Genomic DNA, 57,495 nt, shown 5'->3' on the forward strand with positions numbered 1-57,495 from the left:
TTGTTGGCCAGGGTTTAAACGCATGGGAGTCTTGCTCAATCTTCGAACGGGGTGGGGATTGTAGCAGAAAGCCGGGTGGAGATTTACCGGCTAATGGTAAAGTGTTGGCAACACCGATAATCCAGAGAACAAAACAATGGCAAAGTCCGCAGCAGCCCTGCATATCCTGGTAAAAGAAGAGAAACTGGCCCTGGAGATCCTCGCTAAACTGGCGCGAGGCGTCAGCTTCGATCACCTGGCAAAACGCTATTCGAAATGCCCGTCCGGACGCAACGGCGGCGATCTCGGTGAGTTTACGCAGGGGGCGATGGTCGGGCCGTTTGATAAAGCCGTCTTCACCTGCCCGCTGCTAAAGCCCTACGGACCGGTAAAAACGAAGTTCGGCTACCACATCATTAAGGTGCTCTACCGCCGCTAGCGCATGCTAATATTGCCCTCTGATTCATCGTCAATTATCAAGGTACGATCATGGCAAAAACAGCGGCAGCAATGCACATCCTGGTGAAAGAAGAGAAACTGGCACTCGACCTGCTGGAGCAGATTAAAAACGGCGCCGATTTCGAGAAGCTGGCGAAAAAGCACTCCACTTGCCCGTCAGGCAAAAAGGGCGGTCATTTAGGCGAGTTCAAACAGGGCCAGATGGTTCCGGCATTTGATAAAGTCGTCTTCTCCTGCCCTGAGCTGGAGCCGACCGGCCCGCTGCACACTCAGTTTGGCTACCACATTATCAAAGTCCTGTACCGCAAATAAAAAGCCGGGTGGCGGCTACGCCTTACCCGGCCTACATCTTGCGGTTGTGTGGGTCGGGTAAGCGGAGCGCCACCCGACAATCGGGTTAACCCGCTACTGCAATACGCTTCATATCAGTCATATAGCCGCGCAGTTTCTTACCCACCTGCTCAATAGCGTGGCTGCGGATGGCTTCATTCACGTCGCGCAGCTGAGCGTTGTCTACCGCGCCTTCGGCAATCGCTTTGCCCAGGTCGCCGGTCTGCAGGGTAGTCATGAACTCTTTCAGCAGCGGTACACAGGCATAAGAGAACAGGTAGTTACCGTATTCTGCGGTATCGGAGATAACCACGTTCATTTCGTACAGACGCTTACGCGCGATGGTGTTCGCGATCAGCGGCAGCTCATGCAGTGATTCGTAGTAAGCAGACTCTTCGATGATACCGGAATCAACCATGGTTTCGAACGCCAGCTCAACGCCCGCTTTCACCATCGCGATCATCAGAACGCCTTTATCGAAGTACTCCTGCTCGCCGATTTTGCCTTCAAACTGCGGTGCGGTTTCGAACGCGGTTTTACCGGTCTCTTCACGCCAGGTCAGCAGTTTCTTATCGTCGTTGGCCCAGTCAGCCATCATGCCGGAGGAGAATTCGCCGGAGATGATGTCATCCATATGTTTCTGGAACAGCGGCGCCATGATCTCTTTCAGCTGTTCGGACAGCGCATAAGCACGCAGTTTCGCCGGGTTAGACAGGCGATCCATCATCAGGGTGATACCGCCCTGCTTCAGCGCTTCGGTGATGGTTTCCCAGCCGAACTGAATCAGTTTTTCGGCGTATGCCGGATCGGTACCTTCTTGCACCAGCTTGTCGAAGCACAGCAGAGAACCGGCCTGCAGCATACCGCACAGGATAGTCTGCTCGCCCATCAGGTCAGATTTCACTTCCGCAACAAAGGATGATTCCAGAACGCCCGCACGGTGACCACCGGTTGCCGCGGCCCAGGCTTTAGCAATCGCCATGCCTTCGCCTTTCGGGTCGTTTTCCGGGTGAACCGCGATCAGAGTCGGTACGCCGAAACCACGTTTGTACTCTTCACGCACTTCGGTACCCGGGCACTTCGGCGCCACCATCACGACGGTGATGTCTTTACGAATCTGCTCACCCACTTCGACGATGTTGAAGCCGTGGGAGTAGCCCAGCGCCGCGCCATCTTTCATCAGCGGCTGAACGGAACGCACAACGTCGGAGTGCTGTTTGTCCGGCGTCAGGTTAACCACCAGGTCAGCCTGCGGGATCAGCTCTTCGTAGGTACCCACTTTGAAGCCGTTTTCGGTCGCTTTACGCCAGGATGCGCGCTTTTCAGCAATCGCTTCTTTACGCAGCGCATAGGAGATATCCAGGCCGGAATCACGCATGTTCAGGCCCTGGTTCAGACCCTGCGCGCCACAGCCGACAATGACCACTTTTTTACCCTGAAGGTAGCTCGCGCCATCGGCGAATTCGTCGCGGCCCATAAAGCGACATTTACCCAGCTGCGCCAGCTGCTGGCGCAGATTCAGTGTATTAAAGTAGTTAGCCATGGTGATACCTCGTGATGTTGTACTGTCTTATTGTTCGGTTCGCTTGCCGTGTCTGTGCAAGAGAGAATGAACTTACTATATGACAGGAAATTTATTGCGGAAATTGATATATTCACAACGTCACGTTGCAATTTCTGCAATGCAAAACCGTGGAGTACGGAGTGTGGATTTACGCGATCTGAAAACCTTCCTGCATCTGGCCGAAAGCCGCCATTTTGGCCGCAGCGCGCGGGCGATGCACGTCAGTCCTTCCACCCTTTCACGCCAGATCCAGCGCCTGGAAGAAGATCTCGGGCAGCCGCTGTTTGTTCGCGATAACCGTACCGTCACCTTGACCGAAGCGGGAGAAGAGCTGCGCCTGTTCGCACAGCAGACGCTGCTACAGTACCAGCAGCTTCGTCATGCCATCGATCAGCAAGGTCCTTCGCTTTCCGGCGAGCTGCATATCTTCTGCTCGGTAACGGCAGCCTACAGCCATCTGCCGCCGATTCTCGATCGCTTCCGCGCTGCCCACCCTTCGGTGGAGATCAAGCTTTCCACCGGCGATGCCGCCGATGCGATGGAGAAGGTCGTCACCGGCGAGGCCGATCTCGCGATTGCCGGCAAGCCGGAAACGCTACCGGGCTCCGTGGCGTTTTCGATGCTGGAAAACCTGGCGGTCGTGCTGATCGCCCCGGCATTAGCCTGTCCGGTGCGCACCCAGGTGAGCCAGGAGAAGCCCGACTGGTCAACCGTACCGTTTATCATGGCCGATCAAGGGCCGGTGCGTCGCCGCATCGAACTGTGGTTTCGCCGCCATAAAATCAGCAATCCCTCGATTTACGCCACCGTGGGCGGCCATGAAGCGATGGTGTCGATGGTCGCGCTCGGCTGCGGCGTGGCTTTAATTCCGGAAGTAGTACTGGAGAACAGTCCGGAACCGGTACGCAATCGCGTGATGATTTTAGAGCGCAGCGATGAGAAAACGCCGTTTGAACTGGGCGTATGCGCACAAAAAAAGCGGCTGTATGAGCCGCTTATTGATGCTTTCTGGTCGATTCTGCCTAACCACTGACGTTTTTGCCGGATGGCGGCGAAACGCCTTACCCGGACGGGGATCTGATTGTCAGCCCGCTAAGCGCAGCGCCATCAGGCATTAGCCCGCGAGAAAGAACCTGAACGCCGGGTTATTGGTTTCGTCGTGGCAGTCGTAGCCCAGCTCATGGAGTCGGGTTTCGAAATCCGGCTCATGATCGCCAAGCTCGAACGCCGCCAGCACGCGGCCATAATCGGTTCCGTGGCTGCGGTAATGGAACAACGAGATGTTCCAGTGGGTCCCTAACGTATGCAGGAACTTGAGCAGCGCCCCCGGTGATTCGGGGAATTCGAAGCTGAACAGTCGCTCCTGCAGCGGTTTTGACGGCCGCCCACCGACCATATAGCGCACATGAAGTTTCGCCATTTCGTCATCAGAAAGATCGACAACGCTATAGCCGCCTTCGTGCAGCAGACTCAAAATCTCTTTGCGTTCCTCCAGACCGCGGCTCAGACGAACCCCGACAAAAATGCAGGCATCTTTGGCATCAGCAAAACGGTAGTTGAACTCGGTCACTGAACGACCGCCCAGCAGCTGACAGAACTTCAGGAAGCTGCCCTTCTCTTCCGGAATGGTCACCGCCAGCAGCGCTTCACGTTGCTCTCCCAGCTCGCAGCGTTCGGAAACGTAGCGCAGGCCGTGGAAGTTAACGTTGGCCCCGGAAAGCACATGTGCCAACCGCTCGCCGCGGATGTCATGCTGCGCGATATACTTTTTCATTCCTGCCAGCGCCAGCGCACCAGACGGTTCAGCCACGGCGCGGACATCTTCGAACAGGTCTTTCATCGCCGCGCAAATCGCATCGCTGTCGACGGTGACGATATCGTCAAGATACTCCTGGCAGAGGCGGAAGGTCTCGTCACCGATACGTTTCACCGCCACGCCTTCGGCAAACAGCCCGACGCGCGGCAGATCGACCGGATGCCCGGCGTCCAGCGCGGCTTTCAGACAGGCGGAGTCCTCTGCTTCCACCGCGATCACTTTGATCTGCGGCATCAGCTGCTTGATCAGCACCGCTACGCCTGCGGCCAGACCACCGCCGCCTACCGGGACAAACACGCGGTCCAGATGTGCGTCCTGCTGTAGCAGCTCCAGCGCCAGCGTTCCCTGCCCGGCAATCACCATCGGGTGGTCAAACGGCGGGACCCAGGTGAAGTTCTGCTGTTGCGCCAGTTCGATAGCTTTCGCTTTTGCTTCATCGAAATTAGCGCCGTGGAGCAGGACCTCACCGCCAAAGTTACGCACGGCATCCACTTTGATATCCGCCGTGGCAACCGGCATGACGATCAGCGCCTTCACGCCAAGACGCGATGCCGAGAACGCAACCCCCTGGGCGTGGTTGCCCGCAGAAGCGGTGATCACGCCCTGCGCTTTTTGCTCTTCCGTCAGGCCTGCCATCATTGCGTAGGCCCCACGCAGCTTGAAGCTATGAACCGGCTGGCGATCTTCGCGCTTCACCAGAATCACGTTATCAAGACGCGACGAGATTTTTTCCATTTTTTGCAACGGCGTAATTTGCGCCGCTTCATAGACCGGTGCGCGCAGCACCGCCCTGAGATATTCCGCCCCCTCGGGGGCGGCAGACAGGGGTTGTGATTCAGCCATCATTAACCCCCCAGTTTTGATTTATCGCGAACCGCGCCCTTATCGGCGCTGGTTGCCAGGCTGGCATACGCGCGGAGTGCGAAGGAGACCTGACGTTCACGCGCTTTCGGCGTCCAGGCACGATCGCCGCGGGCCTCTTGTGCTTCACGACGCGCGGCAATTTCGGCATCGCTCAGCTGCAGCTGAATACCCCGGTTTGGAATATCAATGGCAATCATATCGCCATCTTCAATGATCGCAATATTGCCGCCGCTGGCTGCTTCCGGCGAGACATGGCCAATCGACAGGCCCGAGGTACCGCCAGAGAAACGTCCGTCGGTGATCAGCGCACAGGCTTTACCCAGGCCCATGGACTTCAGGAAGGTCGTCGGATAGAGCATTTCCTGCATTCCCGGACCACCCTTCGGCCCTTCATAGCGAATAACCACGACGTCGCCCGCCACCACTTTACCGCCAAGGATCGCGTCAACGGCTTCGTCCTGGCTTTCGTAGACTTTCGCCGGGCCGGTGAATTTCAGAATACTGTCATCCACCCCTGCGGTTTTAACGATACAGCCGTTTTCCGCAAAGTTGCCGTACAGCACCGCCAGACCGCCGTCTTTGCTGTAAGCATGCTCCAGCGAACGGATACACCCTTCGGCACGATCGTCATCCAGCGTATCCCAGCGGCAGTCCTGCGAGAACGCCTGAGTCGTCCGAATACCCGCCGGGCCGGCGCGGAACATTTTTTTCACCGCGTCATCTTTGGTCAGCATGACATCATATTGATCGAGCGTTTGTGGCAGAGTCAGACCGAGAACGTTTTTCACATCGCGGTTCAGCAGCCCGGCACGATCGAGCTCACCGAGAATACCCAGTACGCCGCCCGCGCGGTGCACATCTTCCATATGGTACTTCTGCGTGCTCGGCGCCACCTTACACAGCTGCGGAACCTTGCGGGACAGCTTATCGATATCGCTCATCGTGAAGTCAATTTCCGCTTCCTGCGCGGCGGCCAGCAGGTGCAGAACGGTGTTCGTCGACCCCCCCATGGCGATATCCAGCGTCATGGCGTTTTCGAACGCCGCTTTGCTGGCGATATAACGTGGCAGCGCAGATTCGTCATCCTGCTCGTAATAGCGCTTCGTCAGTTCAACGATACGTTTACCTGCGTTGAGGAACAGCTCTTTACGGTCGGCGTGAGTCGCCAGCAGAGAACCATTACCCGGCTGGGACAGACCCAGCGCTTCGGTCAGGCAGTTCATCGAGTTGGCGGTAAACATCCCCGAACAGGAACCACAGGTCGGACAGGCGGAACGCTCGACCTGCTCACTCTGTTCGTCGGAGACTTTTGGATCCGCCCCCTGAATCATCGCATCGACAAGGTCGAGTTTGATGATTTTGTCAGAAAGCTTGGTTTTCCCGGCTTCCATTGGGCCACCGGAAACAAAAATCACCGGAATATTCAGGCGCAAGGAGGCCATCAGCATCCCCGGGGTGATTTTGTCGCAGTTGGAAATGCAGACCATGGCATCGGCGCAGTGCGCGTTAACCATGTACTCAACCGAGTCGGCGATCAGTTCACGGGATGGCAGTGAATAAAGCATACCCCCATGCCCCATGGCGATCCCATCATCCACCGCGATGGTGTTAAATTCTTTGGCAACGCCGCCTGAGGCTTCAATCTGCTCAGCAACCAGCTTGCCCAGATCGCGCAGATGTACGTGACCCGGTACGAATTGGGTGAAGGAGTTAACAACGGCGATAATCGGCTTACCGAAATCAGCATCGGTCATCCCGGTTGCGCGCCACAGCGCGCGGGCACCCGCCATATTACGGCCGTGAGTGGTGGTGGCGGAACGGTACTTAGGCATGCTTTAGTTACTCCCAGTCTCTGTGACATGGGGCGCTGCGTGCCACCCCATTTTTTTATGCTTATGCTTGAAATATGACGGGTATATTTATTGGTTAACCTGATCCAACCAGCCCCATTTGTCCTCGGTTTCACCGGTGAAGAGACCAAAGAAGGCCTGCTGAATACGCTTGGTGACCGGGCCACAGCGACCTTCGCCAACCTGAATACCGTCCACGCTGCGCACCGGAGTGATTTCCGCAGCAGTACCAGACATAAAGACTTCATCAGCCAGATACAGAGATTCACGGGACAGCACCTGCTCGCGGACTTCAATATCCAGATCTTTTGCCAGTTTAATGATCGCGTCGCGGGTAATGCCCGGCAGCGCAGAAGAGGTAAATGGCGGCGTGAACAACACGCCATCTTTCACTTCAAACAGGTTCTCACCCGCGCCCTCGGAGATATAGCCGTTAACGTCCAGCGCGATCCCTTCCTGATAACCATGGCGGCGCGCTTCGCTGCCAACCAGCAGGGAAGAGAGGTAGTTACCACCGGCTTTTGCAGCGGTCGGGATGGTGTTGGGCGCGACACGGTTCCAGGAAGAAACCATCGCATCGATCCCCTGATCCAGCGCTTCAGCGCCAAGATAAGCTCCCCACGGGAACGCCGCGATGATCACGTCAGTGCTGTATCCCGCAGGCGGGTTAACACCCATGCCGACGTCGCCAACAAAGACCAGTGGACGAATATACGCGCTGGTCAGGTTATTTTTGCGGATAACTTCGCGGCAGGCTTCCATCAGCTCATCAATGCTTTGAGAGACCGGAAAACGATAGATTTTGGCTGAGTCATGCAGACGCTGCATATGTTCGCGATGACGGAACACCACCGGTCCTTTATGCGAGTCGTAGCAACGGATGCCTTCAAACACGGAAGTACCGTAGTGAAGCGCGTGAGACATCACGTGAACCTTCGCCTCTCCCCACGGAACCATCTCGCCGTTGAACCAAATGTAATCAGCTTTTTTCGTCGTCATTTTTCTTCCCTTGCGCTTATGCGCGGATTTGTTGTGATGTTGGTTGCTGGATCTCGACGCAGGCGACGTCGACCAGCTTACTTAATTGACTAAACAGTAATTCGACGGGCCGCTGGCTGGCAACGGTCAATTCGATATTTATGTTGCCGGCATCTGCCGCGGTTTCCATATTCATGGAACAAACCTGAAAGCCGCGGTGACGAACCACGCGCAGCACGCGTTCTAAGGTTTCCGGGTTGAAGCGAGCCTGTAAAGCGACCTGATGTTGCATCATGATAATTTCTCCAGCATTTCTGCGTTACTGGCACCGGGCGGTACCAACGGCCAGACGTTCTCAAGCTCATCGATTGAGACATGAAGCAGGTATGGCCCCTGGCTCGAAAGCATGGTGTCGAGAGCCGCTTCAACCTGGTCTTTACGGGTGATGTGCTGTCCAGGAATGCCGAAGGCGCTGGCCAGCGTGACAAAATCGGGATTATCGGTGAGGGTGGTTTCGCTATAGCGCTCCTCAAAAAACAGCTGCTGCCACTGACGCACCATGCCTAAACGCTGGTTATCCAGTAACAGGATCTTCAACGGCAGCTGTTTACGCTTCACGGTACCCAGCTCCTGCACGTTCATCATGAACGAGCCATCGCCGGAGACGCAGATAACGGTATCGTTCGGACGTGCAACTTGAGCGCCAACCGCCGCCGGCAGGCCAAAACCCATCGTGCCCAAACCGCTGGAGGTAATAAAATTCTCAGGACGGGTATAGGTCATATGCTGCGCTGACCACATTTGATGTTGACCCACGTCGGTTGTGACAACGCTATCGGCCGGCTTACGGTCGGAGAGCTGTTTGAGCAGCAGCGGTGCGTAAATACCCTCACCCGGGTGGTCGTAGCGCCATGCGTGCTCATCACGCAGCGCCTGATTATGCTGGCGCCAGGCGTCGATGGTCAGCGGCTTCTGCAACGCTGGCAGCAATGTATTCAGATCGCCCGTCAGGGCAACATGTGCCTGACGCAGCTTGTTCAGCTCCGCCGGATCGATATCCAGATGGATAACTTTGGCGTGCGGAGCAAAGGTGTTCAGCTTCCCGGTAACACGGTCATCGAAGCGGGCGCCAACGGCGATCAACAGGTCACATTCCTGTACCGCCAGATTGGCCGCTTTGGTGCCGTGCATCCCCAGCATTCCCAGATAGTACGGATAGGCCGCATCAACGGCGCCCAGACCTTTCAGCGTGCAGGTGACCGGCATTTGCGTAATGGCGATAAACTCGCGTAACGCAGGAACCGCCTGCGCCATACCCACGCCACCGCCGACGTACAGCATCGGTTTTTGCGCGGCGGCTAACATCTGCAGCGCCTGCTCAACTTCTGCATGGGGGAAGGCAATGTCGTTATCAACCGTCGAGAAATACGGTTCAAGCTCGCCCTTCGCCAGCTGGATATCTTTAGGGATATCAACCAGAACCGGACCTGGGCGGCCAGAGTTTGCGACCTGGAAAGCTTCAGCGATCACTCGCGGCAGCTCTTCCAGCGACTGCACGAGAAAACTGTGTTTCGTACAGGCCAGCGACAAACCAAGGACGTCCACTTCCTGGAAAGCATCGGTGCCGATAAACGGCGCCGCGACCTGACCGGTGATGGCGACAACAGGGATAGAGTCCAGTAACGCATCAGCCAGGCCGGTGATCAGGTTCGTCGCACCTGGACCTGATGTGGCGATGCATACGCCGGTTTTGCCGGTGGCGCGAGCATAGCCGATAGCTGCCATGGCCGCTCCTTGCTCGTGGCGGCACAACAGGTGTTCCACGCCGCCGTCATACAATGCATCGTAAACCGGCATAATCGCGCCACCAGGATAGCCAAAAACCGTGTCGACCCCCTGTGCCCGCAAAGCATGTACTACCCACTGCGCCCCATTCATAGTTAGTTCCCCGTCATAGATCGGGAGAAACAGAATTTTATGCTATTCGTCATTGTCTGCTCCTCGCTTATCATTTTTAAGTTATAAAAAAACCCCCGGACCTTTCGGTGCGGGGGTCTTAGTTCGTTAAGGCTTGATTTCTAAGCCTTTCCTCGTCCAAGTGCAGCCCCGCACGGTGGGATAATAATCACCACCACGCTAATCACGACCAGGCTAATCACTCGTAGAAGGGCTGTCATTTTCTGTACTTTCTGGCTTCTTGTTCGAAGGAATACCTAAAGAGTTACCACAGACATCACAATAAACACAAGATTTTTTTATACATCACTTACTGATCGCGCTAACAGTTTTTTGTAAAACAATTGTTTTTAATAGAAAAAATATAAAATGAAAAAAATTCAATTTATCACCCTTTTCTATGATGCTGCGGCGGTTTCCGCCAATACGCTCTTTCACCATGGTGAGCGTTTGCGATGCCGCTTCCATCATGTGTGAAATGTCACAATATCCGGCGATATTCGCTGGAACATGCCGCGTATAATGCATTTCTTACTCATTACTGCCCCTTTTTCTGCCGACATAATGCTCGTACTCAGGAGGCATTATGTCACTCGCGATTATCTACACACGGGCTGCTTTTGGTATCAGTGCCCCGCTTATTACGATCGAAATTCATATCAGCAACGGGCTTCCGGGGTTAACCATGGTAGGGCTTCCTGAAACCACGGTCAGAGAGGCTCGCGACCGGGTACGCAGCGCGATAATTAACAGCGGCTATACGTTTCCGGCCAAAAAGATCACCATCAATCTGGCCCCTGCCGATTTGCCAAAAGAAGGCGGGCGATACGATCTCCCCATCGCTCTCGCGCTTCTGGTCGCGTCGGAGCAGTTAGATGCGTCCAGGTTGAAGCAATATGAGTTTATCGGCGAGCTCGCGCTCACAGGGGCGCTACGTGGCGTTCCTGGCGCTATCTCCAGTGCAATGGAAGCGATAAAAGCCGGGCGACAAATTATCGTCGCTGAGGATAACGCGGCGGAAGTGGGGCTCATTGAGGGCCACGAGTGTCTTGTCGCCGGGCATCTGCAGGAAGTGTGTGCGTTTCTCGAGGGACGCCATGCGCTCAATCCTTCCATACCGGAGGAAGAGCATCCTGATGACTCTCTACCTGATCTGAGTGATGTGATTGGCCAGCAGCAAGGAAAACGTGCATTGGAAATCGTTGCCGCAGGGGGCCACAACCTGCTGTTGATTGGCCCTCCCGGAACAGGAAAAACCATGCTTGCCAGCCGGCTGCCAGGTCTTCTGCCACCGTTAAGCAATCAGGAGGCGCTCGAAAGCGCCGCTATCCTTAGTCTGTTGAGCCGCTATCGCGCAACAAAACAGTGGCGTCGGCGACCGTTTCGCAGTCCACATCACAGTGCTTCTCTCGCGGCAATGGTGGGGGGCGGTTCAATCCCGATACCCGGAGAGATCTCGCTGGCACACAATGGGGTGCTGTTTCTGGATGAACTACCGGAGTTTGAACGTCGGGTATTAGATGCTTTGCGGGAGCCGATAGAGTCAGGAAAAATACATATTTCACGAACCCGTGCGAAAATTGACTATCCGGCACATTTTCAGCTTATTGCGGCCATGAATCCCAGCCCCACCGGGCATTACCGGGGCCATCATAATCGCGCATCACCGGAACAAACCCTACGCTATCTGAGCCGCCTGTCCGGACCGTTCCTCGACCGGTTCGATCTCTCGCTGGAAATTCCTCTACCGCCCCCGGGAGCGCTTAGCCAGGCAGCCTCTGGCGTGGAAAATAGCGCCAGCGTGAGGAAGCGGGTTCTCGTCGCCCGAGACAAACAGCTGGCCCGGCAGGAGAAACTCAATGCCCAGCTGGAGAGTAACGAAATGAAAATCTGGTGTCCGCTCAGTAAAGAGGATGCTATCTGGCTGGAACAGGTATTATCGCAGCTGGGGCTTTCTATCCGCGCCTGGCAGCGTCTGCTGAAAGTCGCCCGGACCATCGCCGATATAGGAGGGGAGCCCTGTATTGAGCGCCACCACCTGCAGGAGGCTCTTGGCTATCGAGCGATAGACAGGATGCTGAACCATTTGCAAAAACTCATGGCATAAAAAAAGGGCTTACGCCCTTTTTTGTTAATCATCGCTTTCGGTGTAATCTTCAGCGCCTTCAACCTGCGGTTTACCGCCGGACAGCGTATGAAAACGCTTAGGCCGCTTAATACGCGCCATATACTTAATCCAGACGCGTTCCATTTCCGTGGCTGGCTCACGTTCACCACGACATACCGAAACAAACTGTTTTTCATCTTCGGTGACAGGTTCGCGTTTACCCAGTTCCAGTTCGTTAAGAGCATAACCATGCTGTTCCAGCAGTTGTGCCTCTTTGATGGTGAAATCACCATGACGGGAGAACCCGCGCGGATAATGTTTATTATCGAAAAAACGATTAGTCGTCATAAAGCTTTCCGCCATCCTACACGCTCCTGATTCTTTGGCCGAGCTATTTATGGCGCGGAGTATTAGTTACGCTTGACAGAGTGTAAAACAAAAGATTTAAATCATTACGACAAATAATTTTGCGGAGAAGAGTGTGGATACGGAATTGCTCAAAACTTTCCTTGAGGTGAGCAGAACTCGCCACTTTGGACGAGCAGCAGAGGCGCTTTATCTGACGCAGTCGGCCGTCAGCTTTCGTATTCGTCAGCTGGAAAACCAGCTTGGCGTGAACCTTTTTACCCGCCATCGCAATAATATCCGCCTGACGTCAGCCGGCGATAAGCTCCTTCCTTATGCCGAAACCCTGATGAACACCTGGCAGGCGGCACGAAAAGAGGTTGCGAATGCTTCCCGACATAATGAATTCTCAATTGGCGGCAGCGCATCTTTGTGGGAATGCATGCTTAACGGATGGCTGGGGAAGCTCTACAAAGAGCCCTGTAACCTGCAGTTTGAAGCGCGGATTGCGCAGCGACAATCGCTTGTTAAACAGTTACATGAGCGACAGCTTGATCTACTGATCACGACAGAATCGCCGAAAATGGACGAATTAAGCAGCCAGTTGCTTGGTAATTTTACGCTGGCACTCTACTGTGCCTCGCCATTTAAAACTAAGAATGAATTGAATTATCTGCGCCTTGAATGGGGCCCGGACTTCCAACAAAATGAGGTCGGACTGATTGGCAGTGATGATGTTCCTCTGCTGACAACCAGCTCTGCTGAACTGGCCTATCAGCAACTCGCCGCGCTAAATGGTTGTACATGGCTGCCGACACGCTGGGCGAAGGATAAAAGCGGCCTGCATACGGTGACGGACAGTACAACGCTATCTCGCCCCCTGTACGCTATCTGGCTACAAAACAGCGATAAACAGGTACAGATCCGCGAAATACTGAAGACAAACATACTGGAATAATGCACGCCTCCAGGGACGGAGGATGTTGGAAGATTCTGGGGATGGAAAATAACAGACAAAAAAAATCCTTTGCCTGAGCAAAGGATTATATATGGCAGGGGCGGAGAGACTCGAACTCGCGACACCCGGTTTTGGAGACCGGTGCTCTACCAACTGAGCTACGCCCCTAAATCTCTTACTATTAAGCCCGCTAATTAACTTAGCAGGCTTAACTTTTAATAAGTGGCGGAACGGACGGGACTCGAACCCGCGACCCCCTGCGTGACAGGCAGGTATTCTAACCGACTGAACTACCGCTCCACCGAATTTTTCTACAACTACTGATTTTTACATCAGTTTACTGCGTAATTTGATGCCTGGCAGTTCCCTACTCTCACATGGGGAGACCCCACACTACCATCGGCGCTACGGCGTTTCACTTCTGAGTTCGGCATGGGGTCAGGTGGGACCACCGCGCTATCGCCGCCAGGCAAATTCTGTTTCACCCCGCATTTCTGCGTGATGATGAATCTGTAATCAAGCTGAACATTTCGTCTCTTCGCCAAAACAGCTTCGGCGTTGTAAGGTTAAGCCTCACGGTTCATTAGTATCGGTTAGCTCAACGTATCGCTACGCTTACACACCCGACCTATCAACGTCGTCGTCTTCAACGTTCCTTCAGGACTCTCAAGGAGTCAGGGAGAACTCATCTCGGGGCAAGTTTCGTGCTTAGATGCTTTCAGCACTTATCTTTTCCGCATTTAGCTACCGGGCAATGCCATTGGCATGACAACCCGAACACCAGTGATGCGTCCACTCCGGTCCTCTCGTACTAGGAGCAGCCCCCCTCAATTCTCCAGCGCCCACGGCAGATAGGGACCGAACTGTCTCACGACGTTCTAAACCCAGCTCGCGTACCACTTTAAATGGCGAACAGCCATACCCTTGGGACCTACTTCAGCCCCAGGATGTGATGAGCCGACATCGAGGTGCCAAACACCGCCGTCGATATGAACTCTTGGGCGGTATCAGCCTGTTATCCCCGGAGTACCTTTTATCCGTTGAGCGATGGCCCTTCCATTCAGAACCACCGGATCACTATGACCTGCTTTCGCACCTGCTCGCGCCGTCACGCTCGCAGTCAAGCTAGCTTATGCCATTGCACTAACCTCCTGATGTCCGACCAGGATTAGCTAACCTTCGTGCTCCTCCGTTACTCTTTGGGAGGAGACCGCCCCAGTCAAACTACCCACCAGACACTGTCCGCAACCCGGATCACGGGTCTACGTTAGAACATCAAACATTAAAGGGTGGTATTTCAAGGTTGGCTCCACGCAGACTGGCGTCCACGCTTCAAAGCCTCCCACCTATCCTACACATCAAGGCTCAATGTTCAGTGTCAAGCTATAGTAAAGGTTCACGGGGTCTTTCCGTCTTGCCGCGGGTACACTGCATCTTCACAGCGAGTTCAATTTCACTGAGTCTCGGGTGGAGACAGCCTGGCCATCATTACGCCATTCGTGCAGGTCGGAACTTACCCGACAAGGAATTTCGCTACCTTAGGACCGTTATAGTTACGGCCGCCGTTTACCGGGGCTTCGATCAAGAGCTTCTCCTTACGGATAACCCCATCAATTAACCTTCCGGCACCGGGCAGGCGTCACACCGTATACGTCCACTTTCGTGTTTGCACAGTGCTGTGTTTTTAATAAACAGTTGCAGCCAGCTGGTATCTTCGACTGATTTCAGCTCCACGAGCAAGTCGCTTCACCTACCATCAGCGTGCCTTCTCCCGAAGTTACGGCACCATTTTGCCTAGTTCCTTCACCCGAGTTCTCTCAAGCGCCTTGGTATTCTCTACCTGACCACCTGTGTCGGTTTGGGGTACGATTCGTTGTTACCTGATGCTTAGAGGCTTTTCCTGGAAGCAGGGCATTTGTTACTTCAGCACCGTAGTGCCTCGTCATCACACCTCAGCGTTAACAGAAGTCCGGATTTACCTAAACTTCCCGCCTACATGCTTAAACCGGGACAACCGTCGCCCGGCTAACATAGCCTTCTCCGTCCCCCCTTCGCAGTAACACCGAGTACAGGAATATTAACCTGTTTCCCATCGACTACGCCTTTCGGCCTCGCCTTAGGGGTCGACTCACCCTGCCCCGATTAACGTTGGACAGGAACCCTTGGTCTTCCGGCGAGCGGGCTTTTCACCCGCTTTATCGTTACTTATGTCAGCATTCGCACTTCTGATACCTCCAGCAACCCTCACAGGCCACCTTCAACGGCTTACAGAACGCTCCCCTACCCAACAACACATAGTGTCGCTGCCGCAGCTTCGGTGCATGGTTTAGCCCCGTTACATCTTCCGCGCAGGCCGACTCGACCAGTGAGCTATTACGCTTTCTTTAAATGATGGCTGCTTCTAAGCCAACATCCTGGCTGTCTGTGCCTTCCCACATCGTTTCCCACTTAACCATGACTTTGGGACCTTAGCTGGCGGTCTGGGTTGTTTCCCTCTTCACGACGGACGTTAGCACCCGCCGTGTGTCTCCCGTGATAACATTCTTCGGTATTCGTAGTTTGCATCGGGTTGGTAAGTCGGGATGACCCCCTAGCCGAAACAGTGCTCTACCCCCGAAGATGAGTTCACGAGGCGCTACCTAAATAGCTTTCGGGGAGAACCAGCTATCTCCCGGTTTGATTGGCCTTTCACCCCCAGCCACAAGTCATCCGCTAATTTTTCAACATTAGTCGGTTCGGTCCTCCAGTTAGTGTTACCCAACCTTCAACCTGCCCATGGCTAGATCACCGGGTTTCGGGTCTATACCCTGCAACTTAACGCCCAGTTAAGACTCGGTTTCCCTGCGGCTCCCCTATACGGTTAACCTTGCTACAGAATATAAGTCGCTGACCCATTATACAAAAGGTACGCAGTCACCTAACAAGTAGGCTCCCACTGCTTGTACGTACACGGTTTCAGGTTCTTTTTCACTCCCCTCGCCGGGGTTCTTTTCGCCTTTCCCTCACGGTACTGGTTCACTATCGGTCAGTCAGGAGTATTTAGCCTTGGAGGATGGTCCCCCCATATTCAGACAGGATACCACGTGTCCCGCCCTACTCTTCGAGTTCACAACGTGTGCATTTTAGTGTACGGGGCTATCACCCTGTACCGCCGGACTTTCCAGACCGTTCCACTAACACACGCGCTGATTCAGACTCTGGGCTCCTCCCCGTTCGCTCGCCGCTACTGGGGGAATCTCGGTTGATTTCTTTTCCTCGGGGTACTTAGATGTTTCAGTTCCCCCGGTTCGCTTCGTTAAGCTATGTATTCACTTAACGATAGTGTGACGAATCACACTGGGTTTCCCCATTCGGAAATCGCCGGTTATAACGGTTCATATCACCTTACCGACGCTTATCGCAGATTAGCACGTCCTTCATCGCCTCTGACTGCCAGGGCATCCACCGTGTACGCTTAGTCGCTTAACCTCACAACCCGAAACTGTTTCGTAAAACAGTCCGCGTTGCGAAAATTTGAGAGACTCGAACACACCGCTTTTTCCTTTCTTATTACGGAGAAAGGAAACAGTGTGTCGTTTCAATTTTCAGCTTGATCCAGATTTTTAAAGAGCAAATATCTCAAACGTGATTCCTGAGAATCAGTTTTGAGATATAGAGGTCGGCGACTTTCACTCACGAACCAGCAAGTGGCGTCCCCTAGGGGATTCGAACCCCTGTTACCGCCGTGAAAGGGCGGTGTCCTGGGCCTCTAGACGAAGGGGACACTGAAGTCTCAATCGCAAGACGCCTTGCTATTTACTTTTCATCAGACAATCTGTGTGAGCACTACAAAGGCAGGTTCTTTCAGGTAAGGAGGTGATCCAACCGCAGGTTCCCCTACGGTTACCTTGTTACGACTTCACCCCAGTCATGAATCACAAAGTGGTAAGCGCCCTCCCGAAGGTTAAGCTACCTACTTCTTTTGCAACCCACTCCCATGGTGTGACGGGCGGTGTGTACAAGGCCCGGGAACGTATTCACCGTAGCATTCTGATCTACGATTACTAGCGATTCCGACTTCATGGAGTCGAGTTGCAGACTCCAATCCGGACTACGACATACTTTATGAGGTCCGCTTGCTCTCGCGAGGTCGCTTCTCTTTGTATATGCCATTGTAGCACGTGTGTAGCCCTACTCGTAAGGGCCATGATGACTTGACGTCATCCCCACCTTCCTCCAGTTTATCACTGGCAGTCTCCTTTGAGTTCCCGACCGAATCGCTGGCAACAAAGGATAAGGGTTGCGCTCGTTGCGGGACTTAACCCAACATTTCACAACACGAGCTGACGACAGCCATGCAGCACCTGTCTCAGAGTTCCCGAAGGCACCAAAGCATCTCTGCTAAGTTCTCTGGATGTCAAGAGTAGGTAAGGTTCTTCGCGTTGCATCGAATTAAACCACATGCTCCACCGCTTGTGCGGGCCCCCGTCAATTCATTTGAGTTTTAACCTTGCGGCCGTACTCCCCAGGCGGTCGACTTAACGCGTTAGCTCCGGAAGCCACTCCTCAAGGGAACAACCTCCAAGTCGACATCGTTTACAGCGTGGACTACCAGGGTATCTAATCCTGTTTGCTCCCCACGCTTTCGCACCTGAGCGTCAGTCTTTGTCCAGGGGGCCGCCTTCGCCACCGGTATTCCTCCAGATCTCTACGCATTTCACCGCTACACCTGGAATTCTACCCCCCTCTACAAGACTCAAGCCTGCCAGTTTCAAATGCAGTTCCCAGGTTGAGCCCGGGGATTTCACATCTGACTTAACAGACCGCCTGCGTGCGCTTTACGCCCAGTAATTCCGATTAACGCTTGCACCCTCCGTATTACCGCGGCTGCTGGCACGGAGTTAGCCGGTGCTTCTTCTGCGAGTAACGTCAATCGCCAAGGTTATTAACCTTAACGCCTTCCTCCTCGCTGAAAGTACTTTACAACCCGAAGGCCTTCTTCATACACGCGGCATGGCTGCATCAGGCTTGCGCCCATTGTGCAATATTCCCCACTGCTGCCTCCCGTAGGAGTCTGGACCGTGTCTCAGTTCCAGTGTGGCTGGTCATCCTCTCAGACCAGCTAGGGATCGTCGCCTAGGTGAGCCATTACCCCACCTACTAGCTAATCCCATCTGGGCACATCTGATGGCATGAGGCCCGAAGGTCCCCCACTTTGGTCTTGCGACGTTATGCGGTATTAGCTACCGTTTCCAGTAGTTATCCCCCTCCATCAGGCAGTTTCCCAGACATTACTCACCCGTCCGCCGCTCGTCACCCGAGAGCAAGCTCTCTGTGCTACCGCTCGACTTGCATGTGTTAGGCCTGCCGCCAGCGTTCAATCTGAGCCATGATCAAACTCTTCAATTTAAGTTTGATGCTCGTGAATTAAACTTCGTAATGAATTACGTGTTCACTCAGAGACTTGGTATTCATTTTTCGTCCGAGGACGTTAAGAATCCATGTCACTTTGAGTGCCCACACAGATTGTCTGATAAATTGTTAAAGAGCAGTGCGACGGCGCTGAGCGCTCTGTCGCGAGGTCCCGTATAATACGTTTTCCTCATTCAGAGTCAAGCATTTATTTTTGCTTTTCTCTGCCGGTGTTCATCGCTGAACCCCGCTAACCCGGCGGCCTGTAAGCCGTTGTTCCGTGTCAGTGGAGGCGCATTATAGGGAGTTCTGAGACGTTGACAAGCCCTGTTTTAAAAAAACTTTTCAACCGTCTCTTTTTTGTGCAAAACGCCATTAAAGTGGCAGTTTTTCGAGCTTCTCAAAGCCGTAACGCTGTAAAACGGGTAAAAGTTGTTCAGTTTCTGCCGTCAGCGCCATGCAATAAGCCATATTCGGGTCACTGGATTTCGCATCTGGCGCCTCATGTTCCAGCAGCCAGACGGTACGACGAGCAATCGCAGCACCGGAATCAATCATCCGGGTACCTTCCGGCAGCACCTGCTGCAGCTCTTCCTGTAAAAGAGGAAAATGCGTGCAGCCCAGCACCACCGTATCAGGCGGCTCCGCCATTCGCAGCCACGGGCGCAGAATACGCCGCAACTCCTCCAGCGGGACCGGTTCGCCGTGCAGCTTCGCTTCCGCCAGCTCGACCAGCTCCGCGGAGCCCAGCATCTCTATTTTGCATTCATTCGCAAAGCGGCTGATCAGCTCACGCGTATAGGGGCGTTTGACCGTACCGCGCGTCGCCAGCAGGCCGACGACGCCATTCGCCGTCAAGCGGGCCGCAGGCTTAATCGCCGGGACGACGCCCACAACAGGAAAGGCGAATTTTTCACGAAGGGCGGGAAGAGAGACTGTGCTGGCGGTGTTACAGGCAATGACGGCCAGCGCCAGCGGATAACGTTGTTGAACGGCAGTGACGATTTCGAGCACGCGTTCAACGATGAATTCTTCACTCTTCTCCCCGTAAGGAAAAGCCACGTTATCGAAAGCGTAGATGTAATGCAGATTCGGCAGCAGTTGCCGAATCTCATGATAAACCGACAACCCACCGACGCCGGAGTCAAACACCAGCACGGTGGGACGTGGATCAGAAGGTGTAGCTGCCAGACAAGTAGTATTCTCGTCCTGCAGTTTGGTAGCCATAAGCTGTCTCGTAATCTTTATCGAACAGGTTAGCTATTTTACCACGAACTGTCAGGCGATCGGTGATCGGATACGCGGCAGATACATCAAGCGTGCTGTAGCTTGGCAAAATGCGCTGCGTATTATTGTACTGAGACGTGTTGTTATCGTAGCGTTTACCGTAATACTGCCACGATACATCCATATCGACGTTGAACATCGTCCAGTCCACCTGGTACTTCGCCTGTCGCTTAGAGCGTCTGGCCAGGACTTCACCATTGTCATCATTACGCGGGTCGACGTACTGCAACGTGACGCGGTGGCTGAAAATGCCGGTGTCGATATTACCGGTCCACTCAACACCTTTAATGGTTGCGGCATTGATATTGTCATACTCGCCTTCATAGGTGACAGGATCCGAGTAATAGGTAATCAGATTGGTGATCTTGTAGTGATACGCAGACAGGCGCCAGTCCAGCGGGCCGGTGAGACCGTCAAGTCCGGCTTCCCATTGTTGGGACTCTTCAGGTTTCAGGTTCGGATTTGAACTGATACCAAAACGGGTCGAACCAAACTGCTGTCCCAGTGAAGGCGCGAGGAAGCCGGTACCATAGCCGAGGGTCACGCGATAGTTTTCCACAAACTCCCAACCGGCGGTGGTCTGCCAGGTCCCATGCCAGCCAAACTGCTCGTCATGATCTTCGCGACCGGACGCTTCAAGCGTCACATCGCCAAACTGCTGCTGACCGGTCAGATACAGGCCGGTGTTATCACGCTTGTAGGTATCCGATATGACCGTATCCGACGAGGTCAGCCGCTGCTGTTGCCAGTCGACGCCGGCGCTCACCGAACCGTGGCCAACAATAACGTTATTGCCCCACTGCAGGTTACGCTGAGTCATCCGATCGAGCGTCGTACCATCATTGTACCGGCCGTATATGCTGCTGTAGTTGTAGTCTTTGACCTTCTGGTAGCTGGCAATCAGTTGTGAAGAGTAGATCCCGGAGCTGAATGCCAGGCCCGCGTCCCAGCTCTGGTTATAGAGCTGCTCTTCATCTGCACTGTAGGCAGGGCTGTATGGCGGGCTCCCCAGATCGTAATCGCTATTATTGGTATAGCTACGCCCGCGGAAGAAGCCATTCAGATTATCGTTAAATTTATGTTCAAGACCGCCCCAGAACGCTTTGCTGCGGAAACCATCGCGATCCTGATCGTGAGACCAGCTCGAGTCAGGCTGAACGTTAAAGCCCTTGTTGCCCTCATAGGAACCGGCGACCGTCGCCACCGTATCACCGAAACGATGGCGAAGCGTGCCGTCGTATTGCTGATAGCCTTCAGAACCGACGCCTGCGGTGACCTTAGATTCTTCTTTATCAGAATGGGTGATGACGTTAATTACGCCACCCATCGCGCCGGAACCATAAATAGCCGAACGCGGGCCGCGGATGTATTCCACGCGTTGTACCAGAGAAAGCGGTATTTGATTGAGGTCAGGGTTGTTTGTAATACCGGGGCGCGGCATGGGAACGCCATCGATCAGCACCAGAACCTGTTTGGCCTCGGTCCCGCGGACAAATAAAGAAGAGCTCTGTCCCATCCCCCCATTCTGGGCAATATCCACCCCAGGCAATCGACGCATAACGTCATTCAAATCCTTCGCCTGCCAGCGATCGATATCTTCCCGGGTAACTACGTCGGTCGGTGCAAGAACCGTGTTGACCGGCTGTTGAAAACGATTTGCTGTCACCACTAACGTATCTGAATTGCTGTCTTGCGCCCAGCCGGAAAATGCCGTGACGGAGAGAGCCGTCATCAGCGAAGCTTTTTTAATCATTGTAAAAGCATCCGTAACATATAAAGGATGCCGCTGGTTTCATCAGTAGCACGCGATGATAGAAACCAAATGCGACGTATTCCGGCAGGTCTTCGGGCTTGGGGCGTGTTATGGATGAGGACTTCCCACCTGACATCGGCAGTGTCTGCATAATGCGTTCATCCCACCTTCCTTACCGCTGCGCGTCAGCCCCAGATTTGCACTGGGTTCCCTTTTAACTCACAGGACCGGTTACACAATGCTATAATTAGAAACATATAGATGTCCAGACTTCTATAATTATATTTGATCCCTTCTCCGGGCTGGACATCCCCTACGCTTTCCCTACAATCCCCGCGTACTTATTTTATTCAGGATGCATCATGACCCCAGAACACCTTCCGACCGAACAATATGAAGCGCAGCTGGCAGAAAAAGTCGTCCGTCTGCAAAAAATGATGGTGCCTTTTGCCGCGCCGGTTCCGGAGGTGTTTCGTTCGCCGGTAAGTCATTATCGTATGCGTGCTGAATTCCGCCTGTGGCATGACGGTGACGACCTGTACCACATCATGTTCGATCAGCAGACGAAATCCCGGATTCGCGTCGATAGCTTCCCGGCGGCAAGTGAGCTCATCAATCAACTGATGGTCGAGATTCTTGACGGCGTGCGCGATAACCCGGTTCTGCGCCATAAACTGTTCCAGGTCGATTATCTGACGACCCTGAGCAACCAGGCCGTGGTATCGCTGCTGTACCACAAAAAACTCGACGATGAGTGGCGCCAGCAGGCCGAGATCCTGCGCGATGCGCTGCGCGCGAAAAACCTCAACGTGCATCTGATTGGCCGGGCCACCAAAACCAAAATCGAGCTCGATCAAGATTACATCGATGAGCGTCTGCCGGTTGCCGGTCGCGAAATGATCTACCGCCAGGTAGAAAACAGCTTCACTCAGCCGAATGCCGCCATGAATATCCAGATGCTGGAGTGGGCGCTGGACGCCACCAAAGAGGCGACGGGAGATTTACTGGAACTGTACTGCGGCAATGGTAACTTCTCGCTGGCCCTGGCGCGCAACTTCGATCGCGTACTGGCAACGGAAATCGCCAAACCGTCGGTCGCGGCAGCGCAGTACAACATTGCGGCTAACCATATTGATAACGTGCAGATTATCCGTATGTCGGCGGAAGAGTTTACGCAGGCCATGAACGGTGTCCGGGAGTTTAATCGTCTGCAGGGTATTGACCTGAAAAGCTATCAGTGTGAGACGATTTTTGTCGATCCGCCGCGCAGCGGGCTGGATAGTGAAACCGAGAAGATGGTGCAGGCGTACCCGCGTATTCTGTACATCTCCTGTAATCCGGAGACCCTGTGCCAGAATCTGGAAACCTTAAGCCAGACCCATGACGTCACGCGTCTGGCGCTGTTCGATCAGTTCCCGTACACCCATCATATGGAGTGCGGCGTCTTATTAACCCGCAAGTAGGCGATTTTTACAGAACCCGGCACCACGATACTTGCCGGGTTCTGGCGTTAAGCGGTTACTCTGCCGCCGCATCCTTCCGGTTACGAATCCGGTAGCCGATCCAGAACACGGTAATCACCGACAGCACGGCCGGGAAGAAATTGGAGCCGATGTCCGGATATTCCGCGCGTACCACGGTGCTATACAGCAGAACGCCGAGAATAAAGCAGGCCGCCGCCAGGCCAGGCAGCCCCACGGGCATACTGCGGTTCTGGTAGCGCTGATGCAGACAGTAAACTGTCAGCAGCAAAGACAGAACCGGGAAGATGGAAAAGGGAACAATCGAGCTGAACAGCGCGGCGAAGGTTCCATTAATGGATAAACCAGCGATCAGCGCCAGCAGCAGCGTACCTTTATCTTGAACTGAGTGTTTCATTGCTCGTCCTTCACGTTATTCGGAATGATTTGACATTTTTTCTTGTTCGCGGCGATACCAGTAATACGCGCCTTTCGAGATCATTCTGAGCTGCAGTACCAGTCGCTCTTCCAGCTGCCGACGCTGTTCAGGACTGACGTCCAGCGCCTCAGCGCCCGCGCTGAAAACGATAGTGACCATAGCTTCAGCCTGCGCTTCGGTAAAGGCGCGCGGCATATGGTTTTCGATTTCTAAATAATCGGCAAGTTCCGCGATGAAATGTTGAATTTCACGCGCCACGGCGGCACGAAACGCCGCGGATGTGCCAGAACGTTCCCGCAACAACAGACGGAAAGCGTTTGGGTTATTACCTATAAATTCCATGAATGTGGAGACAGAGGTGCGAATCACGCTGCCGCCTTTGGCGATACGCTGCCGCGCCTGACGCATCAGCTGACGTAGCATGAGCCCGCTCTCGTCGACCATCGTCAGACCGAGTTCGTCAACATCGCGAAAATGGCGATAAAAGGACGTTGGTGCAATCCCCGCCTCGCGCGCAACTTCGCGCAAACTCAAGCTGGCGAAACTCCGCTCAGCGCTCAGCTGGCTGAATGCGGCCTCGACCAGCGAACGTCGGGTTTTCTCTTTTTGTAGCGCTCTTACGCCCATCACGATGTCTGAATCCTTCCAATAGACCTGTTGGCACTATACCAGAGATTAAAACTAATCGGTTTAGCCAGGTTTGTGAATGATTGTTTACGAGCCGAATCTGCTTTTATGCCGCAAAAAAGCACAACGATAATTGGGTTAAAGCCCGGCGAATGTTATCATCGTGTTTATTTTATGTATAAAACAGGTGAGTAATGCCATGTCACACTCTTGGGATTATGATGCAATAGTGATTGGTTCCGGCCCTGGCGGTGAAGGTGCTGCGATGGGACTGGTTAAACAGGGAGCGCGCGTCGCCGTTATTGAGCGCTATCATAACGTCGGCGGCGGCTGTACCCACTGGGGTACCATCCCGTCGAAAGCCCTCCGCCATGCCGTCAGTCGTATTATCGAGTTTAACCAAAACCCTCTCTACAGCGACCATTCCCGTCTTCTTCGTTCTTCCTTCGCCGACATTCTTAACCATGCCGACAGCGTCATTAACCAGCAGACCCATATGCGTCAGGGTTTCTATGAGCGCAACCACTGCGAAATATTGCAGGGCAACGCGCACTTTGTTGATGAACACACGCTCGCCCTGGAATGTCACGACGGCACCGTCGAAACGATCACCGCGGAGAAATTCGTCATCGCCTGCGGCTCCCGTCCGTATCATCCGGCTGATGTCGACTTTTCCCACCCGCGCCTTTACGACAGCGATTCTATTCTCAGCCTGCAGCACGAGCCCCGCCACGTCATTATCTATGGTGCCGGGGTGATTGGCTGTGAGTACGCGTCCATTTTCCGCGGTATGGAAGTCAAAGTGGACCTGATAAATACCCGCGATCGTCTGCTGGCATTCCTCGATCAGGAGATGTCCGACTCCCTCTCCTACCACTTCTGGAACAGCGGTGTGGTTATTCGCCACAACGAAGAGTACGAGAAGATTGAAGGCGTTGATGACGGCGTGATCATGCATTTGAAATCGGGTAAAAAACTAAAAGCAGATTGCCTGCTGTACGCCAACGGGCGTACCGGTAACACCGATTCCCTGGCACTGGAAAATATTGGTCTGAAAACCGATAGCCGCGGTCAGCTCAAGGTCAACAGCATGTATCAGACCGCGCTGCCGCATATCTATGCCGTAGGCGACGTCATCGGTTATCCAAGTCTGGCATCAGCCGCTTACGATCAGGGTCGCATCGCCGCGCAGGCGCTGATTAAAGGTGAGGCTTCTGCCCATCTGATCGAGGATATCCCCACCGGTATCTATACCATCCCGGAAATCAGCTCCGTCGGTAAAACCGAGCAGCAGCTGACCGCCATGAAGGTACCGTACGAAGTGGGCCGCGCGCAGTTTAAACATCTGGCACGGGCGCAAATCGTCGGCATGAGCGTGGGCACGCTGAAGATCCTGTTCCATCGGGAAACGAAAGAGATCCTTGGGATTCATTGCTTTGGCGAGCGCGCGGCCGAGATTATTCATATCGGCCAGGCGATTATGGAGCAAAAAGGTGGTGGTAACACCATTGAGTACTTCGTCAACACCACCTTTAACTACCCGACCATGGCGGAAGCCTATCGGGTTGCCGCGCTAAACGGCTTAAACCGCCTGTTTTAACGCTTTGTCGAAATGGCCATCCATGGTGCTGCGGATGGCCTCCGCCAGATGTTCGTAGCGGCTGCGCAGCGGGGAACCGGGGCGGTAAACCAACCCGATCGTTCGTCTCGGTTCCGGCTTAATGCACGGAATATAGACCACGCCATCGCGTTTTCTCTCCTGCGGCACCGCTAACGCCGGCAGCAGCGTGATCCCGCTGCCTGCGGCCACCATGTTACGCAGCGTTTCGAGACTGGTCGCGCGGAAATGCGTATCTTCATCCGCACCGGCCTCAAAACAGAACCCCATCGCCTGATCGCGCAGGCAGTGGCCATCTTCCAGCATCAGCAGCTTCTCCCCGGCCAAATCGGACATCGGCACGCGATCGCGATTTGCCCACGGGTGATCTTCGTAGATTGCCAGCATCATCGGCTCGTCAAACAGCGGCACCTCGATAAAGGCCTCGCTCTCTTTCACCAGCGCGAGGATCGCGCAGTCCAGCTTGCCGCTGTCCAGCTGGGCCAGCAGCTGATGCGTTTGGGCTTCATGCAGGTACATTTCCAGCTTGGGAAACGTCTGGTGCAGCATCGGTATGATTTGTGGCAACAGGTAAGGGCCAATGGTCGGAATCAGGCCAATATGCAGCGGCCCGGACATGGTCTCACCCTGTTGACTTGCCATTTCCTTGAGCACTTTGACTTCGCGTAACACGGTACGCGCCTGATCCACCAGCAACAGTCCGGCCTGGGTAAACAGAACCTTACGGCTGGTGCGCTCCAGCAACATGACCCCAAGTTCATCCTCCAGCTTGCGGATTTGTCCGCTAAGCGTGGGTTGGCTGACGTGGCAGGAGTCCGCCGCGCGCCGGAAGTGGCGGTGCTCGGCTAGCGCAACCAGGTATTCAAGATCGCGAATATTCATTATTCATCCTCCGTCGCCATGATAGTTCATGGCGATAGATAGCATAGCAACGAACGATTATCCCTATCAAGTTTTCTGTTCAATAATAAACCCAGAAACGAGGCAAAAGTCAGAAAATCACGACATTGCCTCAGCATATTCCCTGACCAGATAACTAAAGCCAACGTGAACTTTTGCGGACCTTGTGTCCGCTTTTTTTTGCATAAAAAAGCCCGGACATAGCCCGAGCCTCTTTTCTCACTCATCCCACTGGAATCATTCAGGGGCGGCGAGGATTTACACCAGACGCTGTTTCGCGTCAGCAATCGCCTGGGCAACCTGCTTCGGCGAGACGCCGCCTTTTGCCGAGCGCTTATCCAGACAAGACTGCAGCGACAGAATCGGATAGACATCGTCGGCAATCACGCTGCTAAACTTCTGCAGGTCGGCCAGCGCCAGGTCTTCCAGCGGTTTGTCCTGGGCGATCGCTTCAACAACCGCTTCCCCGACGATATGGTGCGCTTCACGGAACGGTACGCCTTTCGCAACCAGATAATCCGCCAGTTCGGTCGCATTTGCGTAGCCCTGCTGCGCCGCCTCTTCACAACGCGGACGCTTGACCTGAATACCATCCAGCACCAGCGTCGCCATATGCAGGCAGTCAAGCCAGGTATCGAGCGCGTCGAACAGCCCTTCTTTGTCTTCCTGCATATCTTTATTGTAGGCCAGCGGCAGACCTTTCAGAGTCATCATCATTCCGGTCAGGGCACCCTGAACACGGCCACATTTTCCGCGGATAAGTTCGAGCGCATCTGGATTCTTTTTCTGTGGCATCAGCGAGGAACCGGAGGTAACGCGATCGGATAATTCAATAAAACCGGCTTCGCCCGTATTAAAGAAAATCAGATCTTCGGCGAAACGTGACAGGTGAACCATGCCAATCGACGCATCGGAGAGCAGCTCCAGTACGTGGTCACGGTCAGAAACGCTGTCCAGGCTATTGCGGGTCGCCGAAGCAAAACCCAGCCAGTCAGCCAGCTGCTCGCGATCGATATCATAGGCGGTACCCGCCAGCGCACCGCAGCCCAGAGGGCTGACGTCCAGACGCTTAAGGGTATCCTGCAGGCGGCTTTCATCCCGCGCCAGCATCTCAACGTAGGCCAGGCACCAGTGGGCGAACGTCACCGGCTGCGCACGCTGCAGGTGGGTATAACCCGGCATAACGGCATCCTGGTTGTTCTGCGCCGTATCCACCAGCGCGCTTTGCAGCTGGCGGTTCGCAGAGAGTAGCTCCGCAACGGTATCTTTACACCACAGCTTCAGGTCGGTTGCGACCTGATCGTTACGGCTACGCCCGGTATGCAATTTTTTACCCAGCTGGCCCACTTTGTCGATCAGTTTACCTTCCACCCAGCTGTGGATATCTTCCGCATCGCTTGCAAGAATTTGCTGCGGATTCGCCCGCACCTCTTCCAGCAGCACGCTGAGCGCCTCTTCCAGCTGCTGCTGCTCAGCGGCACTCAGAACGCCCACCGTCACCAGCGCTTTAGACCAGGCAACAGAGCCAACGATATCCTGCTCCGCCAGGCGATAGTCGAAGCGCAAAGAGTCGTTGAACTGCTTGAACCGCTGATCTGCTGCCTGAGTAAAACGCCCGCCCCAAAGTGCCATAACCATTTTCCTTAAATTCGTTTAGTTCTGCCGGGTGACGCTTCGCTAACCCGACCTACCGTCTTGTAGGCCCGGCCAGCAATACGCCGCCGGGCATGAAATATTAAGCCAGAATACGCGTGCCGATAGGCGTGCCATTAAATAATGCCGGCAGCTGTTCCGCGTGACGCCAGGAGGCGATATCCACCGGGCGTCCCAGCGCGCGCGCCGCATCCAGCGCGGCATTCACCTTGACGATCATGCCGTCAGTGATAATGCCTTGTTCGATCAGCTGCTCCGCCTTCGCCGCGGTCATCTCCGCGATGCGCTGGCCTTTACCATCGAGAATACCGCTGACATCGGAAAGCAGAATCAGATCCGCGCCGAGGGTCGCCGCCAGCGCAGTGGCCGCCTGGTCAGCATTCACGTTCATCAGCTCTCCTTCATCGGTCACGCCGATCGAACTGACTACCGGCAGGTAGCCGCCGGCCAGCAGGGTGTTAATCAGCGCCGGCGATCCCGGCTGCGCCAGGCCAACGTGGCCCAGATCTTCATCAAGCTGAGTGACCTTCACGCTGTCACCATCGCCAAGGAACAGGCCAACGGACATAATATGGTGTTTCTTCGCCCATGCCAGCAGCGTCTTATTCGCGGTTCCCGCCAGCGCACCGGTAATAATGTCGATCTGATCCGCAGGCGTCACCCGCAGACCGTTTTTCTTGTTCACCGGCAGGTTGAGCTGCTTCATCAGCTCATCCACCACACAGCCGCCGCCGTGAACAATAACCAGCGGGCGATGATGCGTTTCACGATAATTGACCAGCGCGGTAAACAGACGCTCCAGCGCTTCTTCGCTGTCGAGTAAAACGCCGCCGAGTTTGATAATTAATGGGTTCATCATCACACCTTAAATAAGAGACTGCGTTTCAGCGAAGCCGAAACGAATATTCGCGCACTGTACTGCCTGTGCTGCCGCGCCTTTCAGCAGGTTATCTTCCGCCGCCACCACGATGATATGCTGGTCCTGAACCGCAAAACCGATATCACAGAATGGCAGACCTACGACGTTTTTCAATGCGGGCACGCCTTTATCGTATAAACGTACCAATGGCTTATCGGCATACGCCTGCTGGAACACACCGGCAACCTGCTCTTTGCTGACGCCCGGCTTCAGGCGGCAGGTAATGGTTTCCAGAATCCCACGTTTAAAGTTGCCGAGATGAGGCGTAAAAATCACCTCTGCGCCAAGATGGGTCGAGATTTCCGGGTGGTGACGATGGTTGAACACGCCATACGGCTGCAGACTGACTTCACAGAAGCTATTGCCGATGGCCGCTTTACGTCCCGCACCGCTGACGCCGCTGGTGGCGTTGATCACCGGCCACTGGGTAAGATCCAGCAGGTCCGCATCGATCAACGGCTTCAGCGACAGCTGAGCCGCCGTTGGATAGCAGCCCGGTACGGCGACCAGATTCGCCTCTTTCAGTTTGTCGACGCTCCACTCTGCCAGGCCATATACCGCCTGCTCAAGCAGGGCCGGATGCTGATGAGTAAAGCCGTAATATTTTTCGTAGAACGCACCGTCATTTACGCGGAAGGCGCCGGATAAGTCGAACACCACGCAGCCTGCGGCAAGGAACTGCGGCGCCAGGTCGTGGCTCACTTCATGGGCGGTAGCGAGGAAGACGACATCCACCCCGGCGCTAAATTCGCTGATATCTGACATCGGCTGCAGCGGTAAATCCACAATGCCTTTCAGCTGCGGATGCAAATCGGAAATTGATTTCCCTGCATCATTGCTTTGCGCGGAGACCGTCAAAGCGGTTATGGTCATATGAGGATGGCGATTTACATAGGTCACTAGCTCTGCGCCGGCATAACCGCTGGCACCCACAATCAGCGTCTTCAACATCGGGGCTCTTCACCTTCTTACGTCATATTTGTCCAGGAAGCATTTCTCTTCCTCACCCTGTTAAGCCGTAAGCACTTTCCCTACATTTTATGGGTTTTCTTACGCTCAACGATAATGTATTTTTATTCACTAATACTGCATGAATATTGATACTATCATGACCCGAGGTGTGTCAACAATGAAAAACAATTTACCACCCTTTATCGAGATTTACCGCGCATTGATCGCCACACCTTCCATCAGCGCAACCGAAGAGGCGCTGGATCAAAGTAATGAGACTTTAATCAATTTACTCGCCGGCTGGTTCCGCGAAATCGGCTTCAATGTCGAAGTGCAGCCGGTGCCAGATACGCGCAACAAATTCAATATGCTGGCCAGTACCGGCCACGGCGCTGGCGGCCTGCTTCTCGCCGGCCATACGGATACCGTTCCCTTTGATGACGGCCGCTGGACCCGCGATCCTTTCACCCTCACCGAGCACGAAAACAAGCTGTACGGCCTCGGCACCGCCGACATGAAAGGCTTTTTTGCCTTTATTCTTGATGCCCTGCGCGATGTCGATGTCAGTAAGCTGAAAAAACCGCTCTACATCCTGGCTACCGCCGATGAAGAGACCAGCATGGCCGGCGCCCGTTACTTTGCCGAAACGACCCTGCTACGCCCGGATTGCGCCATCATCGGCGAACCAACCTCTCTGCAGCCGGTACGCGCGCACAAAGGCCATATGTCCAACGCCATCCGTATCCAGGGGCAGTCCGGCCACTCCAGCGATCCGGCGCGCGGCGTCAACGCCATTGAGCTGATGCACGATGCCATTGGTCGCATCATGCAGCTGCGCGACTCGCTGAAAGAGCGCTATCACTACGATGCCTTCACCGTACCCTATCCGACACTCAACCTCGGGGCTATCCATGGCGGCGACGCGTCAAACCGAATCTGCGCCTGCTGCGAGCTGCATATGGATATTCGCCCGCTTCCGGGCATGACGCTCAACGATCTCAACGGACTGCTGGATGAAGCGCTGGCACCGGTTAGCGAACGCTGGCCGGGTCGCCTGACCGTCTCCGAGCTGCATCCGCCGATTCCGGGTTACGAATGCCCGCCGGACCACCGGCTGGTCCAGGTCGTTGAAAAGCTACTCGGCGCACAAACTGAAGTCGTGAACTACTGCACCGAAGCGCCGTTTATTCAGACGCTCTGCCCGACGCTGGTTTTAGGTCCAGGCTCTATTAATCAGGCCCACCAGCCGGATGAATATCTGGAAACCCGCTTTATCAAGCCGACCCGTGAGCTGATTACGCAGGTTGTCCACCATTTCTGCTGGCACTAAAAGCCAGCGGATCCCGCCCCTTTTCCTGGGGCGGAACGGTGATTCTGGTCACATTTCCATAAGCAACGCTTATCAAGCGACGTCTGAGTTAAATTTCGCAAATTGCCGCCATTTATTCGTTTGCTGAAGCGATTTCGCAACAATTGACGTGGGGGTTTTTACGTGGCTTTATAAAAGACGGCTGCTTATCCGCCGCTCAACGTTGCAGAGTGCCGGGTATAACAAAATAAAATGAGATGGGGTGTCTGGGGTAACATGAACGAACAATATTCCGCTTTGCGTAGTAATGTCAGTATGCTCGGTAAGGTGCTAGGCGATACCATCAAGGATGCACTGGGAGAGAACATTCTTGATCGTGTCGAAACTATCCGTAAATTGTCCAAGTCTTCTCGCGCCGGCAATGAAGCCAATCGCCAGGAATTGCTCACCACGCTGCAAAACTTGTCCAACGACGAGCTGCTGCCGGTCGCTCGCGCCTTCAGCCAGTTCCTGAACCTGGCGAATACGGCGGAGCAGTACCACAGTATTTCGCCAAACGGCGAAGCGGCCAGCAATCCGGAAGTGATTGCCCGCACCCTGAGAAAACTCAAAGACCAACCTCATCTCAACGAAGACACCATTAAAAAAGCGGTGGAGTCCCTGTCTCTGGAGCTGGTGTTAACCGCTCACCCCACCGAGATCACCCGCCGTACGCTGATCCACAAAATGGTGGAAGTGAACAACTGCCTGAAGCAGCTTGATAATAAAGATATCGCGGATTACGAACACCATCAGCTGATGCGCCGTCTGCGCCAGCTGATCGCCCAGTCATGGCATACGGATGAAATCCGTAAGTACCGCCCGACCCCGGTTGATGAAGCGAAATGGGGTTTTGCCGTTGTTGAAAACAGCCTGTGGGAAGGGGTACCAAACTACCTGCGCGAGCTGAATGAACAGCTGGAAGAGAACCTCAACTATCAGCTGCCGGTTGACTTTGTACCGGTGCGCTTCACCTCCTGGATGGGTGGTGACCGCGACGGTAACCCTAATGTGACCGCCGATATCACCCGTCAGGTGCTGCTGCTGAGCCGCTGGAAAGCCACCGACCTGTTCCTGAAAGATATTCAGCTGCTGATTTCCGAACTGTCGATGGTCGAATGTACCGACGAACTGCGGGAGCTGGCCGGTGCGGAAGGCGCGCAGGAACCGTATCGTTATCTGATGAAAAAACTGCGTACCCAGCTGATGGAAACCCAGGCCTGGCTGGAAGCTCGCCTGAAAGGACAGAAGCTGCCGAAACCTGTCGGCCTGATTACCCAGAACGAACAGCTGTGGGAACCGCTTTATGCCTGCTATAAGTCGCTACAGTCCTGCGGCATGGGCATTATCGCCAACGGCGAACTGCTCGATACCCTGCGCCGCGTGAAATCGTTCGGCGTACCGCTCGTGCGTATCGATATTCGTCAGGAAAGCACCCGCCATACCGAAGCGCTGGGGGAGATGACCCGCTATCTCGGCATCGGTGATTACGAAAGCTGGTCAGAAGCCGACAAACAGGCCTTCCTGATCCGCGAACTGAACTCCAAACGCCCGCTGCTGCCACGTCAGTGGGAGCCAAGCAATGAAACCCGCGAAGTGCTCGATACCTGCCGGGTGATCGCCGAAGCGCCGCACGGATCCATCGCCGCTTACGTGATCTCCATGGCGAAGACGCCATCCGATGTGCTGGCGGTTCACCTGCTGCTGAAAGAGTCCGGTATCGGCTTTGCTCTGCCGGTTGCGCCGCTGTTTGAAACCCTGGACGATCTGAACAACGCCAATGACGTCATGACCCAGCTGCTGAACATCGACTGGTATCGCGGCTTTATTCAGGGCAAACAGATGGTCATGATCGGCTACTCCGATTCGGCGAAAGATGCCGGCGTGATGGCCGCGTCCTGGGCGCAATACCAGGCGCAGGATGCGTTGATCAAAACCTGCGAAAAAGCCGGTATTGAACTGACGCTGTTCCACGGACGCGGCGGCTCTATCGGTCGCGGCGGCGCCCCGGCGCACGCGGCGCTGCTTTCTCAGCCTCCGGGAAGCCTGAAAGGCGGCCTGCGCGTGACGGAACAGGGCGAGATGATCCGCTTTAAATACGGTCTGCCGGAAGTCACCATCAGCAGTCTGTCGCTGTACACCAGCGCAGTCCTGGAGGCCAACCTGCTGCCGCCGCCGGAACCCAAACCGGAATGGCGTCACATCATGGCCGAGCTGTCGGACATCTCTTGTGACATGTATCGTGGCTACGTGCGTGAAAATAAAGACTTTGTCCCTTATTTCCGCTCCGCAACGCCGGAGCAGGAACTGGGCAAACTGCCGCTCGGCTCGCGTCCGGCAAAACGTCGCGCCACCGGTGGCGTCGAGTCCCTGCGCGCTATTCCATGGATTTTCGCCTGGACCCAGAACCGCCTGATGTTGCCGGCCTGGCTGGGCGCAGGTACCGCGCTGCAAAAAGTGGTAGAAGATGGCAAGCAGAGCGAGCTGGAAACCATGTGTCGCGACTGGCCGTTCTTCTCTACCCGTCTGGGCATGCTGGAAATGGTGTTCTCGAAGGCTGACCTGTGGCTGGCGGAATACTACGATCAGCGTCTGGTGAAACCGGAGCTATGGAAACTGGGCGCGGAGCTGCGTGAGCTGCTGTCCAACGGGATCAAAGTGGTGCTCGATATTGCAAACGACTCCCACCTGATGGCCGACCTGCCGTGGATCGCCGAATCTATCCAGCTGCGTAACATCTATACCGACCCGCTGAACGTCCTGCAGGCAGAACTGCTGCACCGTTCGCGTCTGGCGGAAGAAGAAGGTAAAGAGCCGGATCCGCGCGTCGAACAAGCGCTGATGGTCACCATCGCGGGCGTTGCCGCAGGTATGCGCAACACGGGCTAATTTATCAGCCGTTCCCGGTAAGACGATATTTACCGGGAAAAAACCGGATCGCGCCCGATCCGGTTACGCTTTCCCCGGTCCGCATCACGCGGCCGGGGATTTTTATTAATGGTGCAGCATTTCGTCGACAATCTGCTCTTTATGCAGAGCATAAGGATAATACGTCGGCCAGTTATCCATCTCTTTCAGTAGGGCCTCCTGCGAGTCATTGCCCATGAAGATATGGAAATGCTGTGATTTACGCGGTGCGATAATATGATCGCTGAACTGAACAAATTTCGGCGCTTTTGATTCCGCCTGCTGACATTCGAACAGGTAACGCACGCCTTTCTTGCCGGAAGCATAGGTCAGGATCTTATAGCCGGAATAGGTGTATTTACAGGCATTAACGGTTTTGCCAACGTGGAACTCCATCACGTTATCTTCGATCCCAATCTGGTCCACATCGGTGGCATACCCTTTCTTATAATATTCCCGATATTCCGCCACGCTCTTGCCGCCCGCTTTTTTGGCTTTTTGCTCCAGCACCGGATCCAAATCCCCCTTCAGCAGATACGGATTCACCGACTGCCAGATCCCATCCCAGTCGCTCAGCGCCCGATCTTTAACGTCGGCATCGGCAAAAATACCCTCGCTGGCCTTCACCTCCGCCTCCGTTAACGCGGGGCCATGGCTATGGTGGCCGTGAGCAAAGGTCTGAGCACTGGCTAACAGCATGCCAACCCCCAGCGCAAGGGCAGAAATCTTTTTGGTCATCACTCTCTCCTGAGTTAACATTTGCAATGATATGTTACGATATAACATATCATATATAATCTGCAATACGATTCCCCTTCATTACCCTCTGCTTTTACCCTTTCCACGCTGTCCGGTATGATAAAAATGTGGCGCCTTCTACGGAGCAAGAATGGATACCGATCTCAATCAACACATCGACGCGTTAATCAAAAGCCCGGCGACGATCCGGCAGATCCGATTTGCCACCGACAGCCGTCCGGCTTCCGGTAACGTGCAGAAGGCGGATTTTCCACGCCTCGACATCATGCTTGATGGGCAGCTTCACGATGCCGGTATCAAAGCCGATCCGCCCGTGCTGTCCCGGCATGACGTGCTGTTTATTCACGCCGGCGGATGGCATTCTCCCCGTTGGCAGTCGCCCTGTACCGTTCTGAGCATTGTGTTTGGCAAGCAGCAGTTAGAGCTCACCCTGACGCGCTGGAACGGCAGTATGTTGAATGTTGAGGAGAGGCTTCAGGTACCGCGCCGCGGCCCCCGGACCGGCTCCTTCCTGCTCCAGGCGCTCAATGAGATGCAGATGCAACCGCAGGAACAACACACCGCGAGATACATCGTTATCAGCCTGCTGAGCCACTGCGCCGACCTGCTTGGTAGCCAGGTGCAAACCGCCTCCCGAAGTCAGGCGCTCTTTGAAGCGATCCGCAAATATATCGACGCTCGCTTTGCCGAACCGTTAACCCGCGAATCGGTAGCACAGGAATTTTATCTCTCGCCAAACTATCTCTCCCATCTGTTCCAGAAATGCGGGCCCATGGGGTTTAACGAGTATCTGAATCACATCCGACTTGAGCAGGCCCGAATGCTGTTAAAAGGCCACGACATGAAAATCAAAGATGTCGCTCACGCCTGCGGTTTTGTCGACAGCAACTATTTCTGCCGTCTGTTTCGCAAGAATACCGAGCGTTCTCCCTCCGAGTATCGCCGCCAGTATCACAGCCAGCTGACGGAGAAGCCGCGCTAAGCAGAAACTAGATTTTTGTAAGTAAGCCATCGCGTTATTACGCTCGCCCTGCCCAGGTTCGCCAGATATAGCTGGAAAATGTGATCTAAATCATCCTTACCCGCAATGCGTACATTTATCCAGTTTTTGGCAAATTTGTCATCTGGCGACCCGCCGAGGAGAAGCCGTATCCTTACCTCAACATCACTGAATTGAGAATTGAGGAAAGGCTATGGAACTCTATCTGGACACCGCGAACGTAGCAGAAGTTGAACGTCTGGCACGAATCTATCCGCTGGCCGGAGTGACCACCAACCCGAGCATTATCGCCGCAGGCAAAACGCCGATCTGGGATGTTCTCCCGCGTCTGCAAAAGGCCATTGGAGCCGATGGAACGCTGTTTGCCCAGACGATGAGCCGCGATGCTGAGGGCATGGTGGCGGAAGCCAAACGGTTGAGTAATGCCGTTCCGGGCATCGTGGTTAAAATCCCGGTCACCGCTGAAGGCCTCGCCGCTATCAAATTACTGAAGAAAGAAGGCATCCCGACGCTGGGTACCGCGGTCTATAGCGCCGCGCAGGGGCTGCTGGCAGCGCTGGCGGGGGCAAAATATGTTGCCCCTTATGTCAACCGCGTCGATGCCCAGGGGGGGGACGGGATTCGCATGGTGCAGGAGCTGCAATCCCTGCTGGAACAGCACGCGCCGGGGAGCAAAGTGCTGGCCGCCAGCTTTAAAACTCCGCGTCAGGCGCTGGATTGCCTGCTGACCGGCTGTGAAGCTATCACCCTTCCCTTAGACGTAGCGCAACAAATGCTCGGCACCCCTGCGGTAGAGTCAGCCATAGAGAAGTTTGAGCAAGACTGGAATAACGCTTTTGGCAATCTGAACCTGTAACCCGATTGTCGCGTCGCCAGAGGGCGGCGCCACGATCAACCAGGAGGAATCGAAATGGATCGCATTATTCAATCCCCAGGCAAATATATTCAGGGTGCGAATGCTATCACCCGCCTTGGCAACTATCTCAAACCGCTGGCCGAACGCTGGCTCATTGTCGGCGACAAGTTTGTGCTGGGTTTTGCCGAAGAAAAGCTGCGTAAAAGCCTGACCGATGCGGGTCTGGCTGCTGAAATCGTGCCGTTTGGCGGTGAATGCTCGCATAATGAAATCAATCGCTTGCGTGAAATCGCCGGCGCTGCTCGCTGCAATGCCGTGCTGGGAATCGGCGGCGGAAAAACGCTGGATACCGCTAAAGCATTAGCCCACTTTATGAATCTTCCGGTAGTGATTGCCCCGACAATTGCCTCAACGGATGCCCCCTGCAGCGCCCTCTCCGTTATCTATACCGACGAAGGCGAGTTTGACAGCTATCTGATGCTGCCGCGCAACCCGAACATGGTGATTGTCGATACGCAAATTGTCGCCGGCGCTCCGCCGCGCCTGCTGGCAGCGGGCATCGGTGATGCGTTGGCCACCTGGTTTGAAGCCCGGGCCTGTTCACGCAGCGGCGCCACGACAATGGCCGGAGGCAAATGCACTCAGGCGGCGCTGGCGCTGGCTGAGCTGTGCTACAACACGCTGATTGAAGAAGGTGAAAAAGCGATGCTGGCGGCGGAGCAACATGTCGTCACGCCGGCGCTGGAGAAAGTTATCGAAGCCAACACCTATCTCAGCGGCGTTGGTTTCGAAAGCGGCGGGCTGGCGGCAGCGCATGCGATCCATAACGGCCTTACCGCCATTCCGGACGCGCATCACTACTATCACGGTGAAAAGGTCGCCTTCGGGACACTGACGCAGCTGGTTCTGGAAAATGCCCCGTTGGAAGAGATTGAAACCGTCGCCGCGCTGTGTCACAGCGTCGGGCTGCCTCTCACCCTGGCTCAGCTGGATATTAAGGGCGATATTCCCGGCAAAATGCGTACCGTCGCGGAAGCGGCCTGCGCAGAGGGAGAAACTATCCACAATATGCCCGGCGGCGCGACCGCTGATGAAGTCTACGCCGCGCTACTGGTCGCCGATCAGTACGGCCAGCGTTTTCTGGACGAGTGGGAATAAAACAACATGGCCCTCGATGAGGGCCATTTTTTATACCGCCGGACGCACGCCCAGCGTATGGCAGATGGCGTAGCTCATCTCAGCACGGTTCAGCGTGTAGAAGTGGAAATCCTTCACCCCTTCACGGCTTAAAATCTTCACCATGTCCATGGCGATATTCGCCCCCACCAGCTGACGAGTTTCCGCATCGTTATCCAGCCCTTCAAACATTTTAGACATCCATACGGGAATACGGACGTTAGTCATGTCGGCAAACTTTTTCGCCTGTTTGAAGTTAGAAACCGGCAGGATGCCTGGAATAATTTCGACATCGATATCGGCGGACACGCAGCGATCGCGAAAGCGCAGATAGCTTTCAACATCAAAGAAGAACTGGGTAATCGCGCGGTTAGCACCCGCATCGACTTTACGCTTCAGGTTCAGCAGATCTGCCTGCGCGCTTTTGGCTTCCGGGTGAACTTCAGGATAGGCCGCAACGGAGATATCAAAATCCCCGACCTCTTTCAGCAGCGTCACCAGATCTGCGGCATACATATCAGGCTTACCGCTACCCGGCGGCAGATCGCCGCGCAGGGCAACGATGTGGCGAATACCGTTGTTCCAGTAGTCTTCGGCGATCGTGCGCAGTTCATCGCGGCTGGCGTCAATACAGGTCAGATGCGGTGCCGCTTCCAGACCGGTACGCTCCTTAATCCCCTTTATGATGCTATGAGTACGGTCGCGCTCGCCGGAGTTGGCGCCATAGGTCACCGAGACAAACTTTGGCTTCAGGCTGCTTAAGCGATCGATGGATTTCCACAAGGTTTGCTCCATTTCACTGGTGCGCGGCGGAAAGAATTCAAAGGACACATTAATCTGGCCCTGCACTTCTGCCAGGCTCTGATTCAGGGCTTCCCGCTGATTGGCGTGAAAAAAGCTCATACCTTACCTCATCAATCGCATTTTATTGTTTGTTGTGTTGCGAACTTCTATACGTTTAGACGTCCAGATGTAAAAATGACGGAAAAGAGAGCAGGCGTCAATAGAAAAATCAGCGTAAAGAGTGAGGAATATTCAGTGAAGATGAGATTAATTCATACAACTCAACGCTAAGATAATGATTCCTCAATAAACGGCAGCAACCACGCGCGCAAAGCTTCATCTTCCGGTCGCGTCACTAATCCCAGCGACAAACGCAAGCGAGTCCCCTCCAGCGGATGAAATACCACCCCCTGACGCTGTATCGCGGCAAATGATGCCGGCAGCAAGATCATCCCTTCTCCGCGTGCGATACGTGCCAGCAGTACGTCATGCTCAGCGGGCTCCTCCACATACGCCGGCACGTAGCCAATACGCTCAAAAATGCGCCGGGTTGCGTCAAAAAAGGCCGGATTACGTTCGCGCCTGAACCAAAACAGCGGCCGATGATTCAGCTGTTCTAAGACCAGCCGGGAGATTGCGGATTCCGGCCATGACGCGGGTAGCGCCGCAATCAGCGGTTCATGATAGGGCAAAGGAGAAAGCGTTAACCCAGCGGCATCCAGCGGCAGCGCAATCAGCGCGGCGTCCAGCTTGCCTTTGCGCACCTGCTGAGCCAGGGCAGGCGAGGAGTGGCGAAGGAGGGAGAGCGCCCTGACCTGGCGACCCAACGCCGATTCCAGAGACGCAAAAATACCCTGTTCGAAGGCAGTCGTCAGCCCCAGACGTAAGGGCTGCTGCCGGTCATCGGACAGCTGCCCCAGCGCACTCAGCGTCGCCTCCTGCAGCGCCAGAAGCGGACGAATAAGCTCCAGCACCCGCTCACCCTCTGCGGTAAGAATCAGCCCTTTGGTATGGCGGACAAAAAGCGTCACGCCCAGCAACGTTTCCAGATGACGGATATGACGGCTCAGCGGCGGCTGCGAGATAAACAACCGCTGCGCCGCCCGGCTGATATTATTCTCTTCCGCCACCACGGCAAAATAGCGCAGCAGGCGAATATCAAGAGTCTGTAAGCGTAAACTTGTCATACCTGAAAGGTATCACGAAAAGGGTATTACTCAAGTCCGATCAACGCCTCTAACCTTCTTCCCAACCCATCATCATTATGAGGAAAGATCATGACATCCGAGCGTTATACCACCGGCCTGGACATGTTGCAGCGCGTTGACGGTAAAGGCGGCGATGCCGTCGTCAAAAGCCTGCAGGCCATCGCCCCGGACTTTGCCCGCTACCTGATTGAATTCCCGTTTGGCGATATTTACGCCCGCCCGGGGCTCGATTTACGCAGCCGTGAAATCGCCACCATTGCCGCCTTAACCGCGCTGGGCAATGCCGCACCGCAGCTAAAAGTGCATATTGCCGCCGGGTTACACGTCGGTTTGTCGCAGGAGGAGATTATCGAAGTCATCATGCAGATGGCGGTGTATGCCGGATTCCCGGCGGCCTTAAATGGCCTGTTCGCCGCCAAAGAGGTCTTTGCGGCGCATTGATACTCCGAGACCAGACGCCGGTCTGGTCTCGGGCAGAGGCAGGATTAGAGCAGCTGTGCCAGACGGTTAATATCCGACTGAATAGCGCCAGCGGTCACGTCGCGGCCGGCACCCGGGCCGCGGATAACCAGCGGGTTATCGCGGTACCAGCGGCTCTCGATGGCAAAGACGTTATCGCACGGCAGCAGCGCCGCCAGCGGATGCTCCTCGCGGACGGCTTCAACGCCAACCCGCGCTTTTCCGTTGGCATCAAAACGCGCCACGTAGCGCAGAACCAGCCCCAGTTCACGGGCGGCCTCCAGACGTTGCAGCATCTGTTCGTTCAGCTCTTCGCCATTCTCAAAGAAGTGATCCACAGAGCCCTCTTCACAGTGCGCAGGCACCAGCGATTCGACGCGCACCTGATCGGGCTCGATGTCATAACCGGCTTCGCGCGCAAGGATAACCAGCTTACGCATCACGTCTTTCCCCGCCAGGTCAACGCGCGGGTCCGGCTCCGTCAGCCCCTGCTGCCAGGCCTGATCGACCAGATCGGTAAACGGCACGGTGCCGTCAAACTGCAGGAACAGCCAGGAGAGCGTGCCGGAGAAAATACCGCTCAGCGCCAGAATAGTATCGCCGCTGTCAATCAGGTCGCGCACGGTATGGTTCACCGGCAGACCCGCGCCGACCGTAGCGTTGTACAGCCAGTGGCGGCCCGTTTTCTCGAACGCATCGTGAATCTGACGATATTTATCGCTGCTGCTGGCCCCGGCCAGCTTATTGGCGCTGATGACGTGGAAGCCGTGGCTGGCAAAATCAAGGTACTGATCGGCCAGCTGCTCGCTGGCGGTCACGTCCAGCACCACTAAATCATCATAGGGATGAGCGCGCATCCACAGGAACAGCGACTCTTCATCCTGCTCAACGGCTTCATCGTTAAAGAACGCTAACGCGCGGCTGGCATCCAGACCGTCGTAGTTAAGCAGGCTGCGGCGGCTGTCCACCACGCCGGCGAGGACAAACTCGAAGCCGGTGCGGGCTGAGAGCGTACTCTGTTCACGGGCAAACAGCTCCAGCCAGCGCGAACCGATGTTGCCTTTACCAAACAGGACCAGGCCAATACGTTTTTCTGCCCGGAACAGGGACTGATGCAGGCCCTGAATCAGGCTTTCCGTCGGGCCTGCGCGCAGCACCGCCACCAGGCTAATCCCCTCTTCAGACTGCCAGGTAAACTCGACCGGCTGTCCTTTCAACTGCTGCCAGAAACGGTGGCAATGCAGCGGGTTACGGCTGACGCCCGCCCCGACCATCGCCACCAGCGCCAGCTTCTGACGCAGACGCAGCTCGCCCGGCAGACCCGCTTCATCGAGCAGACGCAGCGCGCTGTCGGCCACTTCCGAGGTATAGCAGAACTGCAGCAGCTTACGATCGGCATGCACCCCCACCGCCAGCGGGCGCAGCTGGGCGCGTTTAAAGATAAGATCCAGCTCCTTGTGCGCCAGCTTGAAATCCTGACCGGCGGGCACCTGGAACTCAATCAGGCAGACATCATCATGGCTGGTGACAATTCGCGCGCCGGTGCCGGACGCCAGCACGCGCTCAATGCGCGTGGAGCCTTGCTCAGGCGTGTAGCTACAGCGCAGCTGCAGATCGATATCGCTACCGGAGACCGGTTGAAGGGTACGGGCGTGCAGGACCGGAGCCGCCAGGCGCGCCAGCTCGCTGGCTTCATCCAGGCGCAGCAGCGGCAGCAGGCACGCATCCTTCACTTTACGCGGATCCGCGCTGTAGACCCCGGCCACATCGCTCCAGATAGTGACGCGAGACGCCCCGGCCAGGGCACCAATTTGGGTCGCGGAATAGTCAGAACCATTACGCCCCAGCAGGACGGTTTCCCCGGCGCTGTTGCGCGAGATGAAGCCGGTCACCACCAGACGTTTGTTGGGATGTTGCGCCATCAGCTGTTGCAGCAGCGGATAAGACAGACCTTCATCCACCTGCGGCTGCGCAGCGCGTTCGGCGCGCAGGAAGCTACGTGCGTCAAGCCATGCCGCTTCCAGTCCCAGCTGGTTGAGCACCGCGGCCATCAGACGTGCAGACCACACTTCGCCATGGCCGACCACTTCAGCATAGACCGCATCGGTCACGCCGCTATCCAGCAAGCCGGCGAGACGCTCGAGGTCGTGAATAAACGACGCGATCAGCGTATCTGCCGCTTCTGCCGACAGCAGGCTGGCGATCAGCTCCATATGGTAACGGCGCAGCGACTGCTGTACCTGATGCGCAGAAAGGCGATCGGTCTGGCTGAGCTTCAGCCAGCTAATCAGCTGGTTGGTGGTGCTGCCAGCGGCGGAGACAACCATCATGTCACCGGCCTGCGAGTATTCCGTCATGATCCCCGCGACGCGCAGGTAACATTTCGCATCCGCTAAACTACTCCCACCAAATTTGTGCAGCTGACGACCCTTCGCCCCTGCCTGCGCATTCACACTCATGTTTATTCCTCGTTTGCTGCCCGGAAGCCATTTTCCAGGTCGGCAATTAAATCTTCACCATCTTCAATACCGGTCGAAATACGCAGAAGCGTTTCTGAAATCCCCGCCGCCGCGCGCGCCTCAGGCGCCATACCTGCATGGGTCATCGTCGCAGCGTGCGAAATCAGACTTTCTACGCCCCCCAGCGATTCGGCCAGCGTAAACAGCGATAATCCGCTCAGAAAACGACGCAGCGTCTGCTCATCGCCCTTCAGCTCAAAGCTTAACATCGCGCCAAAACCTTTTTGCTGACGGGCAGCAATCTCATGCCCCTGATTTTCCGGCAGAGATGGATGATACAGTTTTTTCACCAGCGGCTGGGTTTTCAGATAGTCGACAATCGCCAGCGCATTGCGCTGTGCGACTTCCATACGCGGAGAGAGCGTACGTAAACCACGCAGCAGCAGGTAGCTGTCAAATGCGCCGCCGGTTACGCCGATATTATTCGCCCACCATGCCAGTTCGGTGACAACAGCCGGATCTTTCGCAATCACCACCCCGGCGACCACGTCAGAATGCCCGTTCAGGTATTTTGTGCACGAATGCAGCACCAGATCGGCTCCCAGCGCCAGCGGATTTTGCAGCGCCGGGCTCAGGAAGGTGTTATCCACCACGCTCACCGCACCCGCTTCACGAGCCAGCGTGCAGATTTTCGCAATATCCACCACGCGCAGCAATGGATTACTTGGGCTTTCGACCAACACCAGCTTCGGTTTTTCAGACAATGCCGCACTCAGCGCCTGTTCATCGTTCTGATCGACAAACAGAACCCGATAGCAGCCGCGCTTCGCCAGGCTATCAAACAGACGATAGCTGCCGCCGTAGCAGTCGTGAGGGGCCACCAGCAGATCGCCGGGCTTCAGGAACACGGTCGTCACCAGCAGAATCGCCGACATACCGGTATTGGTCAGAACGGCGCCCGCTCCCCCTTCCAGCTCCGCCAGCGCGCGCTGCACCACATCGCGGGTAGGGTTACCGCGGCGGGAGTAGTCGTGGGCACGGGGTTCATTAAAGCCGGTAAAGTTGTAGGTACTGGAAAGGTGAATCGGCGGGACAACGCAACCGTATTGTTCGTCGTCATTTAAACCGCTACGCACTGCGATGGTGGCCTGTTTACGCGTCATGTTGGGCAGTTCCTGGGCTGAATCGGTGAAAAGTCAGGCACCAGAGTAATCATTGTCACAATAGACGTCAATACATCTGGACATCTAAACTTCTTTGCGTATAGATTGAGCAAATAGAGAATAGCCGTTAAAATTATATGCATTAGCGCATCTCTGCAGGGGCTTATCGGGTGTCAGAACGCCCCCTCTACGGTAAACTACGCGCAATTATGGCCCGGACCGTGGTTCTGGCCCTTAACTAATGACTAGAGGATTAAAGGTATCTCATGGCTGAATGGAGCGGCGAATATATCAGCCCATACGCTGAGCACGGTAAGAAGAGTGAGCAAGTAAAAAAAATTACGGTATCCATTCCTCTGAAGGTGTTGAAGATCCTCACCGATGAACGCACGCGTCGTCAGGTCAACAACCTGCGCCACGCCACCAATAGCGAACTGCTGTGTGAAGCGTTCCTGCATGCATTTACCGGTCAACCGTTACCCAACGATGAAGACCTGCGTAAAGAGCGCAGCGATGAGATCCCGGAAGCGGCGAAACAGATTATGCGCGAGATGGGTATCGATCCGGATACGTGGGAATACTGAGTCAATAAAAAAGGGCGGAAGTGACCTTCCGCCCTTTTTACGTCTCTGCCCATCCTGAATCTGCATGTCGGGCATAACGACAGAAACAAAAAAAGCCGCCCGTGGGCGGCTTTTTCTTCCGGCAACTTACTTGCTGGTGCCTGGAACGCTGAAGCGCTTGTTGAAGCGGTCAACGCGGCCACCGGTCGCAACATCACGCTGCTTGCCAGTGTAGAACGGGTGGCATTTACCGCACACGTCGAGGTTCAGGTCGTGACCTACGGTAGAACGGATTTTCATGACATTACCGCAAGAGCAAGAAGCAGTAATTTCTTCGTATTTCGGATGAATATCTTTTTTCATGGGAGAACCTCAGTTAAGGCCGCGTCGCTCTTCCAGCCCTAACGCCAGACACCACGCGATGTTAATAATTTCCCGGCGCAATTCCGCTAAGCGTAATCCCCGGGTAATAGATTCTGATGCTGCACGAAGCGCACCAAAGGCGGCGAATCATACAGAATTTGACCAGCATATGCAAACTGATCCGCGAGCCCTTATCACAATGTGTATACTAACCGGCCAGATTTCAAGTCAGGAAGATGACATGCCCGTCGCCCACGTTGCCCTGCCCGTCCCGCTGCCCCGTACCTTTGACTACCTGCTACCTGAGGGAATGCCGGTCAAAGCAGGCTGCCGCGTGCGCGTGCCGTTCGGTAAGCAAGAGCGTATTGGGATTGTGACCGCCGTCAGCGAACACAGCGAGCTGCCGCTGGATGAGCTCAAACCGGTCATCGCCACGCTGGATGCCGAACCGGTATTTTCTTCTGCCGTCTGGCGACTGCTGCTGTGGGCGGCCGACTACTATCATCATCCCATCGGCGATGTGCTGTTCCACGCCCTGCCGATCATGCTTCGCCAGGGGAAACCGGCCAGCGCAGCGCCGCAGTGGTACTGGTTCGCGACCGAGCAGGGCCAGGCTGTCGATATCAACAGCCTCAAACGCTCGCCAAAACAGCAGCAGGCTCTGGCCGCACTGCGTCAGGGAAGGATCTGGCGTCTCCAGGTTGCGGAGCTGGAGTTCAACGATGCGGCGTTGCAGGCCCTGCGCGGGAAAGGGCTTTGCGAGCTGGCAAGCGAAGCGCCCGCCCTCACCGACTGGCGAACCCACTTTGCTGTACCCGGCGAGCGGCTGCGCCTCAACACCGAGCAGGCCACGGCCGTCGGGGCGATTCACAGCGCATCGGATCGGTTTTCAACCTGGCTGCTGGCGGGGATTACCGGCTCCGGGAAAACGGAAGTTTACCTCAGCGTGCTGGAAAACGTGCTGGCGCAAGGCCGACAGGCGCTGGTGATGGTGCCGGAAATTGGCCTGACGCCGCAAACCATCGCCCGTTTCCGTCAGCGATTTAACGCCCCGGTTGAAGTCCTGCACTCCGGCCTTAACGACAGCGAACGTCTTTCCGCGTGGCTGAAGGCCAAAAATGGCGAAGCAGCTATCGTCATCGGCACGCGTTCCTCGCTGTTCACGCCATTTAAAAACCTGGGCGTGATCGTTATCGATGAAGAGCACGACAGCTCCTATAAGCAGCAGGAAGGCTGGCGCTATCACGCGCGCGATCTGGCGGTGTGGCGCGCTCATAGCGAGCAAATCCCGATTATTCTTGGCTCGGCAACCCCGGCGCTGGAGACGCTATACAATGTCCGCCAGGGGAAATATCGCCAGCTGAAGCTGACAAAGCGTGCGGGTAACGCTCGTCCGGCGCAGCAGCACGTGCTGGATCTGAAAGGACAGCAATTGCAGGCGGGACTCTCCCCGGCGCTGATTGCCCGCATGCGTCAGCATTTGCAGGCCGATAATCAGGTGATTCTGTTTTTGAACCGCCGCGGTTTCGCCCCGGCGCTGCTGTGCCATGACTGCGGCTGGATCGCAGAGTGTCCGCGCTGCGACAGCTACTACACCTTGCATCAGGCACAGCATCATTTACGCTGCCACCACTGCGACAGCCAGCGTCCGATCCCGCGCCAGTGCCCCTCCTGCGGCTCTACGCATCTGGTGCCGGTCGGACTGGGCACCGAACAGCTGGAGCAGGCGCTGGCGCCGCTGTTTCCCGGCGTGCCGGTCTCTCGCGTCGACCGGGATACCACCAGCCGTAAAGGCGCGCTCGAACAGCACCTCTCCGATATTCATCGCGGCGGCGCACGCATCCTGATCGGCACTCAAATGCTGGCCAAAGGTCATCATTTCCCGGATGTTACCCTGGTGTCGCTGCTGGATGTCGATGGTGCGCTGTTTTCCGCCGATTTCCGCTCGGCAGAACGCTTCGCTCAGCTCTATACCCAGGTCTCTGGCCGCGCAGGACGCGCGGGTAAACAGGGAGAGGTGATTTTGCAAACCCACCATCCGGAACATCCGCTGCTGCAAACGCTGTTATATAAAGGCTACGACGCCTTTGCCGAACAGGCGCTGGCCGAAAGGCAGACCATGCAGCTGCCGCCGTGGACCAGCCATGTCCTGATTCGTGCCGAAGACCATAACAATCAGCAGGCGCCGTTGTTCCTGCAGCAGTTGCGTAATTTACTGCAGGCCAGTCCGCTGGCCGATGACAAACTGTGGGTGCTGGGTCCGGTTCCGGCGCTGGCGCCCAAACGCGGGGGCCGCTGGCGCTGGCAAATTCTGCTCCAGCACCCTTCACGCGTTCGCTTGCAGCATATCGTCAGCGGTACGCTGGCCTTGATCAATACGCTGCCGGAAGCGCGCAAGGTAAAATGGGTCCTGGACGTCGATCCTATTGAAGGTTAAGCCTTCTCTTGCGAGACGGATCGAAAAAATTCAACAACCATCACGTTTTTCATGAAAATTCTGTAACTCTCTGCGTCGACTATCTGCTAAAAATGTTGCTGATGTCAGAACACAAGGGAAGTGTCTGCGCCAGTCAGCGAGGAGAAAACAGGTGAAGCCCAAAAAACAGGTGGTTGCCGCCACAATGAAAGACGTCGCCCTGAAGGCAAACGTTTCAACGGCAACCGTGTCCCGAGCGTTAATGAATCCGGATAAGGTTTCTCAGACTACCCGTAACCGGGTGGAGCAGGCGGCGCTGGAAGTCGGCTATTTGCCGCAGTCGCTCGGACGCAATATGAAACGTAACGAGTCGCGTACGATTCTGGTCATCGTACCGGATATTTGCGATCCCTTTTTCAGCGAGATTATCCGCGGCATTGAGATTACCGCGGCAGAACAGGGCTATCTGGTGCTGATCGGCGACTGCGCCCACCAGAACCGGCAGGAAAAGACTTTTATCGACCTGATCATTACCAAGCAGATCGACGGTATGTTGTTGCTAGGCTCCCGTCTGCCGTTTGACGCAGGCGTTGAAGAACAGCGCAATCTACCGCCGATGGTGATGGCGAATGAATTTGCGCCGGAGCTGGAGCTGCCCACGGTGCACATCGATAACCTCACCGCCGCATTTAATGCCGTGAATTATCTGCACGAACTGGGTCACCAGCGTATTGGCTGTATCGCCGGCCCGGAAGAGATGCCGCTCTGCCACTATCGCCTCCAGGGCTATGTGCAGGCGTTGCGTCGTAGCGGGATCACCATCGATCCGCACTATATCGCTCGCGGTAACTTTACCTATGAAGCCGGGGCCAGCGCGCTGGAACAGCTTCTGGCGCTGCCGGTGCCGCCGACCGCGGTCTTCTGCCATAGCGATATCATGGCGCTGGGGGCGCTGTCGCTGGCAAAACGCCGGGGACTGAAGGTACCTGACGATCTGTCTATTGTCGGTTTCGATAATATCTCTTTATCCGAATTTTGCGATCCGCCATTGACGACCGTTGCGCAACCGCGCTTTGATATTGGCCGCGAAGCAATGCTCCTGTTACTGGATCAGCTACATGGTCACAATGTGAACAGCGGTTCACGATTGCTGGACTGCGAACTGATCGTTCGCGGCAGTACACGCAAAATCAGAGCATAACCATCAGGTTTTCGGGCCTGCTCTTCTGGTCAAAGGCCCGCCGCTTAAGTAACATGGCGGACTGACGAACGAATAAAACAGCGAAACGATAGTGGCACAACGAGATTATGTACGCCGCAGCCAACCGGCTCCTTCGCGGCGCAAAAAGGGTAATACCCGAAGCTCAAGGAATAAACAGAGCAGCCTTCCGGCGGTTTCACCGACTATGGTTGCGATCGCGGCGGCAGTGCTGGTGGCCTTTATCGGTGGGCTGTACTTCATCACGCACCATAAAAAAGAAGAAGCGGAAGCGCTGCAAAACCGTCAGGTGGCAGGTAATGGCCTCCCGCCGAAACCGGAAGAGCGCTGGCGCTATATCAAAGAGCTGGAAAGTCGCCAGCCTGGCGTACGTGCGCCTACTGAACCGACGGCCGGCGGGGAAGTCATGAAGCCCGAGCAGTTGACCAATGAACAGCGCCAGCTGCTGGCACAAATGCAGGCGGATATGCGCCAGCAGCCGACCCAGCTGACCGAGGTGCCGTGGAACGAACAAACCCCGGCTCAGCGCCAGCAAACGCTGCAGCGCCAGCGTCTGGCGCAGCAGCAGGTACAACAACAGCAGCAGGCTCAGCAACAATGGGCGCAAACCCAGCAGCAGGCGCCGGTGCAACAACAGCCGCGCGCGCAGCAGCGCGTTGCAGAGCAGCCGTACCAGCAGCCAAAGCCGGTACAACAGCCGAAACAAACCGCCTCGACGCAACAGCCGTATCAGGATCTGCTGCAGACGCCTGCGCATACCGCCGCACAGCCTAAAGCCCAGGCAGCTGCGCCGGTTGCTCGCGTTGAAGAGGCGCCGAAAGCAGCGGCGGAGAAGAAAGACGATCGTAGCTGGATGATTCAGTGCGGCTCCTTTAAAGGCGCAGAACAGGCGGAAACCGTTCGGGCGCAGCTGGCGTTTGAAGGGTTCTCCTCGCGCATTACCACCAACAATGGCTGGAATCGCGTGGTCATTGGGCCACTGAAGGGCAAGGAGAGCGCAAACGATATGATCACTCGCCTGAAGATGGCCGGACACGCAAACTGCATTCGTCTCGCCGCCAGGGGTTGAAACCCTAAAAATCCCCCCCATCTATAATTGCATTCTGCCCCGCGTGAAGCGCGGGGCCCCTATTCCGCTTTTGTAACCAAGGGGTCTGCTCGTGACAACAATAGTTAGTGTTCGCCGTAACGGCCATGTGGTTATTGCCGGTGATGGCCAGGCCACGCTTGGCAATACCGTCATGAAAGGTAACGTGAAAAAAGTGCGTCGTCTCTACAACGACAAAGTGATCGCGGGCTTCGCCGGCGGCACCGCCGACGCCTTCACGCTATTTGAACTGTTTGAACGTAAACTGGAAATGCATCAGGGGCACCTGGTCAAAGCCGCCGTGGAACTGGCGAAAGACTGGCGTACCGATCGTATGCTGCGCAAACTGGAAGCTCTGCTGGCCGTGGCGGATGAAAACGCTTCGCTGATCATCACCGGTAACGGTGACGTGGTGCAGCCAGAAAACGACCTGATTGCTATCGGCTCCGGTGGTCCCTACGCTCAGGCCGCTGCCCGCGCTCTGCTGGAAAATACCGATATGAGCGCACGCGATATCGCAGAGAAGGCGTTGAATATTGCAGGTGATATCTGCATTTATACCAACCATTTCCACACCATCGAAGAATTAGCCTCTAAAGCGTAAGGATCTCCCATGTCTGAAATGACCCCACGCGAAATTGTCAGCGAACTCGACAAACATATTATCGGCCAGGACGCGGCGAAGCGTTCTGTCGCTATCGCGCTGCGTAACCGCTGGCGCCGTATGCAGCTGAACGAAGAGCTGCGTCACGAAGTCACGCCGAAAAACATTCTGATGATCGGTCCGACCGGTGTGGGTAAAACGGAAATTGCCCGTCGTCTGGCGAAACTGGCCAACGCGCCGTTCATCAAAGTTGAAGCCACAAAATTCACCGAAGTGGGCTATGTCGGGAAAGAAGTGGATTCGATTATCCGCGACCTGACCGATGCGGCGATCAAAATGGTCCGCATGCAGTCGATCGATAAAAACCGCTATCGCGCGGAAGAGCTGGCGGAAGAGCGCATTCTTGATGTGCTGATCCCGCCGGCAAAAAACAACTGGGGCCAGGCGGAACAGCCTCAGGAACCGTCTGCCGCCCGTCAGGCATTCCGCAAAAAACTGCGCGAAGGTCAGCTCGACGATAAAGAAATCGAGATCGATCTTGCCGCTGCACCGATGGGTGTGGAAATCATGTCCCCTCCGGGCATGGAAGAGATGACCAGCCAGCTGCAGTCGATGTTCCAGAATCTGGGCGGCCAGAAGCAAAAACCGCGCAAGCTGAAAATCAAAGACGCAATGAAGCTGCTGATTGAAGAAGAAGCGGCGAAGCTGGTCAACCCGGAAGAGCTCAAACAGGATGCCATCGACGCCGTAGAACAACACGGTATCGTATTTATCGATGAGATCGACAAAATCTGTAAGCGCGGCGGCAACAGCTCCGGCCCGGATGTCTCTCGCGAAGGCGTGCAGCGCGACCTGCTGCCGTTGGTCGAAGGCTGCACGGTGTCGACCAAACACGGCATGGTGAAAACTGACCACATTCTGTTTATCGCCTCTGGCGCATTCCAGGTGGCCAGTCCGTCTGACCTGATCCCTGAACTACAGGGTCGTCTGCCGATTCGCGTCGAGCTGAAAGCGCTGACGACGGAAGATTTCGAGCGCATCCTGACCGAGCCGAACGCCTCCATCACCGTTCAGTATAAAGCGTTGATGGCGACCGAAGGCGTCAACATCGAGTTTACGGAAGACGGCATCAAGCGCATTGCGCAGGCGGCATGGCAGGTTAACGAAACCACCGAAAACATCGGCGCTCGTCGTCTGCACACCGTGCTGGAGCGTTTGATTGAAGACATCTCCTTTGACGCCAGCGAAATGGGTGGTCAGAGCATCATTATTGATGCCGAGTATGTTGGTAAGCATCTGGATGTGCTGGTGGCGGATGAAGATCTGAGCCGTTTTATCCTATAATCCGGTTCAATGTATTTTCATCACAATCGATGGGGCTATATATAGCCCCATTTTTTTGGCCAGGAATTATGACTGAACAACCGATAAACCGAACCCAGGCCTGGCTGGAAAGCCTGCGGCCAAAAACGCTACCGCTGGCCTTTTCCGCCATTGTTGTCGGTACGACGCTCGCGTGGCATCAGGGGTACTTCGATCCCTGGGTGGCGCTGCTGGCGCTGATCACCGCCGGCCTGCTGCAAATCTTATCCAACCTGGCGAACGATTATGGCGATGCCGTTAAGGGCAGCGATAAACCCGACCGTATCGGGCCGCTACGCGGCATGCAAAAAGGGGCCATTACCCAGCCGCAGATGAAACGCGCGCTGATCGTTACCGTGGTGCTGATTTGCCTCTCCGGGCTGGCGCTGTTGTTCTGCGCCTGGCAGACGATGGCCGATTTTATTGGTTTCATGGTGCTGGGGAGCTTAGCGATTATCGCCGCGATCACCTACACCGTCGGCACCCGGCCCTATGGCTACATCGGCCTTGGCGATATCTCGGTGCTGGTCTTCTTTGGCTGGCTTAGCGTCGCAGGGAGCTGGTATCTCCAGGCCCACACGATTGAAGCAACCATTTTCCTCCCCGCTACCGCCTGTGGTCTGTTAGCCGCCGCGGTGCTGAATATCAATAATCTGCGCGATATCGACAGCGACAGAGAGAACGGCAAAAACACGCTGGCAGTACGTCTGGGGCCGCTCAACGCTCGCCGCTATCACGCTTGCCTGCTCATCGGTGCGCCGCTGTGCCTGGCGCTGTTTACCCTGATTTCTCTGCATAGCCCATGGGGTTGGCTGTTCCTGCTCGCCACGCCGCTGCTGGTGAAGCAGGCGCGATTTGTGATGCGCGAGCGCGAGCCGGTGGCGATGCGCCCGATGCTGGAACGCACGGTGAAAGCAGCGCTGCTGACCAACCTGCTGTTTGTCATTGGGATTATTTGCAGCAAGCTGGTGGGTTAACTGACAAATATCAATTAACAATTGATGATTTTGCCAACAATACGATTCGCGAGATATACTAAAATCTCTCGCAGCAACTGAACGTTAAGCCTATGAAATACGATACTTCCGAGCTTTGTGACATCTACCAGGAGGATGTCAACGTAGTGGAACCTCTGTTCTCCAACTTTGGGGGGCGGTCGTCGTTTGGTGGACAAATCATCACGGTGAAATGTTTCGAGGATAACGGGTTGCTATACGATATGCTCGAACAGAACGGCCGTGGTCACATCTTGCTGATCGATGGCGGGGGTTCCGTCCGACGTGCGTTGATTGACGCTGACCTGGCGCGTCTTGCCGTACAAAATGAGTGGGAAGGGATTGTCGTCTATGGCGCGGTGCGTCAGGTTGACGACCTTGAAGATCTGGATATTGGCATCCAGGCGCTGGCCGCCATTCCCGTGGGGGCTGCTGGCGAAGGTATCGGCGAAAGCGACGTACGCGTCAATTTCGGCGGCGTGACCTTCTTCTCCGGTGACCATCTGTATGCCGATAATACCGGGATCATCCTGTCCGAGGATGCACTGGATATCGAATAGCCTGCCCACTAATTAAAAAGGCCTTCTCTCTGAGAAGGCCTTTTCGTTTGTTTCACGCCAGAATTAGTACAGTTTCTTCGCGCAATCCAGCCAGTCATTTTTGAACGGACGCTTCATGTTCTCGATAGCGTCGATGATGTCGTGGTGCACCAGCTTCTCGTTCTGAATACCGACGCAGCGGCCACCGAATCCCTGCTGCAGCAGTTCAATCGCGTAGGCGCCCATGCGGGATGCCAGAATACGGTCATAAGGAACCGGGGAACCGCCGCGCTGAATGTGGCCCAGAACGGTCGCCCGGGTTTCACGGCCGGTTTCTTTCTCAATGTAGTGCGCCAGCTCGTCCACGTCGCACATATGTTCGGTAATGGCCACGATGGCGTGTTTCTTACCTTTGGCGATGCCGGCTTTGATTTCAGCGACCAGATCGTCACGCGTGTATTCCACTTCCGGCACCATGATGAACTCACACCCGCCGGCAATCGCCGCAGCCAGAGTCAGATCGCCGCAGTAACGCCCCATCACTTCAACAACCGAAATACGCTGGTGGGAAGAAGAGGTATCGCGCAGGCGGTCAATGGCTTCCACTACGGTGCTCAGCGCGGTAAAGAAACCGATAGTGTAGTCAGTGCCTTTGATATCGTTATCGATGGTGCCTGGCAGGCCGATGCACGGGAAGCCCATTTCAGTCAGACGCATCGCCCCCATGTAAGAACCATCACCGCCGATAACGACCAGCGCATCCAGGCCACGCTTTTTCATGTTCTCGAGCGCAACGGCACGAATATGTTCTTCGCGGAACTCGGGGAAGCGTGCTGACCCGAGGAAAGTGCCACCACGGTTGATCATGTCGGAAACACTGTAGCGGTCGAGCTGAACCATGCGATCTTCATACAGGCCGAGGTAACCGTCATAGATTCCAAAAACTTCCAGACCTTCCGTTAATGCTGCGCGCACAACGCCGCGAATTGCTGCGTTCATGCCCGGAGCATCACCGCCACTTGTCAATACACCGATTTTCTTAATCATGACTACCTCTGAACTTAGGAAGCAAAAAATAATCCTGTTGCCTGAAGCGCTCCTTCACCAGGAGTGCACGACGATAATTGCAATAGTATATCAAACGCTTCTGGCTGAATTGATTCAGGTCAGACCAAATGGCGGTAATTTATACAAAAAATGCCGATCTGCCCCACACTTTTACATCGAGTTTACAGACTATAACCCAAAGCTCAAAAAACGCCCTGCCGCGCCAGCGGCACCACAGAACAGGGATCCTGATGGATAATGACATCAGAACCCGGGAAACGGTGCAGAATTGCCTGCTCCACCTGATCGGCAATCACGTGTGCCTGAACCAGCGGGAGGTTATCTTCCATTTCCAAATGTATTTGAATAAAGCGAGTCGGCCCTGACTGCCGCGTCCGTAGATCGTGTGCCCCACTGACGCCTGGCCATTCGGTCACGATATTGATAATTTCCTGACGTTCCTCGTCAGGAAGCGCGCGGTCTAACAACGACTGAATGGCGTCATAACCCATACGCAGAGCGCTATATAAAATATAGATGCCAATCCCGAGAGCAAACAGCGCGTCGGCACGATGCCAACCATACCAGGAGAGGCCCAGCGCCACCAGAATTGCGCCGTTCATCATAACATCAGACTGATAATGAAGCATATCTGCTCGCACCGCCTGACTTTGCGTTTTTCTGACCACCCAACGCTGGAACGTTACCAGCACCAGCGTGCTGACCAGCGCGATCAGCGTCACGGCAATACCGACACCCGCCGCCTGCATCGGTTCCGGACGCGCCAGGTGCTGAATACCGGTCAAAAACAGAAACAGAGCCGACCCGGAGATAAACATACTTTGTGCCAGCGCGGCCAGCGATTCTGCCTTACCGTGACCAAAAGTATGTTCCTCATCTGCCGGCTGGAGCGAATAGCGCACGACCAGCAGATTCGTTAACGAGGCGGCAATATCCACCAGCGAGTCCACAAGCGCAGCCAGAATACTCACAGACCCGGTGTACCACCACGCAAAAATCTTGATCAAAAGTAACGCGGACGCCATCACCGTCGCCGCAATAGCCGCACGGCTCACCAGCCGCCCATAAGATTGATTCATACATGCTCCTCTTCGGCGATGCGCTTAGTATAACCTGAACTGTTGTCGCAACGAGGAGCAAGGCGGGAGTCGTTTCGCCGAATGACAGGCAAAAAAAAACCCCCACATCATGTGGGGGAAGACAGGGATGGTGTCTATGGCAAGGAAAACAGGGTCTACTACTGGGGTTGCACGGTATTGCTACTACTCGACAGCATGGTTGCTGAACCTTTTTGCATCCTTGCAACCTCGCGCAACTGATCCATTCGTTGCTGGTGTTTCGCATTAAGAACCGCTTGCTGCTCCGGCGTTAACAGGTGGTACATCTGGTTGCGAACCTTCGCCATTTCAATCTGGCGAGTAACCTGTTCCTGCGCCATTTTATTAGCCTGAGCGCGCACAGCGTTTTCATCAAAATTTTCTGCGGTGACAAGACGATGCATTGTCTCCATTTCGCTAACATTAATGGGTTGCCTGTCATGGCGTGCCCGTTGCATAAGATCTCGTAACTGCTGGCGTTGCTGTTCGGTTAAACTTATGCCGTCAAACATATGACTCTGGCTGGTGCGCTGCGCCCCGTCATCTCCGGGGAGCCAGTTAACGCTGGTAACGACTTCAGCGGCTTGGCTATATGCACTTAGCGCCAGCGTTGAGGCCATGACGGCAGCAATAACATTGCGCATCACATACTCCCAATACGTTTGTGTCTGTGTAGCGATTCAACGAGATACAGTCTACGATTCGGGCTGCAAACATGCGTCAGGGGGTGTAAAACAACGTAAAGTCATGGATTAGCGAGCCTTGATGACGTAATTTCTGCCTCGGAGGTATTTAAACAATGAATAAAATCCTGTTAGTTGATGATGACCGGGAGCTCACCTCCCTGTTAAAAGAGCTGCTCGATATGGAAGGATTTAACGTGCTCGTGGCCCATGACGGGGAACAGGCGCTGGCCCTTCTGGACGACAGCATCGATTTACTTTTGCTTGATGTGATGATGCCGAAGAAAAACGGTATCGATACGCTTAAAGAGTTACGTCAGACACACCAGACCCCGGTTATCATGCTAACTGCCCGCGGCAGCGAGCTGGATCGCGTTCTCGGCCTCGAGCTGGGCGCGGATGATTACTTGCCTAAGCCCTTCAACGATCGTGAGCTGGTGGCGCGTATACGCGCGATTCTGCGCCGTTCTCACTGGAGTGAGCAGCAGCAAACTACCGAAGTCGGTTCCCCGACGCTGGAAGTTGACGCCTTGAGCCTCAACCCCGGCCGCCAGGAAGCCAATTTCGATGGTCAGACCCTGGAACTGACCGGCACGGAGTTCACCCTGCTCTACCTGCTGGCACAGCATCTTGGCCAGGTTGTTTCTCGTGAACATCTGAGCCAGGAAGTATTGGGAAAACGCCTGACGCCGTTCGATCGCGCCATCGACATGCATATTTCCAATCTGCGTCGTAAGCTGCCGGAACGCAAAGACGGCCATCCGTGGTTTAAAACCCTGCGCGGACGCGGCTACCTGATGGTTTCGGCTTCATGATAGGAAGTTTAACCGCACGCATCTTCGCTATTTTCTGGCTCACGCTGGCGCTGGTGTTGATGCTGGTTCTGATGTTGCCCAAGCTGGACTCGCGCCAGATGACCGAACTGCTGGAGAGCGAACAGCGTCAGGGCACCATGATTGAACAGCACGTCGAGGCCGAACTGGCGACCGATCCCCCCAATGACCTGATGTGGTGGCGTCGGCTGTTTCGCGCTATCGATAAGTGGGCTCCGCCGGGACAGCGTTTATTGCTGGTCACCAGCGAAGGCCGCGTGATCGGTGCAGAACGCAACGAAATGCAGATCATTCGTAACTTTATCGGCCAGGCCGATAATGCCGATCATCCGCAGAAAAAACGC

51 protein-coding genes, 3 tRNA genes, 3 rRNA genes and 1 riboswitch (2 of these 58 cut by a window edge) are annotated in these 57,495 nt (G+C 55.3%); of the genes, 23 read left to right on the forward strand and 34 right to left on the reverse strand.

Annotated elements, in window-relative coordinates:
* On the reverse strand, positions 1-24 hold the beginning of the coding sequence (rep, locus tag Q1L34_RS25395) for a DNA helicase Rep (protein WP_004869516.1). It extends 1,998 nt beyond the left edge of the window; only the first 24 of its 2,022 coding nucleotides appear in the window; the start codon lies at positions 22-24; its stop codon lies beyond the left edge, outside the window.
* Between the two features lie 112 nt (positions 25-136).
* On the opposite strand from rep, the gene ppiC (Q1L34_RS25400) reads away from it, so the two are divergent.
* Together ppiC (Q1L34_RS25400) and ppiC (Q1L34_RS25405) are read left to right on the forward strand one after the other, a co-directional pair.
* The gene (gene ppiC / locus Q1L34_RS25400) at positions 137-418 is read left to right on the forward strand and encodes a peptidylprolyl isomerase PpiC (RefSeq protein ID WP_004869513.1); all 282 of its coding nucleotides are present in this window, start codon (positions 137-139) and stop codon (positions 416-418) included.
* Positions 419-468: 50 nt separating this feature from the next.
* The gene (gene ppiC, locus Q1L34_RS25405) at positions 469-750 is read left to right on the forward strand and encodes a peptidylprolyl isomerase PpiC (RefSeq protein WP_004869510.1); all 282 of its coding nucleotides are present in this window, start codon (positions 469-471) and stop codon (positions 748-750) included.
* Positions 751-835: 85 nt separating this feature from the next.
* On the opposite strand, the gene ilvC is transcribed toward ppiC (Q1L34_RS25405), so the two are convergent.
* On the reverse strand, positions 836-2,311 hold the full coding sequence (ilvC, locus tag Q1L34_RS25410; RefSeq protein ID WP_015585417.1) for a ketol-acid reductoisomerase: 1,476 nt from the start codon (positions 2,309-2,311) through the stop codon (positions 836-838).
* Between the two features lie 163 nt (positions 2,312-2,474).
* Here ilvC and ilvY point away from each other — a divergent pair, with 163 nt between their 5' ends.
* Positions 2,475-3,365, forward strand: coding sequence for an HTH-type transcriptional activator IlvY (gene ilvY, locus Q1L34_RS25415; RefSeq protein ID WP_004869503.1), 891 nt, complete (start codon positions 2,475-2,477; stop codon positions 3,363-3,365).
* Between the two features lie 81 nt (positions 3,366-3,446).
* On the opposite strand, the gene ilvA is transcribed toward ilvY, so the two are convergent.
* The 8 genes from ilvA to Q1L34_RS25450 form a co-directional block, all read right to left on the reverse strand.
* On the reverse strand, positions 3,447-4,991 hold the full coding sequence (gene ilvA, locus Q1L34_RS25420; RefSeq protein ID WP_015585418.1) for a threonine ammonia-lyase, biosynthetic: 1,545 nt from the start codon (positions 4,989-4,991) through the stop codon (positions 3,447-3,449).
* Between the two features lie 2 nt (positions 4,992-4,993).
* On the reverse strand, positions 4,994-6,844 hold the full coding sequence (gene ilvD, locus Q1L34_RS25425; protein ID WP_004869495.1) for a dihydroxy-acid dehydratase: 1,851 nt from the start codon (positions 6,842-6,844) through the stop codon (positions 4,994-4,996).
* An 87-nt stretch (positions 6,845-6,931) separates the two neighbouring features.
* On the reverse strand, positions 6,932-7,861 hold the full coding sequence (gene ilvE / locus Q1L34_RS25430; RefSeq protein ID WP_004869492.1) for a branched-chain-amino-acid transaminase: 930 nt from the start codon (positions 7,859-7,861) through the stop codon (positions 6,932-6,934).
* Between the two features lie 16 nt (positions 7,862-7,877).
* Positions 7,878-8,135, reverse strand: coding sequence for an acetolactate synthase 2 small subunit (gene ilvM, locus Q1L34_RS25435; RefSeq protein ID WP_004869489.1), 258 nt, complete (start codon positions 8,133-8,135; stop codon positions 7,878-7,880).
* Positions 8,132-9,778 carry an acetolactate synthase 2 catalytic subunit gene (ilvG, locus tag Q1L34_RS25440; protein ID WP_004869487.1) on the reverse strand — a complete coding sequence of 549 codons (1,647 nt, stop codon included), beginning with the start codon at positions 9,776-9,778 and terminating at the stop codon, positions 8,132-8,134. Before ilvG ends, ilvM begins: the two co-directional genes overlap by 4 nt.
* A gap of 2 nt (positions 9,779-9,780) precedes the next feature.
* Positions 9,781-9,852, reverse strand: a complete 72-nt coding sequence (ilvX, locus tag Q1L34_RS28450; protein WP_201405924.1) for a peptide IlvX — start codon at positions 9,850-9,852, stop codon at positions 9,781-9,783.
* Between the two features lie 66 nt (positions 9,853-9,918).
* Positions 9,919-10,017, reverse strand: coding sequence for an ilv operon leader peptide (gene ilvL, locus Q1L34_RS25445; protein ID WP_001311244.1), 99 nt, complete (start codon positions 10,015-10,017; stop codon positions 9,919-9,921).
* Positions 10,018-10,102: 85 nt separating this feature from the next.
* A complete protein-coding gene (locus tag Q1L34_RS25450) occupies positions 10,103-10,324 on the reverse strand; it encodes a hypothetical protein (protein ID WP_069476335.1) in 222 nt (73 codons plus the stop codon).
* 58 nt (positions 10,325-10,382) lie between these two features.
* Here Q1L34_RS25450 and Q1L34_RS25455 point away from each other — a divergent pair, with 58 nt between their 5' ends.
* Positions 10,383-11,903 carry a YifB family Mg chelatase-like AAA ATPase gene (locus Q1L34_RS25455; RefSeq protein WP_015585420.1) on the forward strand — a complete coding sequence of 507 codons (1,521 nt, stop codon included), beginning with the start codon at positions 10,383-10,385 and terminating at the stop codon, positions 11,901-11,903.
* A gap of 24 nt (positions 11,904-11,927) precedes the next feature.
* On the opposite strand, the gene Q1L34_RS25460 is transcribed toward Q1L34_RS25455, so the two are convergent.
* A complete protein-coding gene (locus Q1L34_RS25460; RefSeq protein WP_004869479.1) occupies positions 11,928-12,266 on the reverse strand; it encodes a MaoP family protein in 339 nt (112 codons plus the stop codon).
* Positions 12,267-12,384: 118 nt separating this feature from the next.
* Here Q1L34_RS25460 and hdfR point away from each other — a divergent pair, with 118 nt between their 5' ends.
* On the forward strand, positions 12,385-13,206 hold the full coding sequence (gene hdfR / locus Q1L34_RS25465) for an HTH-type transcriptional regulator HdfR (protein WP_032690060.1): 822 nt from the start codon (positions 12,385-12,387) through the stop codon (positions 13,204-13,206).
* Between the two features lie 92 nt (positions 13,207-13,298).
* Here the strand turns inward: hdfR and Q1L34_RS25470 are convergent.
* From Q1L34_RS25470 to btuB, 8 genes are all read right to left on the reverse strand, one after another.
* Positions 13,299-13,374: transfer RNA gene (locus tag Q1L34_RS25470), tRNA-Trp, on the reverse strand.
* Positions 13,375-13,429: 55 nt separating this feature from the next.
* Positions 13,430-13,506, reverse strand: a tRNA-Asp gene (locus Q1L34_RS25475).
* 54 nt (positions 13,507-13,560) lie between these two features.
* A 5S ribosomal RNA gene (gene rrf / locus Q1L34_RS25480) occupies positions 13,561-13,676 on the reverse strand.
* A gap of 92 nt (positions 13,677-13,768) precedes the next feature.
* A 23S ribosomal RNA gene (locus Q1L34_RS25485) occupies positions 13,769-16,674 on the reverse strand.
* Positions 16,675-16,893: 219 nt separating this feature from the next.
* Positions 16,894-16,969 (reverse strand) — tRNA-Glu (locus tag Q1L34_RS25490).
* Between the two features lie 85 nt (positions 16,970-17,054).
* Positions 17,055-18,594: ribosomal RNA gene (locus tag Q1L34_RS25495) — 16S ribosomal RNA — on the reverse strand.
* The 16S, 23S and 5S rRNA genes sit together here with 3 tRNA genes alongside, the layout of an rRNA operon.
* Before the next feature lie 378 nt (positions 18,595-18,972).
* On the reverse strand, positions 18,973-19,824 hold the full coding sequence (gene murI / locus Q1L34_RS25500) for a glutamate racemase (RefSeq protein WP_004869471.1): 852 nt from the start codon (positions 19,822-19,824) through the stop codon (positions 18,973-18,975).
* Complete coding sequence (gene btuB, locus Q1L34_RS25505; protein WP_004869468.1) at positions 19,769-21,637, reverse strand: TonB-dependent vitamin B12 receptor BtuB; 1,869 nt, start codon at positions 21,635-21,637, stop codon at positions 19,769-19,771. Before btuB ends, murI begins: the two co-directional genes overlap by 56 nt.
* A gap of 67 nt (positions 21,638-21,704) precedes the next feature.
* Positions 21,705-21,884, reverse strand: a riboswitch (cobalamin riboswitch).
* 115 nt (positions 21,885-21,999) lie between these two features.
* Between btuB and trmA the strand changes: the two genes are divergently transcribed.
* The gene (gene trmA / locus Q1L34_RS25510) at positions 22,000-23,100 is read left to right on the forward strand and encodes a tRNA (uridine(54)-C5)-methyltransferase TrmA (protein ID WP_015585422.1); all 1,101 of its coding nucleotides are present in this window, start codon (positions 22,000-22,002) and stop codon (positions 23,098-23,100) included.
* 55 nt (positions 23,101-23,155) lie between these two features.
* Here the strand turns inward: trmA and Q1L34_RS25515 are convergent, their stop codons facing one another.
* The gene (locus Q1L34_RS25515) at positions 23,156-23,515 is read right to left on the reverse strand and encodes a YijD family membrane protein (RefSeq protein ID WP_004869462.1); all 360 of its coding nucleotides are present in this window, start codon (positions 23,513-23,515) and stop codon (positions 23,156-23,158) included.
* Between the two features lie 15 nt (positions 23,516-23,530).
* Positions 23,531-24,166 carry an HTH-type transcriptional repressor FabR gene (gene fabR / locus Q1L34_RS25520; protein WP_004869459.1) on the reverse strand — a complete coding sequence of 212 codons (636 nt, stop codon included), beginning with the start codon at positions 24,164-24,166 and terminating at the stop codon, positions 23,531-23,533.
* A gap of 196 nt (positions 24,167-24,362) precedes the next feature.
* Between fabR and sthA the strand changes: the two genes are divergently transcribed.
* Complete coding sequence (sthA, locus tag Q1L34_RS25525) at positions 24,363-25,763, forward strand: Si-specific NAD(P)(+) transhydrogenase (RefSeq protein ID WP_004869456.1); 1,401 nt, start codon at positions 24,363-24,365, stop codon at positions 25,761-25,763.
* Here the strand turns inward: sthA and oxyR are convergent.
* The 4 genes from oxyR to argC all read right to left on the reverse strand — a co-directional run bounded on the left by oxyR (position 25,746) and on the right by argC (position 30,204).
* Positions 25,746-26,663, reverse strand: coding sequence for a DNA-binding transcriptional regulator OxyR (oxyR, locus tag Q1L34_RS25530; protein ID WP_004869452.1), 918 nt, complete (start codon positions 26,661-26,663; stop codon positions 25,746-25,748). The two genes, sthA and oxyR, sit on opposite strands and share 18 nt — an antisense overlap.
* A gap of 276 nt (positions 26,664-26,939) precedes the next feature.
* Entirely contained in the window at positions 26,940-28,313 is a 1,374-nt protein-coding gene (argH, locus tag Q1L34_RS25535; protein ID WP_152309098.1) for an argininosuccinate lyase, read from the reverse strand.
* Positions 28,314-28,416: 103 nt separating this feature from the next.
* A complete protein-coding gene (gene argB, locus Q1L34_RS25540) occupies positions 28,417-29,193 on the reverse strand; it encodes an acetylglutamate kinase (protein WP_088402725.1) in 777 nt (258 codons plus the stop codon).
* Positions 29,194-29,199: 6 nt separating this feature from the next.
* Positions 29,200-30,204 carry an N-acetyl-gamma-glutamyl-phosphate reductase gene (gene argC, locus Q1L34_RS25545; protein ID WP_004869444.1) on the reverse strand — a complete coding sequence of 335 codons (1,005 nt, stop codon included), beginning with the start codon at positions 30,202-30,204 and terminating at the stop codon, positions 29,200-29,202.
* 178 nt (positions 30,205-30,382) lie between these two features.
* On the opposite strand from argC, the gene argE reads away from it, so the two are divergent.
* The gene (gene argE / locus Q1L34_RS25550; RefSeq protein ID WP_004869442.1) at positions 30,383-31,534 is read left to right on the forward strand and encodes an acetylornithine deacetylase; all 1,152 of its coding nucleotides are present in this window, start codon (positions 30,383-30,385) and stop codon (positions 31,532-31,534) included.
* A 255-nt stretch (positions 31,535-31,789) separates the two neighbouring features.
* The gene (gene ppc, locus Q1L34_RS25555) at positions 31,790-34,441 is read left to right on the forward strand and encodes a phosphoenolpyruvate carboxylase (RefSeq protein ID WP_004869440.1); all 2,652 of its coding nucleotides are present in this window, start codon (positions 31,790-31,792) and stop codon (positions 34,439-34,441) included.
* Between the two features lie 105 nt (positions 34,442-34,546).
* On the opposite strand, the gene zinT is transcribed toward ppc, so the two are convergent.
* Positions 34,547-35,197, reverse strand: coding sequence for a metal-binding protein ZinT (gene zinT / locus Q1L34_RS25560; protein WP_015585425.1), 651 nt, complete (start codon positions 35,195-35,197; stop codon positions 34,547-34,549).
* A 151-nt stretch (positions 35,198-35,348) separates the two neighbouring features.
* Between zinT and Q1L34_RS25565 the strand changes: the two genes are divergently transcribed.
* The 3 genes from Q1L34_RS25565 (at position 35,349) to gldA (ending at position 38,232) form a co-directional block, all read left to right on the forward strand.
* Positions 35,349-36,200: a helix-turn-helix transcriptional regulator gene (locus tag Q1L34_RS25565; RefSeq protein WP_004869432.1), complete on the forward strand. Its 852-nt coding sequence runs from the start codon at positions 35,349-35,351 to the stop codon at positions 36,198-36,200.
* Positions 36,201-36,411: 211 nt separating this feature from the next.
* A complete protein-coding gene (fsa, locus tag Q1L34_RS25570) occupies positions 36,412-37,074 on the forward strand; it encodes a fructose-6-phosphate aldolase (RefSeq protein ID WP_004869426.1) in 663 nt (220 codons plus the stop codon).
* 54 nt (positions 37,075-37,128) lie between these two features.
* Entirely contained in the window at positions 37,129-38,232 is a 1,104-nt protein-coding gene (gldA, locus tag Q1L34_RS25575; RefSeq protein ID WP_015585427.1) for a bifunctional L-1,2-propanediol dehydrogenase/glycerol dehydrogenase, read from the forward strand.
* Positions 38,233-38,262: 30 nt separating this feature from the next.
* On the opposite strand, the gene metF is transcribed toward gldA, so the two are convergent.
* Positions 38,263-39,153, reverse strand: coding sequence for a methylenetetrahydrofolate reductase (gene metF / locus Q1L34_RS25580; RefSeq protein ID WP_327204318.1), 891 nt, complete (start codon positions 39,151-39,153; stop codon positions 38,263-38,265).
* 167 nt (positions 39,154-39,320) lie between these two features.
* The gene (locus Q1L34_RS25585; RefSeq protein WP_004869414.1) at positions 39,321-40,220 is read right to left on the reverse strand and encodes a LysR family transcriptional regulator; all 900 of its coding nucleotides are present in this window, start codon (positions 40,218-40,220) and stop codon (positions 39,321-39,323) included.
* A 90-nt stretch (positions 40,221-40,310) separates the two neighbouring features.
* On the opposite strand from Q1L34_RS25585, the gene Q1L34_RS25590 reads away from it, so the two are divergent.
* Positions 40,311-40,682, forward strand: coding sequence for a carboxymuconolactone decarboxylase family protein (locus Q1L34_RS25590; RefSeq protein ID WP_004869411.1), 372 nt, complete (start codon positions 40,311-40,313; stop codon positions 40,680-40,682).
* 44 nt (positions 40,683-40,726) lie between these two features.
* On the opposite strand, the gene Q1L34_RS25595 is transcribed toward Q1L34_RS25590, so the two are convergent.
* Together Q1L34_RS25595 and metB are read right to left on the reverse strand one after the other, a co-directional pair.
* On the reverse strand, positions 40,727-43,159 hold the full coding sequence (locus Q1L34_RS25595) for a bifunctional aspartate kinase/homoserine dehydrogenase II (protein WP_004869409.1): 2,433 nt from the start codon (positions 43,157-43,159) through the stop codon (positions 40,727-40,729).
* 2 nt (positions 43,160-43,161) lie between these two features.
* Positions 43,162-44,322: a cystathionine gamma-synthase gene (gene metB, locus Q1L34_RS25600; RefSeq protein ID WP_004869407.1), complete on the reverse strand. Its 1,161-nt coding sequence runs from the start codon at positions 44,320-44,322 to the stop codon at positions 43,162-43,164.
* 266 nt (positions 44,323-44,588) lie between these two features.
* Between metB and metJ the strand changes: the two genes are divergently transcribed.
* Positions 44,589-44,906 (forward strand): met regulon transcriptional regulator MetJ, encoded by a 318-nt coding sequence (gene metJ / locus Q1L34_RS25605; RefSeq protein ID WP_004869405.1) that lies wholly within the window; start codon positions 44,589-44,591, stop codon positions 44,904-44,906.
* A gap of 126 nt (positions 44,907-45,032) precedes the next feature.
* Here the strand turns inward: metJ and rpmE are convergent, their stop codons facing one another.
* A complete protein-coding gene (gene rpmE, locus Q1L34_RS25610) occupies positions 45,033-45,248 on the reverse strand; it encodes a 50S ribosomal protein L31 (protein WP_004869403.1) in 216 nt (71 codons plus the stop codon).
* Between the two features lie 241 nt (positions 45,249-45,489).
* On the opposite strand from rpmE, the gene priA reads away from it, so the two are divergent.
* The 7 genes from priA (at position 45,490) to rraA (ending at position 53,491) form a co-directional block, all read left to right on the forward strand.
* A complete protein-coding gene (gene priA, locus Q1L34_RS25615) occupies positions 45,490-47,685 on the forward strand; it encodes a primosomal protein N' (protein WP_327204319.1) in 2,196 nt (731 codons plus the stop codon).
* 151 nt (positions 47,686-47,836) lie between these two features.
* A complete protein-coding gene (cytR, locus tag Q1L34_RS25620) occupies positions 47,837-48,865 on the forward strand; it encodes a DNA-binding transcriptional regulator CytR (protein WP_004869399.1) in 1,029 nt (342 codons plus the stop codon).
* Between the two features lie 91 nt (positions 48,866-48,956).
* Positions 48,957-49,952, forward strand: coding sequence for a cell division protein FtsN (ftsN, locus tag Q1L34_RS25625; RefSeq protein WP_071887201.1), 996 nt, complete (start codon positions 48,957-48,959; stop codon positions 49,950-49,952).
* Positions 49,953-50,043: 91 nt separating this feature from the next.
* Entirely contained in the window at positions 50,044-50,574 is a 531-nt protein-coding gene (gene hslV / locus Q1L34_RS25630) for an ATP-dependent protease subunit HslV (protein WP_004869393.1), read from the forward strand.
* A 9-nt stretch (positions 50,575-50,583) separates the two neighbouring features.
* Positions 50,584-51,918: an ATP-dependent protease ATPase subunit HslU gene (hslU, locus tag Q1L34_RS25635; protein ID WP_004869389.1), complete on the forward strand. Its 1,335-nt coding sequence runs from the start codon at positions 50,584-50,586 to the stop codon at positions 51,916-51,918.
* Between the two features lie 68 nt (positions 51,919-51,986).
* Complete coding sequence (gene menA / locus Q1L34_RS25640) at positions 51,987-52,913, forward strand: 1,4-dihydroxy-2-naphthoate polyprenyltransferase (RefSeq protein ID WP_004869386.1); 927 nt, start codon at positions 51,987-51,989, stop codon at positions 52,911-52,913.
* 92 nt (positions 52,914-53,005) lie between these two features.
* Positions 53,006-53,491, forward strand: a complete 486-nt coding sequence (gene rraA, locus Q1L34_RS25645; RefSeq protein WP_004869382.1) for a ribonuclease E activity regulator RraA — start codon at positions 53,006-53,008, stop codon at positions 53,489-53,491.
* 63 nt (positions 53,492-53,554) lie between these two features.
* Here rraA and pfkA read toward each other — a convergent pair whose 3' ends face one another.
* The 3 genes from pfkA to cpxP form a co-directional block, all read right to left on the reverse strand.
* Complete coding sequence (gene pfkA, locus Q1L34_RS25650) at positions 53,555-54,517, reverse strand: 6-phosphofructokinase (RefSeq protein ID WP_004869378.1); 963 nt, start codon at positions 54,515-54,517, stop codon at positions 53,555-53,557.
* Between the two features lie 203 nt (positions 54,518-54,720).
* The gene (fieF, locus tag Q1L34_RS25655) at positions 54,721-55,617 is read right to left on the reverse strand and encodes a CDF family cation-efflux transporter FieF (protein WP_004869375.1); all 897 of its coding nucleotides are present in this window, start codon (positions 55,615-55,617) and stop codon (positions 54,721-54,723) included.
* A 158-nt stretch (positions 55,618-55,775) separates the two neighbouring features.
* Positions 55,776-56,279 carry a cell-envelope stress modulator CpxP gene (cpxP, locus tag Q1L34_RS25660; RefSeq protein ID WP_004869373.1) on the reverse strand — a complete coding sequence of 168 codons (504 nt, stop codon included), beginning with the start codon at positions 56,277-56,279 and terminating at the stop codon, positions 55,776-55,778.
* 155 nt (positions 56,280-56,434) lie between these two features.
* Here cpxP and cpxR point away from each other — a divergent pair, with 155 nt between their 5' ends.
* Complete coding sequence (cpxR, locus tag Q1L34_RS25665) at positions 56,435-57,133, forward strand: envelope stress response regulator transcription factor CpxR (RefSeq protein WP_004869370.1); 699 nt, start codon at positions 56,435-56,437, stop codon at positions 57,131-57,133.
* A protein-coding gene (cpxA, locus tag Q1L34_RS25670; protein ID WP_004869367.1) for an envelope stress sensor histidine kinase CpxA crosses the window boundary here: on the forward strand, positions 57,130-57,495 show its start. Its footprint extends 1,008 nt past the window's final position; the window shows 366 of its 1,374 coding nt (coding positions 1-366); the start codon lies at positions 57,130-57,132; its stop codon lies off the right edge, out of view. The genes cpxR and cpxA overlap by 4 nt, the downstream gene beginning before the upstream one ends.

Origin of the sequence: Klebsiella ornithinolytica (assembly GCF_030505655.1) — a bacterium.
Taxonomy (GTDB): Bacteria; Pseudomonadota; Gammaproteobacteria; order Enterobacterales; family Enterobacteriaceae; genus Klebsiella; species Klebsiella ornithinolytica.

Bases quoted from the DNA above. Each gene is read 5' to 3' on its own strand.
- ppiC (WP_004869513.1), top strand. From the start codon at position 137: ATGGCAAAGTCCGCAGCAGCCCTGCATATCCTGGTAAAAGAAGAGAAA.
- ppiC (WP_004869510.1), top strand. From the start codon at position 469: ATGGCAAAAACAGCGGCAGCAATGCACATCCTGGTGAAAGAAGAGAAA.
- ilvC (WP_015585417.1), bottom strand. From the start codon at position 2,311: ATGGCTAACTACTTTAATACACTGAATCTGCGCCAGCAGCTGGCGCAG.
- ilvA (WP_015585418.1), bottom strand. From the start codon at position 4,991: ATGGCTGAATCACAACCCCTGTCTGCCGCCCCCGAGGGGGCGGAATAT.
- ilvD (WP_004869495.1), bottom strand. From the start codon at position 6,844: ATGCCTAAGTACCGTTCCGCCACCACCACTCACGGCCGTAATATGGCG.
- ilvE (WP_004869492.1), bottom strand. From the start codon at position 7,861: ATGACGACGAAAAAAGCTGATTACATTTGGTTCAACGGCGAGATGGTT.
- ilvM (WP_004869489.1), bottom strand. From the start codon at position 8,135: ATGATGCAACATCAGGTCGCTTTACAGGCTCGCTTCAACCCGGAAACC.
- ilvG (WP_004869487.1), bottom strand. From the start codon at position 9,778: ATGAATGGGGCGCAGTGGGTAGTACATGCTTTGCGGGCACAGGGGGTC.
- ilvL (WP_001311244.1), bottom strand. From the start codon at position 10,017: ATGACAGCCCTTCTACGAGTGATTAGCCTGGTCGTGATTAGCGTGGTG.
- Q1L34_RS25450 (WP_069476335.1), bottom strand. From the start codon at position 10,324: ATGCATTATACGCGGCATGTTCCAGCGAATATCGCCGGATATTGTGAC.
- Q1L34_RS25455 (WP_015585420.1), top strand. From the start codon at position 10,383: ATGTCACTCGCGATTATCTACACACGGGCTGCTTTTGGTATCAGTGCC.
- Q1L34_RS25460 (WP_004869479.1), bottom strand. From the start codon at position 12,266: ATGGCGGAAAGCTTTATGACGACTAATCGTTTTTTCGATAATAAACAT.
- murI (WP_004869471.1), bottom strand. From the start codon at position 19,824: ATGGCTACCAAACTGCAGGACGAGAATACTACTTGTCTGGCAGCTACA.
- btuB (WP_004869468.1), bottom strand. From the start codon at position 21,637: ATGATTAAAAAAGCTTCGCTGATGACGGCTCTCTCCGTCACGGCATTT.
- trmA (WP_015585422.1), top strand. From the start codon at position 22,000: ATGACCCCAGAACACCTTCCGACCGAACAATATGAAGCGCAGCTGGCA.
- Q1L34_RS25515 (WP_004869462.1), bottom strand. From the start codon at position 23,515: ATGAAACACTCAGTTCAAGATAAAGGTACGCTGCTGCTGGCGCTGATC.
- sthA (WP_004869456.1), top strand. From the start codon at position 24,363: ATGTCACACTCTTGGGATTATGATGCAATAGTGATTGGTTCCGGCCCT.
- oxyR (WP_004869452.1), bottom strand. From the start codon at position 26,663: ATGAATATTCGCGATCTTGAATACCTGGTTGCGCTAGCCGAGCACCGC.
- argH (WP_152309098.1), bottom strand. From the start codon at position 28,313: ATGGCACTTTGGGGCGGGCGTTTTACTCAGGCAGCAGATCAGCGGTTC.
- argB (WP_088402725.1), bottom strand. From the start codon at position 29,193: ATGATGAACCCATTAATTATCAAACTCGGCGGCGTTTTACTCGACAGC.
- argC (WP_004869444.1), bottom strand. From the start codon at position 30,204: ATGTTGAAGACGCTGATTGTGGGTGCCAGCGGTTATGCCGGCGCAGAG.
- argE (WP_004869442.1), top strand. From the start codon at position 30,383: ATGAAAAACAATTTACCACCCTTTATCGAGATTTACCGCGCATTGATC.
- ppc (WP_004869440.1), top strand. From the start codon at position 31,790: ATGAACGAACAATATTCCGCTTTGCGTAGTAATGTCAGTATGCTCGGT.
- zinT (WP_015585425.1), bottom strand. From the start codon at position 35,197: ATGACCAAAAAGATTTCTGCCCTTGCGCTGGGGGTTGGCATGCTGTTA.
- Q1L34_RS25565 (WP_004869432.1), top strand. From the start codon at position 35,349: ATGGATACCGATCTCAATCAACACATCGACGCGTTAATCAAAAGCCCG.
- fsa (WP_004869426.1), top strand. From the start codon at position 36,412: ATGGAACTCTATCTGGACACCGCGAACGTAGCAGAAGTTGAACGTCTG.
- gldA (WP_015585427.1), top strand. From the start codon at position 37,129: ATGGATCGCATTATTCAATCCCCAGGCAAATATATTCAGGGTGCGAAT.
- metF (WP_327204318.1), bottom strand. From the start codon at position 39,153: ATGAGCTTTTTTCACGCCAATCAGCGGGAAGCCCTGAATCAGAGCCTG.
- Q1L34_RS25585 (WP_004869414.1), bottom strand. From the start codon at position 40,220: ATGACAAGTTTACGCTTACAGACTCTTGATATTCGCCTGCTGCGCTAT.
- Q1L34_RS25590 (WP_004869411.1), top strand. From the start codon at position 40,311: ATGACATCCGAGCGTTATACCACCGGCCTGGACATGTTGCAGCGCGTT.
- Q1L34_RS25595 (WP_004869409.1), bottom strand. From the start codon at position 43,159: ATGAGTGTGAATGCGCAGGCAGGGGCGAAGGGTCGTCAGCTGCACAAA.
- metB (WP_004869407.1), bottom strand. From the start codon at position 44,322: ATGACGCGTAAACAGGCCACCATCGCAGTGCGTAGCGGTTTAAATGAC.
- metJ (WP_004869405.1), top strand. From the start codon at position 44,589: ATGGCTGAATGGAGCGGCGAATATATCAGCCCATACGCTGAGCACGGT.
- rpmE (WP_004869403.1), bottom strand. From the start codon at position 45,248: ATGAAAAAAGATATTCATCCGAAATACGAAGAAATTACTGCTTCTTGC.
- priA (WP_327204319.1), top strand. From the start codon at position 45,490: ATGCCCGTCGCCCACGTTGCCCTGCCCGTCCCGCTGCCCCGTACCTTT.
- hslU (WP_004869389.1), top strand. From the start codon at position 50,584: ATGTCTGAAATGACCCCACGCGAAATTGTCAGCGAACTCGACAAACAT.
- menA (WP_004869386.1), top strand. From the start codon at position 51,987: ATGACTGAACAACCGATAAACCGAACCCAGGCCTGGCTGGAAAGCCTG.
- rraA (WP_004869382.1), top strand. From the start codon at position 53,006: ATGAAATACGATACTTCCGAGCTTTGTGACATCTACCAGGAGGATGTC.
- pfkA (WP_004869378.1), bottom strand. From the start codon at position 54,517: ATGATTAAGAAAATCGGTGTATTGACAAGTGGCGGTGATGCTCCGGGC.
- fieF (WP_004869375.1), bottom strand. From the start codon at position 55,617: ATGAATCAATCTTATGGGCGGCTGGTGAGCCGTGCGGCTATTGCGGCG.
- cpxP (WP_004869373.1), bottom strand. From the start codon at position 56,279: ATGCGCAATGTTATTGCTGCCGTCATGGCCTCAACGCTGGCGCTAAGT.
- cpxR (WP_004869370.1), top strand. From the start codon at position 56,435: ATGAATAAAATCCTGTTAGTTGATGATGACCGGGAGCTCACCTCCCTG.